At 61.4% G+C, this 56504-nt stretch carries 52 protein-coding genes and 10 pseudogenes (1 of these 62 running past the window's edge); 25 read left to right on the plus strand and 37 right to left on the minus strand.

Annotated elements, in window-relative coordinates:
* Nucleotides 1-47: 47 nt before the first annotated feature.
* From ASE22_RS25415 to ASE22_RS25430, 4 genes are all read right to left on the minus strand, one after another.
* Nucleotides 48-353: an STN domain-containing protein gene (locus ASE22_RS25415; protein WP_056366658.1), complete on the minus strand. Its 306-nt coding sequence runs from the start codon at nucleotides 351-353 to the stop codon at nucleotides 48-50.
* An 87-nt stretch (nucleotides 354-440) separates the two neighbouring features.
* Nucleotides 441-1457 (minus strand): FecR family protein, encoded by a 1017-nt coding sequence (locus ASE22_RS25420; RefSeq protein ID WP_056366661.1) that lies wholly within the window; start codon nucleotides 1455-1457, stop codon nucleotides 441-443.
* Complete coding sequence (locus ASE22_RS25425; RefSeq protein WP_056366664.1) at nucleotides 1426-2031, minus strand: RNA polymerase sigma factor; 606 nt, start codon at nucleotides 2029-2031, stop codon at nucleotides 1426-1428. The genes ASE22_RS25420 and ASE22_RS25425 overlap by 32 nt, the downstream gene beginning before the upstream one ends.
* 60 nt (nucleotides 2032-2091) lie before the next feature.
* Complete coding sequence (locus ASE22_RS25430; RefSeq protein ID WP_056366667.1) at nucleotides 2092-2715, minus strand: TetR/AcrR family transcriptional regulator; 624 nt, start codon at nucleotides 2713-2715, stop codon at nucleotides 2092-2094.
* A gap of 202 nt (nucleotides 2716-2917) precedes the next feature.
* On the opposite strand from ASE22_RS25430, the gene ASE22_RS25435 reads away from it, so the two are divergent.
* From ASE22_RS25435 to ASE22_RS25455, 6 genes are all read left to right on the plus strand, one after another.
* A complete protein-coding gene (locus ASE22_RS25435) occupies nucleotides 2918-3886 on the plus strand; it encodes a zinc-binding dehydrogenase (protein WP_056366671.1) in 969 nt (322 codons plus the stop codon).
* Between the two features lie 83 nt (nucleotides 3887-3969).
* A complete protein-coding gene (locus ASE22_RS25440; protein WP_056366673.1) occupies nucleotides 3970-4884 on the plus strand; it encodes a hypothetical protein in 915 nt (304 codons plus the stop codon).
* Between the two features lie 134 nt (nucleotides 4885-5018).
* The gene (locus ASE22_RS26445) at nucleotides 5019-5282 is read left to right on the plus strand and encodes a hypothetical protein (protein WP_082545428.1); all 264 of its coding nucleotides are present in this window, start codon (nucleotides 5019-5021) and stop codon (nucleotides 5280-5282) included.
* Complete coding sequence (locus ASE22_RS25445; protein ID WP_056366676.1) at nucleotides 5275-5832, plus strand: hypothetical protein; 558 nt, start codon at nucleotides 5275-5277, stop codon at nucleotides 5830-5832. Before ASE22_RS26445 ends, ASE22_RS25445 begins: the two co-directional genes overlap by 8 nt.
* 115 nt (nucleotides 5833-5947) lie before the next feature.
* Nucleotides 5948-7414 (plus strand): hypothetical protein, encoded by a 1467-nt coding sequence (locus ASE22_RS25450; protein ID WP_156397213.1) that lies wholly within the window; start codon nucleotides 5948-5950, stop codon nucleotides 7412-7414.
* Complete coding sequence (locus ASE22_RS25455; RefSeq protein WP_056366682.1) at nucleotides 7411-8373, plus strand: esterase/lipase family protein; 963 nt, start codon at nucleotides 7411-7413, stop codon at nucleotides 8371-8373. The genes ASE22_RS25450 and ASE22_RS25455 overlap by 4 nt, the downstream gene beginning before the upstream one ends.
* A 407-nt stretch (nucleotides 8374-8780) precedes the next feature.
* Here the strand turns inward: ASE22_RS25455 and ASE22_RS27085 are convergent, their stop codons facing one another.
* Nucleotides 8781-9059 (minus strand): hypothetical protein, encoded by a 279-nt coding sequence (locus ASE22_RS27085; RefSeq protein ID WP_156397212.1) that lies wholly within the window; start codon nucleotides 9057-9059, stop codon nucleotides 8781-8783.
* A gap of 423 nt (nucleotides 9060-9482) precedes the next feature.
* On the opposite strand from ASE22_RS27085, the gene ASE22_RS25465 reads away from it, so the two are divergent.
* On the plus strand, nucleotides 9483-10133 hold the full coding sequence (locus ASE22_RS25465; RefSeq protein WP_056366686.1) for a DsbA family oxidoreductase: 651 nt from the start codon (nucleotides 9483-9485) through the stop codon (nucleotides 10131-10133).
* A 58-nt stretch (nucleotides 10134-10191) separates the two neighbouring features.
* A complete protein-coding gene (locus ASE22_RS25470; protein WP_056366690.1) occupies nucleotides 10192-10515 on the plus strand; it encodes an antibiotic biosynthesis monooxygenase family protein in 324 nt (107 codons plus the stop codon).
* A gap of 41 nt (nucleotides 10516-10556) precedes the next feature.
* Here the strand turns inward: ASE22_RS25470 and ASE22_RS25475 are convergent, their stop codons facing one another.
* Together ASE22_RS25475 and ASE22_RS25480 are read right to left on the minus strand one after the other, a co-directional pair.
* Nucleotides 10557-10961, minus strand: coding sequence for a hypothetical protein (locus ASE22_RS25475; protein WP_056366693.1), 405 nt, complete (start codon nucleotides 10959-10961; stop codon nucleotides 10557-10559).
* A 118-nt stretch (nucleotides 10962-11079) separates the two neighbouring features.
* A complete protein-coding gene (locus ASE22_RS25480) occupies nucleotides 11080-11607 on the minus strand; it encodes a ribbon-helix-helix protein, CopG family (protein ID WP_056366696.1) in 528 nt (175 codons plus the stop codon).
* A gap of 144 nt (nucleotides 11608-11751) precedes the next feature.
* Between ASE22_RS25480 and ASE22_RS25485 the strand changes: the two genes are divergently transcribed.
* Complete coding sequence (locus ASE22_RS25485; protein ID WP_056366699.1) at nucleotides 11752-12552, plus strand: helix-turn-helix domain-containing protein; 801 nt, start codon at nucleotides 11752-11754, stop codon at nucleotides 12550-12552.
* Here the strand turns inward: ASE22_RS25485 and ASE22_RS25490 are convergent.
* Nucleotides 12525-13271 carry a hypothetical protein gene (locus ASE22_RS25490; protein ID WP_056366704.1) on the minus strand — a complete coding sequence of 249 codons (747 nt, stop codon included), beginning with the start codon at nucleotides 13269-13271 and terminating at the stop codon, nucleotides 12525-12527. The genes ASE22_RS25485 and ASE22_RS25490 overlap by 28 nt on opposite strands.
* Before the next feature lie 191 nt (nucleotides 13272-13462).
* Between ASE22_RS25490 and ASE22_RS25495 the strand changes: the two genes are divergently transcribed.
* A complete protein-coding gene (locus ASE22_RS25495) occupies nucleotides 13463-13921 on the plus strand; it encodes an SgcJ/EcaC family oxidoreductase (protein WP_056601415.1) in 459 nt (152 codons plus the stop codon).
* A gap of 486 nt (nucleotides 13922-14407) precedes the next feature.
* Here ASE22_RS25495 and ASE22_RS25500 read toward each other — a convergent pair whose 3' ends face one another.
* From ASE22_RS25500 to ASE22_RS25510, 3 genes are all read right to left on the minus strand, one after another.
* Complete coding sequence (locus tag ASE22_RS25500; protein ID WP_056366710.1) at nucleotides 14408-15403, minus strand: restriction endonuclease; 996 nt, start codon at nucleotides 15401-15403, stop codon at nucleotides 14408-14410.
* 100 nt (nucleotides 15404-15503) lie between these two features.
* Entirely contained in the window at nucleotides 15504-15902 is a 399-nt protein-coding gene (locus ASE22_RS25505; protein ID WP_082545427.1) for a type II toxin-antitoxin system VapC family toxin, read from the minus strand.
* Entirely contained in the window at nucleotides 15895-16143 is a 249-nt protein-coding gene (locus tag ASE22_RS25510; RefSeq protein WP_056366715.1) for an AbrB/MazE/SpoVT family DNA-binding domain-containing protein, read from the minus strand. Before ASE22_RS25510 ends, ASE22_RS25505 begins: the two co-directional genes overlap by 8 nt.
* A gap of 234 nt (nucleotides 16144-16377) precedes the next feature.
* On the opposite strand from ASE22_RS25510, the gene ASE22_RS25515 reads away from it, so the two are divergent.
* Both ASE22_RS25515 and ASE22_RS25520 read left to right on the plus strand, forming a co-directional pair.
* Nucleotides 16378-17094, plus strand: a complete 717-nt coding sequence (locus tag ASE22_RS25515) for a recombinase family protein (RefSeq protein WP_414886295.1) — start codon at nucleotides 16378-16380, stop codon at nucleotides 17092-17094.
* Between the two features lie 20 nt (nucleotides 17095-17114).
* Nucleotides 17115-17510 carry a hypothetical protein gene (locus ASE22_RS25520; RefSeq protein ID WP_200933157.1) on the plus strand — a complete coding sequence of 132 codons (396 nt, stop codon included), beginning with the start codon at nucleotides 17115-17117 and terminating at the stop codon, nucleotides 17508-17510.
* A 37-nt stretch (nucleotides 17511-17547) separates the two neighbouring features.
* Here ASE22_RS25520 and ASE22_RS25525 read toward each other — a convergent pair whose 3' ends face one another.
* Together ASE22_RS25525 and ASE22_RS25530 are read right to left on the minus strand one after the other, a co-directional pair.
* Nucleotides 17548-20553 carry a Tn3 family transposase gene (locus ASE22_RS25525; protein WP_015449303.1) on the minus strand — a complete coding sequence of 1002 codons (3006 nt, stop codon included), beginning with the start codon at nucleotides 20551-20553 and terminating at the stop codon, nucleotides 17548-17550.
* 9 nt (nucleotides 20554-20562) lie between these two features.
* On the minus strand, nucleotides 20563-21180 hold the full coding sequence (locus tag ASE22_RS25530; RefSeq protein WP_015449304.1) for a recombinase family protein: 618 nt from the start codon (nucleotides 21178-21180) through the stop codon (nucleotides 20563-20565).
* Between the two features lie 186 nt (nucleotides 21181-21366).
* Here ASE22_RS25530 and ASE22_RS26450 point away from each other — a divergent pair, with 186 nt between their 5' ends.
* Nucleotides 21367-21684, plus strand: a complete 318-nt coding sequence (locus ASE22_RS26450) for a BrnT family toxin (protein ID WP_031290428.1) — start codon at nucleotides 21367-21369, stop codon at nucleotides 21682-21684.
* Nucleotides 21665-21949: a BrnA antitoxin family protein gene (locus tag ASE22_RS25540; RefSeq protein WP_010339846.1), complete on the plus strand. Its 285-nt coding sequence runs from the start codon at nucleotides 21665-21667 to the stop codon at nucleotides 21947-21949. The genes ASE22_RS26450 and ASE22_RS25540 overlap by 20 nt, the downstream gene beginning before the upstream one ends.
* Nucleotides 21950-22001: 52 nt before the next feature.
* On the opposite strand, the pseudogene istA reads toward ASE22_RS25540, so the two are convergent.
* Nucleotides 22002-22850 (minus strand): annotated as a pseudogene (istA, locus tag ASE22_RS25545) (IS21 family transposase); the annotation flags it as partial.
* Between the two features lie 176 nt (nucleotides 22851-23026).
* Between istA and ASE22_RS25550 the strand changes: the two are divergent.
* Nucleotides 23027-24679: pseudogene (locus ASE22_RS25550) on the plus strand (conjugal transfer protein TraG N-terminal domain-containing protein); the annotation flags it as partial.
* 8 nt (nucleotides 24680-24687) lie between these two features.
* On the opposite strand, the gene ASE22_RS25555 reads toward ASE22_RS25550, so the two are convergent.
* The 4 genes from ASE22_RS25555 to ASE22_RS25570 all read right to left on the minus strand — a co-directional run bounded on the left by ASE22_RS25555 (nucleotide 24688) and on the right by ASE22_RS25570 (nucleotide 26431).
* Nucleotides 24688-24891, minus strand: coding sequence for a hypothetical protein (locus ASE22_RS25555; RefSeq protein ID WP_156397210.1), 204 nt, complete (start codon nucleotides 24889-24891; stop codon nucleotides 24688-24690).
* A 246-nt stretch (nucleotides 24892-25137) separates the two neighbouring features.
* Entirely contained in the window at nucleotides 25138-25728 is a 591-nt protein-coding gene (locus ASE22_RS25560; protein WP_056366720.1) for a hypothetical protein, read from the minus strand.
* 128 nt (nucleotides 25729-25856) lie between these two features.
* Nucleotides 25857-26201: a type II toxin-antitoxin system RelE/ParE family toxin gene (locus ASE22_RS25565; RefSeq protein ID WP_082545426.1), complete on the minus strand. Its 345-nt coding sequence runs from the start codon at nucleotides 26199-26201 to the stop codon at nucleotides 25857-25859.
* Nucleotides 26198-26431: a type II toxin-antitoxin system ParD family antitoxin gene (locus tag ASE22_RS25570; RefSeq protein ID WP_030541394.1), complete on the minus strand. Its 234-nt coding sequence runs from the start codon at nucleotides 26429-26431 to the stop codon at nucleotides 26198-26200. Before ASE22_RS25570 ends, ASE22_RS25565 begins: the two co-directional genes overlap by 4 nt.
* Before the next feature lie 373 nt (nucleotides 26432-26804).
* Here ASE22_RS25570 and ASE22_RS28065 point away from each other — a divergent pair.
* Both ASE22_RS28065 and ASE22_RS25575 read left to right on the plus strand, forming a co-directional pair.
* Nucleotides 26805-27044 (plus strand): annotated as a pseudogene (locus tag ASE22_RS28065) (ATPase domain-containing protein); the annotation flags it as partial.
* A gap of 151 nt (nucleotides 27045-27195) precedes the next feature.
* Nucleotides 27196-27891, plus strand: coding sequence for an ATPase domain-containing protein (locus ASE22_RS25575; protein WP_414886329.1), 696 nt, complete (start codon nucleotides 27196-27198; stop codon nucleotides 27889-27891).
* Nucleotides 27892-28317: 426 nt separating this feature from the next.
* Here ASE22_RS25575 and ASE22_RS25580 read toward each other — a convergent pair whose 3' ends face one another.
* The 12 genes from ASE22_RS25580 to ASE22_RS25640 form a co-directional block, all read right to left on the minus strand.
* The gene (locus ASE22_RS25580) at nucleotides 28318-29019 is read right to left on the minus strand and encodes an IS6 family transposase (RefSeq protein ID WP_156397218.1); all 702 of its coding nucleotides are present in this window, start codon (nucleotides 29017-29019) and stop codon (nucleotides 28318-28320) included.
* A gap of 109 nt (nucleotides 29020-29128) precedes the next feature.
* Complete coding sequence (npdG, locus tag ASE22_RS25585; protein WP_056366730.1) at nucleotides 29129-29776, minus strand: NADPH-dependent F420 reductase; 648 nt, start codon at nucleotides 29774-29776, stop codon at nucleotides 29129-29131.
* A gap of 5 nt (nucleotides 29777-29781) precedes the next feature.
* A complete protein-coding gene (gene cofH, locus ASE22_RS25590) occupies nucleotides 29782-32091 on the minus strand; it encodes a 5-amino-6-(D-ribitylamino)uracil--L-tyrosine 4-hydroxyphenyl transferase CofH (RefSeq protein ID WP_056366733.1) in 2310 nt (769 codons plus the stop codon).
* 249 nt (nucleotides 32092-32340) lie between these two features.
* A protein-coding gene (locus tag ASE22_RS25595) for an IS3 family transposase (RefSeq protein WP_156397755.1) occupies nucleotides 32341-33659 on the minus strand; the annotation gives its coding sequence in 2 pieces (ribosomal slippage) (nucleotides 32341-33309 and nucleotides 33312-33659; 1317 coding nt in all).
* A gap of 154 nt (nucleotides 33660-33813) precedes the next feature.
* Nucleotides 33814-34305 (minus strand): hypothetical protein, encoded by a 492-nt coding sequence (locus tag ASE22_RS25605; RefSeq protein ID WP_056366742.1) that lies wholly within the window; start codon nucleotides 34303-34305, stop codon nucleotides 33814-33816.
* On the minus strand, nucleotides 34305-35519 hold the full coding sequence (locus tag ASE22_RS25610) for a phosphotransferase family protein (RefSeq protein WP_082545424.1): 1215 nt from the start codon (nucleotides 35517-35519) through the stop codon (nucleotides 34305-34307). Before ASE22_RS25610 ends, ASE22_RS25605 begins: the two co-directional genes overlap by 1 nt.
* Nucleotides 35520-35549: 30 nt before the next feature.
* Nucleotides 35550-36596 (minus strand): TIGR03857 family LLM class F420-dependent oxidoreductase, encoded by a 1047-nt coding sequence (locus tag ASE22_RS25615; protein ID WP_056366745.1) that lies wholly within the window; start codon nucleotides 36594-36596, stop codon nucleotides 35550-35552.
* A 181-nt stretch (nucleotides 36597-36777) separates the two neighbouring features.
* On the minus strand, nucleotides 36778-37626 hold the full coding sequence (locus ASE22_RS25620; RefSeq protein ID WP_056366747.1) for an alpha/beta fold hydrolase: 849 nt from the start codon (nucleotides 37624-37626) through the stop codon (nucleotides 36778-36780).
* A 53-nt stretch (nucleotides 37627-37679) separates the two neighbouring features.
* On the minus strand, nucleotides 37680-39281 hold the full coding sequence (locus ASE22_RS25625) for a long-chain fatty acid--CoA ligase (protein ID WP_056366885.1): 1602 nt from the start codon (nucleotides 39279-39281) through the stop codon (nucleotides 37680-37682).
* A gap of 33 nt (nucleotides 39282-39314) precedes the next feature.
* Nucleotides 39315-40187, minus strand: coding sequence for a VOC family protein (locus ASE22_RS25630; protein ID WP_056366749.1), 873 nt, complete (start codon nucleotides 40185-40187; stop codon nucleotides 39315-39317).
* 29 nt (nucleotides 40188-40216) lie between these two features.
* Nucleotides 40217-41428 (minus strand): acyl-CoA dehydrogenase family protein, encoded by a 1212-nt coding sequence (locus ASE22_RS25635; RefSeq protein ID WP_162248210.1) that lies wholly within the window; start codon nucleotides 41426-41428, stop codon nucleotides 40217-40219.
* 246 nt (nucleotides 41429-41674) lie between these two features.
* Nucleotides 41675-44224, minus strand: a complete 2550-nt coding sequence (locus ASE22_RS25640) for a TonB-dependent receptor (protein WP_056366755.1) — start codon at nucleotides 44222-44224, stop codon at nucleotides 41675-41677.
* Nucleotides 44225-44319: 95 nt separating this feature from the next.
* Between ASE22_RS25640 and ASE22_RS25645 the strand changes: the two genes are divergently transcribed.
* Nucleotides 44320-45240 (plus strand): IS110 family transposase, encoded by a 921-nt coding sequence (locus tag ASE22_RS25645; protein WP_268796344.1) that lies wholly within the window; start codon nucleotides 44320-44322, stop codon nucleotides 45238-45240.
* 311 nt (nucleotides 45241-45551) lie between these two features.
* Nucleotides 45552-46031, plus strand: a pseudogene (locus ASE22_RS26470) (DDE-type integrase/transposase/recombinase); the annotation flags it as partial.
* Nucleotides 46032-46048: 17 nt separating this feature from the next.
* Here the strand turns inward: ASE22_RS26470 and ASE22_RS27400 are convergent.
* The 5 genes and pseudogenes from ASE22_RS27400 to ASE22_RS25665 all read right to left on the minus strand — a co-directional run bounded on the left by ASE22_RS27400 (nucleotide 46049) and on the right by ASE22_RS25665 (nucleotide 48299).
* Nucleotides 46049-46630 (minus strand): hypothetical protein, encoded by a 582-nt coding sequence (locus tag ASE22_RS27400; protein WP_200933151.1) that lies wholly within the window; start codon nucleotides 46628-46630, stop codon nucleotides 46049-46051.
* A complete protein-coding gene (locus ASE22_RS27405) occupies nucleotides 46627-47013 on the minus strand; it encodes a hypothetical protein (RefSeq protein ID WP_200933149.1) in 387 nt (128 codons plus the stop codon). Before ASE22_RS27405 ends, ASE22_RS27400 begins: the two co-directional genes overlap by 4 nt.
* A 51-nt stretch (nucleotides 47014-47064) precedes the next feature.
* A pseudogene (locus tag ASE22_RS27825) lies at nucleotides 47065-47196 on the minus strand (zinc ribbon domain-containing protein); the annotation flags it as partial.
* Between the two features lie 10 nt (nucleotides 47197-47206).
* Nucleotides 47207-48148, minus strand: a pseudogene (locus tag ASE22_RS27410) (recombinase family protein); the annotation flags it as partial.
* Complete coding sequence (locus ASE22_RS25665) at nucleotides 48102-48299, minus strand: hypothetical protein (RefSeq protein ID WP_056366763.1); 198 nt, start codon at nucleotides 48297-48299, stop codon at nucleotides 48102-48104. The gene ASE22_RS25665 and the pseudogene ASE22_RS27410, both read right to left, overlap by 47 nt.
* Nucleotides 48300-48644: 345 nt before the next feature.
* Between ASE22_RS25665 and ASE22_RS26480 the strand changes: the two are divergent.
* Both ASE22_RS26480 and ASE22_RS26485 read left to right on the plus strand, forming a co-directional pair.
* Nucleotides 48645-48782: pseudogene (locus ASE22_RS26480) on the plus strand (IS3 family transposase); the annotation flags it as partial.
* Between the two features lie 116 nt (nucleotides 48783-48898).
* Entirely contained in the window at nucleotides 48899-49864 is a 966-nt protein-coding gene (locus tag ASE22_RS26485) for a LysR family transcriptional regulator (RefSeq protein WP_082545419.1), read from the plus strand.
* A 292-nt stretch (nucleotides 49865-50156) separates the two neighbouring features.
* Here the strand turns inward: ASE22_RS26485 and ASE22_RS25670 are convergent.
* Nucleotides 50157-51053, minus strand: a pseudogene (locus ASE22_RS25670) (IS110 family transposase); the annotation flags it as partial.
* Between the two features lie 283 nt (nucleotides 51054-51336).
* On the opposite strand from ASE22_RS25670, the pseudogene ASE22_RS25675 reads away from it, so the two are divergent.
* Nucleotides 51337-51639: pseudogene (locus tag ASE22_RS25675) on the plus strand (ATP-binding protein); the annotation flags it as partial.
* A gap of 56 nt (nucleotides 51640-51695) precedes the next feature.
* On the opposite strand, the gene ASE22_RS25680 reads toward ASE22_RS25675, so the two are convergent.
* Entirely contained in the window at nucleotides 51696-52265 is a 570-nt protein-coding gene (locus ASE22_RS25680; RefSeq protein WP_056366888.1) for a recombinase family protein, read from the minus strand.
* A 138-nt stretch (nucleotides 52266-52403) separates the two neighbouring features.
* On the opposite strand from ASE22_RS25680, the gene ASE22_RS25685 reads away from it, so the two are divergent.
* The 3 genes and pseudogenes from ASE22_RS25685 to ASE22_RS25690 all read left to right on the plus strand — a co-directional run.
* Nucleotides 52404-55361: a Tn3 family transposase gene (locus ASE22_RS25685; protein ID WP_056366765.1), complete on the plus strand. Its 2958-nt coding sequence runs from the start codon at nucleotides 52404-52406 to the stop codon at nucleotides 55359-55361.
* 60 nt (nucleotides 55362-55421) lie between these two features.
* Complete coding sequence (locus ASE22_RS27090) at nucleotides 55422-56327, plus strand: hypothetical protein (RefSeq protein ID WP_156397208.1); 906 nt, start codon at nucleotides 55422-55424, stop codon at nucleotides 56325-56327.
* Nucleotides 56328-56460: 133 nt separating this feature from the next.
* Nucleotides 56461-56504, plus strand: a pseudogene (locus tag ASE22_RS25690) (MBL fold metallo-hydrolase) (its annotated part continues 454 nt past the right edge of the window); the annotation flags it as partial.

Genomic DNA, 56504 nt, shown 5'->3' on the forward strand with positions numbered 1-56504 from the left:
CCAAAAGGGATCAGCCTAACCACTGGCCGGATTTTACTCCGCCACGCTCAGCACAACGCCGGCGTTCCGATGGCCTGCTTTGTCACCGGCGCATCCACGAGCCCCGTTCCGTCCAGAAGCCGGGCCAAAGCGACCTGGACGTCCATGTCCCCGCGGACAGGACGGGTCGTGCGGCCTTTGAGGCCATCGGCAGGCGCGATGATACGAAGGCCAGCTTGGCGGCCAAACGCCGGAATGCCCTTAATTGCGGGCTGCGCAGGTAGATTGAAGTGCCGAATCTCGGCAAAGGCAGGAGACGCAACGCAACACAAGGCGGCCACCGCCACGGTGGCGCCATAAGGCATGATCCGCATCTTGTTCCTCTTGGTTTGGCCGGGAGCCCGGTCTTCACTTACCTAGATGCCGGGCAGATAGGTTTCCGCCGAATTCGAGGAAGTTTTTTACCTCGTCTGTGCGGATCTCATGCGAATGAGCTTCTCATCGCCAGTTGCGCTTGCGTCGAGGCTGATGGCAGCGGCACGCGCGAAGCCGGCCGGGTCGTTGGCGGTGAAGACGCCGGTGATCGGCTTGCGCGCGAGTTTCGCATCCGTGATCTCGATGGCAGGCAAGCCGTAGCGGCGGAAAGCCGCTGCCGCCTCGCCGAGCGTTTCGCCTTCAAAGGAAAGCGTGCCGTTGCGCCAGGAGAGAGACCGGTCGATTTCCTCAGGGGGGAGCGACTGAACCTTCATGTCGCTGAGGGACGGGGCTCCCTCGGGCAACGTTGCGCGCATGTTGGAGGCAACGCTGACGTTGGCGCCGTTATGCGATTGGCTGAGTTCGACGTCTCCCCTGCTGACAAGCAAGGTGGTCGGGAGCCCAGCGATTGCGCGGACGGAAAATGCAGAAGCGGTCGTTCGCATCACCAAGCCCGCGGTTTCGACAAGGAACGGCTGCGGTCCCTCTGCGACCTCGAAGTAAGCGCCTCCTGAGCGGAGGCGAACGAGGCGAGAGAGCTGCGTGAAAGCGACTTCCAACACGCTGTCGGTGTCGAGTGTCACTATCGAGCCATCGTCGAGCGGGACACGCCTGATTTCGCCGATGCCGCTGCGTAGGGTCCTGGCGCGCTCCAGCAGGGGCGGCAGGGCGATCCCGCCGGCAAGACAGGCTGCGAGGGCGCCACCGCCGACCAGAAGGCTGCGGCGCGTGAGCCGGGGTCGTGTTGCGAGTTCCTCGACAGCTTGTTCGGGGGCAGGGGGCGCAGCGATGGTCGGGGAGGCGATCAGCGGGCCGAGAGAGGCCGCGCGCTCGGCGTGGATCCAGATCGATTCAGCGCGGACGAGTGCGCCGTGGCGGCGCGGGTCGCCGCCGAGCCATTCCTCGAGTTCCTGTTGTTCGCCTGAATTCAGACCACGGTCGATCCGAGCCGCCCAAGCTGCCGCAGCGTCGTTATTGCTCTGCGCGGGCTCGCGGGTGGTCATGTTCGGGCATTCGTCCTTCCTGCTGGATACTAGATGCACCGGAGCGGGTCTTTCCGCCACGGCCGAATTCCTCCATCAGCAGCTTGATACCGCGCGTGATGTGTTTCTCGACGATATTTTCAGAAACGCCCAGCCTCGCGGCGATCTCGCGCTGCGACAGCCCCTCGACCCGGCGAAGGTGAAATGCTTCGCGCGTCTGCTGCGGCATCGCGGCGATGGCTTGAACCACTCGGGCGTATTCGTCACGCGCGATGGCGTGCTGCTCTGGTGAAGGCATGTCGGACGCTTCATCGGACTGGTCGAGATCAGTCAGCGTGCCGAAGGCGACGATCCTTGCGCGGCGGAGTTGCTGCAGCAGGATCGACCGGGCTACCTGAAAGGCATAGGCGCGCGGGTTATTGACCGACGCGACCTCTTCCTTGCGGGCGAGGGTTGCGTAGGTCTCCTGGACGAGATCGTCGATCTGGTCGTGCCCGACACCGGCGAGGCGCGAGAGCCACTCGCGCAGTGCTGGCTCGTGCGGCACGATATGGGTCGCCAGCCAAAGGCGGCGTTCACGGCGCGCTGTGTCCATGCCGTGTTCATCGGGGGTATTTGTTACAAGCCCAAGTACCTCGGATACGTCTCGCGAGATTCAGTTCGGGAGAGCGCGAGGCTCCGCTTCGACCTCAGCCAGCGATGCTGGCCACGTCGCAAGCACATGGTCAGCGATCGCGCACAGCACGGCCTTGGGAACCCCCGATTTCGCCTGGACGCCAAGCCCCTGGTTGACGGCCATTATGTACGTTGCGAGCATCTCACAGTTCGTCGTGGGAGGCAGCTCACCCTCTTGCACGGCGCGCTCGAGCCTGGCGCGCCAAGCGTGTTCGGTTTCGGCTTGCCGGGCGATGAGTTCCTGCCGGATCGGCTCGGTCGCGTCCGAACATGCCAGCGCGCCGTTGACGACCGCGCAGCCCCGGGCGTGCCCACCCAAGGTTTGAACCTCGATCGCGCCTTCGAAGAAGCGGCGAATGACGTCGCGAATGCGGGGCTCGGCGAGTGCTTCGCCGAGATAGGTCATGTATTTCGCGTCGTAGCGATCGAGCGCCTTGAGGAAGAGCGCGCGCTTGTTGCCGAACGCGGAATAGAGCCCTGGGCGTGCGACGCCGGTGGCGCGCGTCAGGTCCTCGAACGAGGATCCTTCGTATCCCTTTTGCCAAAACACTGCCAGTGCAGCTTCCAGCGCCTTGTCGACGTCAAATTCGCGGCGGCGTCCCATGACAACCTCTATTAGATAACAACCATTATAGAAAAATTTGTGGTGATGTCTAGATAGGATAATGAGCGGTATGATAACGCCCGTTCCGTTCAGCGGCGGGATCGCCGATCGAGGTTGTTTCGCGTGGCCAGGATGCCATGAGGATCACGCCGGGCGGCACGGGCTGATCGGACCGGTCTCAGGTTGATGTCAAAGAGGGTCTATGCGCGCGCTTGTTTTCGATCGATTTGGTGGGCCGGACGTGTTGGAGTGGCGCGAGATCGATGATCCGGTGCTGAGGCCCGGAAGCGCGCTGGTGCGGATCGCCTCGGCAGGTCTCAATTTCGCGGACATCTATCGCCGTCGCGGCAATTATCTCATGGATGCGACGCCCCCGTGGATTCTGGGATACGAGGGCGCGGGCGAGATAGCCGAGCTGTCTGAGGAAGCTTTGGCCGCGGGTTTCCGGACCGGCGATCGCGTGGGCTTTGCGGACAGCCCCCGCGCCAACGCGGAGCTGGTCGCAGTGCCTGTCGACAAGCTCATCCGTCTCCCCGACGATGTCGGATATGACGTTGCGGCTGCTCTTCTTCTGCAGGGTTTGACGGCTCAGTATCTTGTCAGTGATAGCTATGAGGTGAAGGAGAGCGAGCTTGCCGTCGTCCATGCGGCGGCGGGCGGCGTCGGACTGCTCCTCACGCAGATGTTGGCAGCAGAGGGCGCCCAGGTCGCGGCGCTCGCTTCGAGCGTCGAAAAGCGCGAGGCGGCGATCGAGGCGGGTGCGATGGCCGCCTTCGGATATGAGGACGGCTGGCCCTCCACGATTGAATCCCGCTTTGGCCGCCGGGCGGATGTGGTTTTCGAGTCGGTCGGCTCCACGCTGCGCGACAGTCTCGATGCGGTTCGCATCGGTGGAGCCGTTGTCTTCTACGGCTTTGCGGGTGGTGATCCCGCCCCGGTTGATCCCCGTCTTCTCATGGATCGATCGCTGACGCTGACGGGCGGCGACCTCTGGAACATATTGACCGGCGCCGCTGAGCGGCGTCGACGGGCGCAAGCGCTGTTCGAGCTCCTCCGCGCGGGCAAAGTGCGGCCCACGATCGCCGCACGGGTCCCGATGATGAATGGCCGTGAAGCGCACGAGTTGCTTGAGAGCCGTGCCGTCGTCGGGAAGGTCCTGTTGACGACCTGAAAGAAATCGGTGCGATTATCGGTCAGGCGGGCGGGCAAGGGTCGGGAGGGGTCGCGCGTTAAGGGCGTAGCAGGGGTGATGATGTGACCGAACAGGGAGCGTGCAAGCAATCCGCTCAGGAGATCGGCAACGACGGGTCGGAGAGCAGCGTCACGCAGGCGGACGCGAGTCCACCTGTTGTTGCGGGTCCATCGGTTACGGGCGGCGGCGCCCTTCCCGGTACCGGCAACCACTTGTTCGAACGGATCTCGGCTCGCGCCCATGAAGCGACAGTGGCAGGGCGGGCCCCCAACATCACTCCGGCGATTCTGCGTTTCGCCACGGTCGGTAATCTGACATTCGCGACAGGCCTCGTTGCCGGGGGCATCTTCTTCTACAACCGCGCCTACAGTGCGAAATTCCTTCGGGACTTCGGACTTTCATCAGGCGTTATCGACATGTCTCCGCATGACGCGATTGCGGACGGGATAGAAGGGGTCGCGGCCCATGTGCTGTGGGTCGTCTGCGGGCTCGCTTTGCTCGTGCTGTTGACCTATCTCTGCATCCTTGTCGTGCAACATTTTGCTGTACGGCTGGATCGTCCGGGCAGCGCGAAGCCCGCACGGGCCGGGGCAATGGGGCAGCTCGGCTTGCGAATCCGCACCGACCCGCTCTTTCGCTGGCTGCTCGCGGCAACCGGGGTGACGGTTGTCACCGCGTTCCTGGTTCTGCTCGGAATCGTCGTTCTTGGCATCCCGGCCGAGGCCTCCGCCGATCGCGAGGCGGCAGCGATCAAGTCTGCCGTCGTCGGTCGGTGCGACGAGTTTTGCTCCGTCTATCAAATGAACGGGCAGAGCGTGCGCGGCTTTATCATCGGAAGCACGCCCAGCAGGCTCTTTGTCTGGAACGACGCGTGCAAGCTCAGCCAGATCAAGCTCGACGATATTGTCACCGTCGTGCCGCCGGGAAGGGAAGCCCCCTCAGGACGCGCCAGACAGGAACCGGGCCGCGAGAGCTAGGTGTCGAGGGTAACGCCGGGCGGGTGGTGAATCTTCGATCCCTGTGCGTCGCGGCGGTTGCCCAACCCGGGAGGACCACCTAGGCTTCGTAGATTCTATCTTGTCCATTGACAAGTTAAAGGGGGTCGCTTAGCTTGGCGCGCAAGACACATAAGTCGAAGGAGATCGAGTCCGTTCTCAAAGAGTTGGAGGCTCTCGGCTGGACGGTCGTTGAAGGTAAAGGGCATGCATGGGGCCTGTTGCGTTGCCCGACAAATAGCAGCGAATGCCGGTGTGGCGAGTTCTGCCAGATGTCGGTTTGGTCAACGCCCAAAAACCCCGAACAGCATGCCAAGAAACTGAGGCAGAAGGCACTTGCCTGCGTTAAGTTGGATGAGAAGGAAAACAGCGATGGCTGAGCAGTTCGAGTTCGAGCTTTTGTTCGCTCTTCCTGAGGGCGAGCACGATCCGCTCGACATCTCCAATGCCGTTTTCGAGGCTGGTTTCGAGGACGCGCTGGTCGGCACAGGCGTGCCCGGCTTGCTCGGGGTGGAGCTGGAAGAGGAAGGCAGCGATGCCGAAGCCGTGATCCTTGAAGCCGCGCGAAAGCTTCTGAAGGCGCTTCCGGCCGGAACGAGCCTGCGAGAGGTGAGACCCGATCTCGTTAGTCTCGCCGACGTCGCGGAGCGTTTGAATGTGAAGCGCCAGGCCCTCCAGCAGCGCGAGATGCCGCTGCCAAGCCTTGGCGGTCTGTATCGCGTGGACGAGGTGGCCGTGTTCCTGACGAAAGCCATGACTCCCGAGGCCAGCAGGAGGCGGCCGCGTTTCGACCTGGAGCGCGCGTCGAACTGGCTTCGGGCAGGCCCGGCAGCACGTCTCCTCAATGCAAGGTTGACAACGCGGGAGCTTGATCCGGTTTCCGTCGAATACGTTGCCGAGAAGGGGCGCGACAAGGTTGCCGCGGGCTGAGCGGTTCCGTTCGGCTGGAGATGATGGTCGTTCCTCGCCGCCCTGAAGTTTTCGGCGCTGGCGAGATGGGGGCATCCGAACTATCATTTCGCCATTCAGGGCAGGGGGAGAACCGATGGTGGACATCTCATCTTTGCGCTTGCCGGATTTCGCCGCCTTCGCCTCTTTTGAGGAGATAGCGAGGCGGGCTGGCGTGGAAATCAGCCTCCACGGCGGAACCGCCTTCCGAGCCGCGCTCTATGCGGCTTGGCAGGATCGCCTCGACGTCGACCTGTTCGACCTCGTTCCCTTCAACTCGGACATCGACCTCGAACATAGCGGTTCACCGGAGAAAACGGTCGAGATCGCCGCCTATATCGACAATCTCGTCCCCTTCGCGAGTTGGTGCCGCTGGTCGATCAACGACGGCGATCGCGCCGAACAGGCTCGGATACAGAGGGACGCGAGCACCGATATTCCGCTTCGCCGTATTCGATTTTCCACGGAAGCTCCTGCTTATGTCCCGGCGAACGCGCACGCCGACATCGAAGGGCGACGAGTGAGCTTCGCGCGAAATTCCCGCTTCGGCCAATCCGATGCGCAACTCCGGCCTGATGTCGAAATCTTCGGTCTCTTGGTCGCCCTGAATACCTGGTCAGAGGCCGACGAAATAGCGGGAGGGACGGTCGATTTCGATGTGGGCGGAGCGATAGATTGGCTTCGCGAGGGACTGAGCGACGAGGAGTGGCAGCTGTTCGAGAAGCCGGCAATCGCCGCACGGTTTTGGCACCTGCTTTCAACGCGGCTCGCGCGCCATGGACCCGATCCGATCAGTTCCGCATTGGCGCAGCTCGGGAGACCGATCCTCGAGGGGATCGGCGCGCCGGTGACCAAGTTTTTCGAAAGCGACCGGGCGATCAGTGTGTCCAGGGTTACCAGCACGGCGGATTTCCGCGTCCCTCAGCTCACGCCGGAAATTGTGACCGGGGAGGCGGCGATCTCGGTCTTCGGGGAGGTGATCCGGCAGGCTGCTGAGCGGGTAGGGTATCCGGCCGAAGCGTTGCCGGGAAACACGCTCGATCTGATCGATCCGTCGCTTGAACTGGTCGGCGTCGTCCCCAATCTCACCCTTCTTCCCTATGGTTCGGGTAAAGAGGGAGAGGCAGATCTCGGGGATCCATTCCTCAGCGGCGTCGGACAGGAATTCGTCCAGTTCGCCTGGCATGTCGAGGCAAGCGATGCGCTCAATGCTCAGGGCCTCACCGGCCAAATGCTGGCACTCGGCGCGCGCGATTTCGGCACGGCTACGGCGATGCCCGTGGTTGGAGGAACGTTCGGCCGATCGCGCGCGTGGCTGCGCGTTCGGCTCGATGATCTGATCGAGGCAGGTCAGGAGGGCGCGCCGGTGGAGGCCGCGCTTCTCATCTTTCAGGCACGGCCCGACGAGGCAGAAGAGACAGAACGCGGCCCCAATAAGCAGCGGCACAGCGTGCCAGGCGAAGCGATCGAAGACGAGGATCGCCGTCCCGCCCACAGCTATGCATTCGAGACGGCGCGTATCACCGAAAGCGAAGAACCCGCTTATGCCACGGTCACCATATGAGCGCCGCCCCTCAATATGGTCTCCTGACCCTGCGGAAGGAGCAAGGGCCGCGGGCGGTCGTCGTCCTTCATGGCATCCGGCAAACACGAGAGGATCTTCGTGATTTTGCGACCGAGATCGGGTCGCGGCTGCCACAAGCCGATGGTCTCTATCTATATGGCTATAATCATACCGCAGGCCTCGAGCGAAACGGGACTGCGCTGTGCGAAGCCTTGAACGCCGGAATCGACGCGGACCGGATTGACCTTGTCGGTTACAGCATGGGCGGTCTGGTCTCCCGGCTTGCCGCCAGCGAGAGCTGGCCGTCGCGCATCCATACGGTCGTCACCGTCGCCACGCCCAATCGCGGCTCCATCTCGAATGCTGAGCTCACCGCTTTGGGGCAGATCGGCCGAAGCATTTTTCAAATCATCTCGCCACTCGCGCCCAGAACGGAAGGCGTCAAGGATCTGACCCGCGTGGTCCCGATCATGCAACAGCGCAGGGATCGGCTGAAGGGGGAACTGACCGCAGGGCGCACGACCGCGCGGGATCGGCGCTACGCCAGCATACCGGCTCTCTTTTACAACGATGACAGAACGGAATTCGAGTTCGGGCCGTCTATTGCGCTGTCCGGAACCCAGGCAGCGATCAAACTCATGAGCCTCAAAATCAAGCTCATCAACATGAAGAAAGCTCATGACGGGATCGTCACCGAGCGCTCGAACAACCTCTCGGAACCTGGACCGATCGATTTCTCGGAAGTGCATCTGACCCGCGCAGACGCGAGCGGCAATCCCGCTCTTTGCCACGCCGTTACCGACGCTTGCCGCCTGCACGACCATAGTTCGATCCTTCGGGAGACGAGCGTGGCAGGTCTGGTTGCGGGCCTTCTCATTAATGACGATTGGCGAAACGTCCGCGCGAATGACCCCGAGCTTGACCTACGCGCCCGCCTCTACCCGTTCGATTGTACATAGCGACTTGGCCTGAGCAAAGCAGACGCCGCTGCCCTTTCCTTCTGGGCGGCCGGTTCGGTCTCTTCTTCCGGGTGTCTGCTTGCGCGCGACGGGCTTACAGCGCTGTTTGCGGGAACATTGCGCGCTTTCTCGCGGGGTCGCGATAGGTCGCGACGCGGAACGTCATAATCCGTGTCTCGGACCCCTATAACGACAGGATCCCGTACTTGAGACATTGCGGCGATCTCAGCCCTCTGTCGCGCTTCGTCGATTGCGGAGGCTCCTTCCTGTCCAGCGCGCCAGGCGCCGTCGGCCGCGTCGATGCGGGCAAGCAACTCGGCAAAGGTAGGCTCGCGGGCCAAGGGGAGGTGATACCGAAGCATTCTGGATTGAGGGTTGCTCATGGCGACAGCCGCGAGTTGCCCTCGCTAGGACAGGCACGGTTCTTGCCGGGTGCATGCGCCATCGTCAGCCGGGTGCGCGTGGAAAGCGCGAAACAGCTCGGCGATCGTCTCGCGGACGGCTTTGTTGCCGGGAAGGCGCTCTTCCGCGCTGGCGGCTGCGGTCGCTATCAATTCGGCGTAAAGGTTTCGGCGAATTTCGACGTCAGGGGTCAATGCGTCCAGTTGCTCGAAAGCGGCGCGCAGCAGGCGCTCAATTGCGGGGCGCGCGGCCTCCATTGTGGCCGCGGCACGGATATCTGACATGGAAATAGCCCCAGTTCGTCTTTTCGCCCATGACTGTCTGGGGATTGTGAGTGGTGGGGGCAAATCTCGGCCCCGAATCCACGATGGGCTGTCCGACGGGCGGGATGAAGCGATGCGGCCGCAGCCGTCCCAGCCAAATCTGGCGGCGGCCACGCCGAGGAATCGAGGGTGCGGTAATCGGCCGAGAGCGGCACCATCCGAGCGAGGTTGTGGAGACTCGCTCATGGCCCGATTCTCTGCCGGTCAGTGGGCGCATTGGGGGTCGGAAGTGCTTCACATCCTGGCCGCGCGCTGGCGCAAGCCTAGGTCAAATCTTCACATTTTCGGGCAGGAATATTCTCAGTCGGGCTTTAGTCCACGGAGAATCGATGAAATTGATCCGGGACGATCTATATTCGGAAAAACCGGTACAGCGAGACAGCCATGGCCACGCCTCTGAAGATCGACTTTGTTTCCGATGTCTCCTGCCCGTGGTGCGTGATCGGCCTCGGCGGGCTCGAACAGGCTCTCGAGCGTATCGGTGGCGAGGTTGACGCCAGTATCACCTTCCAGCCGTTCGAGCTCAATCCCGCAATGCCGCCGGAAGGCCAGAATATCGTCGAGCATATCGGTCAAAAATATGGCTCGACGCCGCAGCAATCGGCGGCCAACCGCGCGATGATCCGGGACCGGGCTGCCGAGCTGGGTTTCACGATGGCGATGTCCGACGACAGCCGGATCTACAACACGTTCGACGCCCACCGGCTTCTGCACTGGGCCGAAGCCAGCGGCCACCAGACGGCGCTGAAGAAGACGCTGTTCGAAGCCTATTTCACGAACGGGCAGGATCCGTCCGATCGGGACGTTCTGGTGGCTGCCGCGGCGGCGGCGGGACTCGACCCGGTGGAGGCGCGCGATGTGCTCGTTTCGGGGCGCTTTGCCGAGGAGGTCCGCAAGGCTGAGCAGCTCTGGCAATCGCGTGGCATTTCGGCGGTCCCGGCGGTGGTGGTCAACGATCGCTACCTGATCTCGGGCGGGCAGCCACCCGAGGCGTTCGAGAAGGCGTTGCGGAACATCGCGGCTGAGATGGCCTGAAGAGGTATCGGACGGATCGCGGCTGTTGCCGGAGCCTTCGGCGGAAGAGGGGAAGAGCATGTTCATCGCCATGAACCGTTTTCAGATCATACCGGGCGAGGAAGACGCCTTCGAGGCGGTATGGACATCGCGCGACTCTCACCTCGACGGCGTGCCCGGCTTCGTCGAGTTCCATCTGCTGCGCGGTCCGGCTGGAGAGGATCATACCCTGTTCTCGTCGCATACCATCTGGCGCTCGCGCGAGGATTTTGAGGCGTGGACCCAGTCCGAAGAGTTCCGCCTGGCCCATCGCAATGCTGGAGAGAATAAGCCGCTTTATATCGGCCATCCTCGTTTCGAGGGTTTCGAGGTCGTGCAGACTGTGAAAGCGTCGCAATCCTGAAAGAGGCGGGACGATCGTTCGAACCAGCAGGCAAGCGGTCCCTATCTGGAGGGCTGCGCCTTCGAATAGGGAACGAACTTACCGAGAAACACGAACCCCGTCGGAAAATGCGATGTCCGGTCGACGAGGTTGACCGTGTCGATGCTGCATAGCTCCGGCGTCCAGCTCTTCGTCACGAGGATGTCGTCGTCATTGAGCGAGGCGAGACCCGATCGCGGACGGTTGAGGTAAAGCTTGCCGCCGATCGTGCGATAGAGGATTGCGGTGTTGTCGAACACCTCGGTGGAATCGATATCGTGCAACTGGATGCAGTCGACGGGTTCGCCTGCGACGCGCCCGGCGAGCACCTTGGCAAGGCTCGCCTCCGCACGCTGGTTCGGGCCTGAATCGGCGAGTACCGGTGAAGCGAGTCCCAGTCCGGCGAGGAGGAGCAGGAAGAACCGCATGGCTGTACGCCTCTGAACTGTCATCGTTCCGATATGACTGAGTGACTGAACCGGGGCTGAGCGGTTCAATCTGGCCGCAGCGTCGATACGAACATAGCCGCTGCATGGCCATCGCTGCTTACGCCTGGGAATCCTCAGCGGACAGCCTTTGCTTCACGCTCTCCCAGATGGCCGGGATGCGATTGAAATCCTCCAGGCCGGCAAACCACGCGAAATCGTAGAATAGTTTGGAAAGCGGTATCTTGATCTCTTCGCAATCGTCTGCCGCAAACCCGATGGCTGCGCACAGATAGGGTTCATCACTCTGCACGGTGCTCAGAAAAGGCGCACTGTACGCCTTGGTCTTCTCAAGCACCTTGGCCCGGAAGATCCGGTAGAGGGGTTCGACCATCGCTTCCCAGTCGGCATCGTCGAGCTTGCTCATCAGGCCCAGCAGCACCGATTTGTGCGCCGCCACGACCTCAGCGCCGAAATCCGACCAGTCGTCGTGGATGTCCGTCAGATCCGTTTCGTTCTTCCGCTTGCGGTCGAGAAACTGCGTGATCGCCTCGCGCGCGATCTCGGATTTGCTGAGGCCGAGCGCCCTCGCTTGCGCGACGAGGTCGCGTTCCACGTCGCCGGACAACCGGACATTGAACATCGTCATGACGTTGCTCCGGGGTGCGTAAGACGGTTACCCAATATGTAAGACGCGTCGTCGCGCCAGGCAACAGGCGCAAAGTGAATTGATGCCGTGGACGCCCTGCTTTGCTAAGACCGTGGACACTACGCAATCTCGAAGGAGCGCCGCGTGCTTCTGCACAAGCAACCGGCCCAGCCGCAGCTGCGATCGTTGGTGTCCAGATTCGAGGAGCGGATCGCACATTTCCGTGAAGCGAGCCTGACCCATCCGCTGCCTGCGCGTCCGGACCTTTTCATCGAAATCTACCTGGCCGAGAATTATCGTGTTTCTCAACAGGGCGGCGCGTTCGAGATGTCTCCTGAAGTGTCGCTGGTCGGTCCTCACGGCGTGGGAACCACGCGCTTGCTCATGGCGGGAGAGATCAAAGCCTTCTCGATCCGCTTTCGCCCCGGCGCGATCCATCGGCTGGTCGGTCTCGATATGACCGTGATCGCCAATCGTGGCGTCGATATGGCAGATGTTTTCGGGCGGCTCGCGGCAGGTTTGCGTGACGCGGTATTGGGTGCTGCGGACTTTGCGGCGCGGGTCGCGGCCGCCGAGCGGTGGCTCGCCCGTCTGGCGGACGGCGCCCGCGCAGCCGACCAGGTCGATCTTGCCGCCCGGCTTCTGTTGCGCTCAGGCGGCCGGATCCGCGTCGATGTGCTGGCCGGCTGGGCCGAACTGAGCGAGCGTCAGTTTGCCCGGCGCTTTGCCGCACAGGTAGGCTTGAGCCCCAAGCTCTACGCCCGAACCATTCGCCTGAACGCCACGCTGGAGGCCCGGCGACGCCGGCCGGAGGCGCACTGGACCAATCTTGCCCATGAATCCGGCTATGCCGACCAGGCACATTTCACGCGAGAATGCCGCGATCTCACCGGCGCGCCGCCATCAACCTTTTTCGATCAATGGGCGCGGCTGCCCTCGACCTGAGCGATCGGTTCGAGCTGTGCTGTAAGCGCGCGAGCCGGCGCGCTGAAGGCGAGCGGACCGGTCGCAAACTGCACTGCGAGGATTGCGGCGGTTCCGACACACCATGCTCGGTGGACGCGCCGATAGGTGATGATGTCGAAGAAAATGCCTGCTCCGGCATAGGCAAGGAGCGACGCGGTAAGGGCCAGGGGCGCCAGCGGTCCGAGCGCCGCCATCGGCAGCAATCGGCCGAATGCCGGCGCCATCAGCATGATCGCTGCCGACAGCATCAGCCGGCGATGCCAGTCGGGCCGCCTCCGCATCACGATCGCCGCCGCCGCTAACCCACCGAAGCCGAGCACCCCCAGGATATTCACCACCAGAAAGATATTGTGTGGGAAGAAGAAGGGAACCGCGCCGCGCTCGATGCACATTACCGTGGCGACGATCCCCAGCGGCACCATTGCCGCGGTGAGCGCCGCGCCGCACCAGCCCAGTCGCCGGTGCAGGGCGATCGATCCGCGCTCAACGAGCAGGTTCTGAACCACATAGAGAAGTATCCAGCCGGCAAAGGCGAGGGCATGGAATTGGACCTGGATCGGCAGCGTCAGCGCATCCACCCGGCCGAGGGCGATATTACGGCCGAAACCCACCACTACGGCGGCCGCGACGGCGACAGACATCCAGAGATAGAAGCGCCGTTCGGCCGCTATGTGGTCGGGTAGTGGGATGGTGGCCATGCGAATCCCCCAAATTGAATATGTCAGCGGGCACCCCCGGGCGACCTGTCTGCCTCTGGTTTCGGAGCGGCGATTGAAACTTTCAGACATGCCGAGCGAAACGCGCACGCACCGGCGTCCGATAAGTTCAAGCAGCCGCGACGGGCTGCGGCTACGATGCTCTCGGATTTCCGCGAGCAGAGGAACAGGGTATGGCAGCTGAGGTGAGTGCGGCGCTCGCGCGTCAGGTGGCGGAGGTGGTGGAGGCATGGGTCGGTGCCTGGAACGCTGATGATCTCGACGCGCTTGCAGCTCTGCTCGATCCTGAAACGCACTGGGTAAACATAGTCGGGATGCACTGGCAGGGGCGCGACGACGTCGACAAGGCACACCGCGCCTATTTCGAACTGATGTTTAAGGGTGTCGCGGTGAAGCTGGAGGAGATTGAGGCGATCGTGCCGCTGCCCGGCGGCGGCGCGGTGACGGTAGCGCGCTTCTGGATCGATGCGTTCCGTCAGCCCGATGGAAGGTTGAAGCCGCCGAGCCGCGACCGAATGACGCTGGTGCTGGTGCCCACCGACGAGGGGCTGCGGATCATCCACGGCGCCAATGTCGCGATCGTCGAGGAGGCGCAGCGATTCAATCCCGTGCAGCAAACGGGGCAAGGCTGAACCGCCCGCGTTCGCGTCGTCAGGCGGTCGATATCGGTTACGGCGCTGAAGCTTGTCCGATCAATGGGGGTCAGAATCCGCTCAATCAGGAACACGAAGTATACGTTGTCCGGTGAATCCCCGCCACAACCTCCGATGCCGACTTGTCGTCCAACTTCAACCTTGTTGGGATTGGCTCCGACTACCCGGACGACGGAATCTTCGTTAAAGATCCTGCGATCTGGGGAAAAATCCTGTGATCTCGGTACATTTCTGAAGGCAATATCCACCGATCTATGACACCGTTTCAGAGCGAACGTGGAATTGTCTTGCGATCTTCGCAAAACGACAGACACCTGTCGGTTTTCCTGAAACAGTGGACAAGGCCGCCCCTTCCAGAGGCACCTCAAAATGGTGGATACTCGCCTTAAACGGCAGACATTCAGCCGTTTGTTGCGCTCAGCCGCTCTCGACGACCCATCCGTGGGGAAGTCGGCCCAGATTCCGTTACATTGCGACAGCCGCGTCCCACGCTCGAAGCATGACGTTGGTGAAGTCGCCGTCACGAACAGCCCGACGAAGGTCATCCCCCGCTAGCGGCACGATTAACAAGTCTTCGCGGCTTCCCCTCAGCATCTCCTTCGTGACGGTCTCGGTGAACCCGTTCCATGAAATCAAAAACCCGAGAGTCGCTCGCTGAGCCCTATTCTCAAGCTTCGATCGAAAAACAACAAACTCGTTCTTCCCACACTTGCCTGACCAATTCTTACACTCGGCTAGGATGATTGCTCCCTCACGCTTCAACCGGGTCTCATTGCTGCCGTTTAAAAGAGAAATGTCGATCTCCTCGGTCTCGGTGAGGATACGCTGGGAGACGGTCATCCCCGCCACAGTCTCGAAAAGGCGAGCGCACAGCTCTTCGAGCGAGCGACCCTTAGCTTGATTGTTCGATGCATTCTCCACCGCATCTACCAGCGCGTCGAGAGACAGGCTCCCCCAACCGGAAAGGCGCGCCGCTATCTCAGCGATGCGCTGTCCTACCTCGTCTGCTGCATCTGAAGCGGCCTCCTCTACTTGCTCGGCGACCCTGCGGACTGCAAGGTAGGCTTTCGAGAGGTTCGTCTCTGCCGTGGTGATTTCGAAGCGCAACGCGACATACGCGCCGTCATCATCTTGGTAGGACACCTCGGTATCGCCGGAAGACTTCTGCCGGGCTTCAACAGCTCGTCTAATCAGGTCGAGGTACTGCTCGAGACCAATGGGCGAGTACCAGTATTTGCGTGTCCATGTATGATCGGCTTCCCCGACCAGAGCACTACCGCGCCGGTAGACGGTTCCGTTCCAATCTAGGTGGTGGACACCACCCTTGATCTGACCAATCTGAAACCCGCAGCCGTCCTGAACATCGCTCACGTCGAGCTTCTGAAGAACGGCTGGCGTTAACAAGACTGGCTCATCCTCGTCGGCCGTTCGTAAGAGTTGCCGCGCCTGCTTCTCGTTCATCGGTTCGACATATCCTATGGACGTTCACATCGTCTCGTCTGGTGAGATTACGGCAAGCATGGCAACCTGCTGAACCGTACCCAAAAGCACGAATGTGCGATCACCCCGCAAGCGGCCGTACGTTGGTGATGGTGATTCCCACATCCGCGCTCGCCAACGGGCCATCCGTCGTGAACATTTCCGCCTGCAGGTCGATCGCCAAGGCAAGGCACGCTCGGTCACCAAGCGAAAGACCAAGCGCCTTCGTCGGAGGCCGAAGGTCGCCTATGATAAGCGCCTGGGCAGGGGAGAGCGGCCGGACATCGAGGTGCAGCCCGCCAAGCGCCTCACGTACCTCGTCGAGCGGCAATCCTCGGTCCCGAAGCTTGGAGACGACCTCGGCGAGGTTGGTCGTTCCGATGATGCTACGAGTGAGGACGTCGACTACCCGATCCGCCCCGGGTTCGTCGTTGAGAAGGCAGAGCAGGGCGGAGGCGTCGAGTACGACCTTGCTACTCACGCTCCGCCTCGCGCCGGCGCTCCGCAATCAGCTCGTCAGCCAAACCGACGCCTTCGGGCACATACCTGCGCAGGATGGCGCGAGCACGTTCAAGTGCTCTCGGCACGGAACGTACCCGCAACTCGCCATCGTCCACATCGACGAGAACGGTGTCACCCGTAGTGATCCCGAGCTCCCGGCGCATAGCCGCCGGAATCACGAGTTTACCGCCGTCCACAATCTTGACCCTCTGTGCTTCCATCTACACTAAACTCGCTTGCCTGACCCAACCACCATACCCATACCGGCTTTTGCCGCTGAAAGGTAGCGCGAAGCAGGGCACTTCTACGGCTTTGGTGATCAGTGGTCGTTCATGTCCGCGCCCAATAGCTACTTAGGTCTGGCTTGTTGAGCTAGGCTCGACAGGATCGGGACTTGCTATTCTGAGCCGATTGCCGCAGCCGTGGCTCGTATGGGTGTACCGAACGGAGCCAACATGACGAACCCGATGCGCGCTGCACGAGTGTACCTGCGCGTAAGCACGGACGAGCAGGATCTCACCCGGCAGGAGGCGATCGTCGCAGGCGCGCGTGCGGCAGGCTATTACGTCGCGGCGGTCTATCGCGAGAAGGCGTCGGGCGCCCGGCCTGACCGGCCCGAACTCTTGCGCATGGTCGCCGACCTGCAGCCGGGCGAGGTGGTAGTGGCCGAGAAGATCGACCGTATCAGCCGTCTGCCACTCACCGAAGCGGAACTGCTGGTGGCAACGATCAGGGCTCAAGGCGCTCGGTTGGCGGTACCGGGCATCGTCGATCTGTCGGAGCTTGTCGCCGATAGCAGCGGCGTCGCACGTATCGTGCTTGAAGCAGTGCAGGACATGTTGCTGCGCGTCGCTCTTCAGACTGCGCGCGACGATTACGAGACCCGCCGTGAGCGTCAGCGCGAAGGCATTGAAATCGCCAAACGAGCGGGGAGGTATAGCGGCCGTAAGCCGGACCTGGCTCTGCACAAGCGCATCGTGGCCTTGCGCGAAACAGGCCTGAGCATTGCCCGCACGGCTGAGTTGGCTGGCTGTAGTATAGCGCACGTCAAGCGCATCACCGCGATGAACCGAGTGAAAGCCGGCAAAACGCGGATTTCTGATCCCGGCTCAAGCCAAGCAGCCACGCACCAGCCGGCTCCGTTCGTGACAAAAGCAGGTGCGGGCTCATAGTTTTGGCCTAGGGTCGGCCCGTGCTTTCACGTCAATCCTTCTTACTCGCACTTCTTTCCGCGCCGCTGCTCGGTGGTTGCGACGCCTTGCGGATAGGCGTCGTCGATCATGCCGGACCGGTCGCGGCCGAGCAGTGGCACTTGTACCTTATCGTTGCCGTGGTGCTCGTTTTTGTAGCCGGGCCGGTCCTTATCCTCGTGCCGCTGATGGCATGGCACTATCGGCTGTCCAACAAAGGCGATACGTACCAGCCGAACTGGGGCTTCTCCTGGCCCTTGGAAATCTTGGTGTGGATCCCGCCAATCGGCATCGTGATCGGACTGGGCTTTCTGTTGTGGAGTTCGACTCACCGGCTCGATCCCTATCGCCCGCTCGCCTCGCCTGTGCCGCCCGTGGAGGTGCAAGTCGGGGGTTGAGTAGCAACGGAACAGAAAACCTACATAAGGCGCGGCTTCAGGCATCGTCGATGCCCGTGACGCTGGGATCACGGAGCGGCCGCAGCTCGCCGCGCGCGACCATGTCGGGGATGGTGAAGGCGTAGCGCCCGAGCATGTTGATGTGTTGGGAGCCGAGCGGCGAGAGGCGCGCGACGTCCTCGTCGAGGATCACATGACCTTCGGTGCGGAGCTGGTTGAGCGCGGCGTCGATGTAGATCGTGTTCCAGAGCACGACCAGATTGACGACGAGCCCAAGCGCGCCGAGTTGATCTTCTTGCCCTTCGCGGTAACGCTGACGAAGCTCACCGCGCTTGCCGTGGAATACGGTGCGGGCGAGCTGGTGACGGCTCTCGCCCCGGTTGAGCTGGACCAGGATGCGTCGCCGGTAGGTTTCGTCATCGATGAACCGCAGCATGTAGAGCGACTTGATGAGGCGGCCAAGTTCCTGGAGCGCGCGCGCTAGCTTGGTCGGGCGATCGTTGGTCTGAAGGACACGGGTGAGCCCAGTCGCGCGCACGACGCCGAGTTTGAGCGATCCGGCCAGGCGCAGCAGGTCATCCCAGTGCTCGACGATCAGCTTGGTGTTGATCCTGTTCGACGCGAGGTCGTCCAGCACACCGTAATCGGCCTTTCCATCGACACGCCAGAACCGCGCGCCGCCGATATCGGCGATGCGCGGCGAGAACTGGAGCCCGAGGAGGTAGAAAACGCCGAAAATCGTGTCGGTATAGCCGGCCGTATCGGTCATGATTTCGCTTGGCCGCAATTCGGTTTCCTGGTCGAGCACGACCGCCAGCAGATGGAGGCTGTCGCGCAACGTACCGGGGACCGTCACGGCATTCAGCCCGGAAAAACGGTCGGAAACCAGATTGTACCAGGTGACGCCGCGTTCGCGCCCGAAATAGCGCGGGTTCGGGCCGGCGTGGATCGTGCGGACCGGCACGGTGAATCGCAGCCCATCGGCCGAGGCGACCTCGCCGCCGCCCCAGGCACGGGTCAGTGGAATCCTGTTATGCGCGGCGACCAGTAGCGCGTTGGCCGCCGTCAGCGTTTCGGCCCGCATGAAGTTCTGCTTCACCCAGCTCAGCCGCGACCGGCGCAAGGCGGGGACCTCCGAGCGGACAAGCGGCTCGAACCCGGTATTGGTTGCCTCCGCGACAAGCACTGCACAGATCGTGGTCGCTATATCCTCAGCGCGCGCATTGCCCTCACTGGCATGAGTGAACGCTGCCCCGAACCCCGTTCGCGCGTGCATCTCCAGGATCAGCTCGGGGAGATCGAGCCGCGGCAGTCGCGCATCGATCGCATTATGCAGGTTGGTGAGGCTCAATGGCTCGTCGATCTTATCGAGCGGTGCGATTGATAGGTCGGCGGCGCTCGCGGTCTTCGTAATTGTCACCGCATCGTTGTCCGGCACGCGCGCGGCTGTTTCGCGGTAGGCAAGATCGAGCCGCGCCGAAAGTTTGGCGATTTCCTCGTCGCCAGCGACCGCCACGCCGACCGTGCGGCATACCGTCGGTCGCGCCGCCTCCCAGCCAGCTCCCGTCAGTAGGCCCTTGCGAGGATCGGCATAGCGAAGTGAGCGAACGGGAAAGACGTCGCGGCGACGGATGGCGCGGCGTAGTCGGTCGAGCGTACAAAGCCGGTATCCGATCAGATCGAATGCACCGTCCGCGGTCTTCAGCTGGCGGGCCCAGGCCTTGGGTACGAAAGATGTTGGTACCGGTCCACGGCGCTTTTCACCCTGGTGAACTCTCCGCAGGTGATCGACCGCGTCCAACAGCGGCTGCCCCGCTGGCGCCGCCGCAAGATCGAGCCCAGCAAGCATCTTCGGCAGATAGCGCATCGTGCCAGTCTGCTGGCGCAACTCGACGAAGTAGCTCTCGTCGGTCGGCCGGGCGAGCAGGTTCACCTGCGCGACGGCCTCGGTCAGCGCTGCCCGGTCGACGAGCGCGAACACGGCTGCGCGGACCTCGGTGTCGCCGATACTGTCATCGAGCAGCACCGCCCCGACATCGCGAAGCCGGAGCGATGCGGCGTCGAGATCGCGCAGTGAGCGCATCCGCGCCTCCTTGGCGTTGATGCGCGCATTGGAGAACATCTTGGTCGACACGGCGTCGAACAGGTCGATGACATCGTCGCTGGCCGACGCTTCAAGCGTCCGGATGAAGGCAACCAGGGTCGCCGCGCGGCGATCGTCCGGCAACCGGGCGACGGCCTGCGCTTTCGCGGCGCCGGCAAATCGCGCTAATGCGGCGGCCTTGCCGGGCGGTACGCGGTCGAGTTCGGGCAAGCCTGTGGTGAATGTACGGATTTCGGTCAGTCGGTCGATGGCCCGGCTGATCTCAGGGCCGCTTTGCAGATATGGCCCATCACGGAGTCGATCGAGCGGGCTTTGCCGTCCATCTTCGGCAACAGCGACGAGCGTATCGAGCCGGGTACGTTGCTCTGACGTCAGCTTGTCGACCAGGCGGCGATGGACGTGCGCGGCGACTCGCGTGCGGACCCGTGCGATATCGCGCTCGAGGACGGACAATCCCGGTAACATCACCTTGAACTCGAGCAGCCATGTCGCGGCTGCGTCGAACAGGGCCGACGGTCGATCGGTGCCCGTCCAGCACAGCGCATACAGGAAACGATGCAATCGGAACGCGACGCCGGGATCGGAGAAGACTCGGTAGCCATAATGAATGCGGATGCGCGGGCCGTGCCGCCATCGTCCCTTGGTCGCGCAATATCGCGCCATTAGTTCGGCCGATCCGTCGATCGCCAGTTGGTCGCCAGCAAATCGCGTGACGGACGCAGGTATTTGCGCCGGATCTTCGAGAAAAGTGCCGAGCAGCCTCAACGAGCCAAGCTGCACCGCGACACCGAGCCGGTTGTGGTCGCCGCGGTGTGCGCCGATGAACGCCCGGTCCGCATCGTCGAGATGAAAGTGCCGCGCCAGCTGTTCCGAGGTCGGATCGCCTACGAAGCGACCATATCGCAGTGCCTGGTCGTCCGAGAGAAAGCTGACTGGCACCGCTTCACGCTATGCCGCTGCCGCGGATCTGGTCCCGCGCTTGGCCAACAGTTCGCTGGCCCGCTCTCGCGGCTGTCCTTTGGCGTCGACATAGGCATAGAGTGTCGACACCGATACTCCGAGCTGGACAGCGACGTCGCGCGCGGCATTGTCGCGGTCTGCCATCAACGCCATTGCGGCCTTCAACTTCTGTTTCGTCATCACCCGTGGCCGCCCGCCCGCGCGGCCACGGGCCCTGGCCGCAGCCAGCCCTGCCATCGTGCGCTCGTGGATCAGGTCGCGCTCGAACTCGGCCAGGGTTGCGAAGATGCCGAACACTAACCGGCCCGTGACGGTCGTCGTATCGATATCGCCGGTCAGCACCTTCAGGCCGACGCCGCGCTTCTGCAGATCTCCGACCAGCCCGACGACGTGAGGCAGCGACCGTCCAATTCGGTCGAGCTTCCAGACAACAAGAGCGTCGCCATCACGCATGATATCGATTGCCTTGTCGAGCCCAGGCCGTTCGGTCGTACGGCCCGAGCAAACGTCGTCGAAGATCCGGTTGCATCCGGCACGATCGAGCGCATCACGTTGCAGATCGAGATTCTGCTCGCCCGTCGACACCCGCATGTACCCGATCAGCATCGACGCCCGCTCCCTCTTGCATCAATCTATCGAACGATGGGTTTACCGGCTATAGGTTTCTGGACGGGTAGATGTGAGATTGAAGGCCGTCCAGTGGGTCGATCGCGTTCGTCGGACCGCTTCGCATCAAACCGGGGTTTGTTGTGACCGCATGGTTCAGCGTTGCATCTGGCCCTCGAGCAATGTATGCACGATAATGTCAATACAGGAAGTTTTGTGATATTTGAGTGGGACGACGACAAGGCCGCTGCCAACCTGCGCAAGCACCATGTCGCATTCGAGCTGGCTGAGCTGGTCTGGGATGATCCCGCCCATATCATCGTGTTTGATCGCTATGAAAACGACGAAGAACGCTGGCACGCGATTGGCTTGGTACGCGGCATATTGATCTTAACGGTCGTCCACACGCTCCCCACGGGTGACGATGAGAACAGCATACGTATTATCAGCGCCCGAAAAGCGACAGCCGATGAAAGGAAACGTTATGAAGCACAAGATGACTGAGGCTGACATAGCGGCCCAAATTGCGCAGCTAGTGGACATGCCTGACACTGACATCGACACGGCGGATATTCCCGAGGCACCGATTGAGAATTGGGCTTTGGCAAAGCGTCCCGGTCTTTACAAGCCGCGCAAAAAACCCGTTACCCTGCGGCTCGATACCGATGTGGTGAGCTGGTTCAAGGATCACGCGCAATCGGGGGGATACCAGACCGAAATAAACCGCGTGCTGCGCCGTTATGTCCATGACAACGCGGACCGGAGATAAGCGGCTGCTTGGCTTATGTAGGTTTTCTGTTCCGTTGCTACTCAAACCCCAAGAAGCGCCGATTGCGCAGCCGCGCCAGGATCCAGCGCTCCACGATCAACACTGCGCCCTCGACCTTTCCTTTGTCGCGCGGCCGCCGACTCCGGGTAGGCAGGATCGTCGTATCGTAATGCTCGGCCATCGCCGCAAAGGTCGCGCTGAGCGTGGGCTCGAACCATAGCGCTTTGGCAACGCCCGCTTTCAGATTGTCGCACACGATCGCGCGCGGAACGCCGCCAACAAAGGCCAATGCCCGGCACTGCGCGTCGATCCAATCCGGCAACTGCTGGCTCAAGCTGGCCATTGCGAAGGTGAAGGATGAAGCACCCAGCACCGCTACGAAGATCTGTGCCTGGGTGATGACGCCGGTCACAGGATCGATCAGCGGCACAGTCTGCCCAGCATAATCGGTTTGCAGGACAGCGCCCGCCTCATGCCGATTGCGAAAGCTGACATGGGTCCGCCGCTGGAAGGACAGAAACCGATCGCAAAACCAGGTATAGCCGTAGCCATTGGGATGGGCAGCCCGATATTCTTGCCACAGCAAAACCAGCGTCACGCCCTTGCGCTTGATCTCCCGCGCAACCACTGGCCAGTCCGGCTCGCCCAGATCCTGAGGAGGGCGGCCGACACGGCGGAACACCAGCCGTTCGATCGCTGCGTCATCGTCGTAGCCGGCCGGCAACGGCCAGCCTGTCAGCCCAGCCTCGCGCGCCCGCAGTAAATAGGTCGACACCGTCGTCTTGCTAAGCTTCAGCCGCTCTGACACGGCCCGTACCGACAAACCCTGATCGTAGGTCAGCCGGAGGATCGATCGCATGTCCTTCACGTCGGTTCGTCTCGTCTGCTTCCGCCTTGGCATCACCCCTCCCATCGCAACGATGAGGAGCAACAATGCCAGAGCGGCGCATCACAAAACCTAACCTTGATCCTGTCCCAAACCCTGTCCGGGATTTAGCGGAATCACTGTCCCGTATTCAATGAAATGCCTGTCCGCGATTTAGTGAAATCACTGTCCGGGATTTTCCGAAACACGCAACCCGGGCCGAGGCAGCCTCGAACGGCGTCGCTGCAGGAGGGATGTCGCTCGGAAGCTATGCCGGCATCGGCGCGGTGAACGGCGAAACGGCGACGATCGCCGGCTTCATGCTGATGAGCATCCCGTTTTTGGCGGGCGGGCTTGCACGGGGCGCGATGTCGATCGCGGGACAGGCGACGTCGATGCTGGCGCCGGCGCAGAATGCCGCGGAAGCTGCTGCGCTGGAGCAGACCACCGGCAACTACTCCTACGGAAATGTAAGTTGGGCGAACTCGACCTCGAACATGCGGCAGGCCGACCAGTGGCAGACGGCGCCGAGCTTCATGGGTGGCGCGGCGAGCGTCGGCTGGCGCCAGGACAACGGCGCCGTGATCAGCGGCTTCGGCAATGGCCAGGAAGTGTTCGACACCGGTGGCGCGATCTCGCGGCTCTCATTCACCCCAACCGTGACAACCGGCACCGTCGCGGAATGGCGGGAGATGGCGAGCGAGGCGCACCGTCATTCGCAAGCCTACGACAATGCGGCTCAGGAGATGCTCACCTGGACCAAGACCGATCGGAGTGCGCACGGGACGTCCAGCGAGCGCTCGTCAGGCTGGGATTCGAGCAGCGGCCGCTCGTCGAACACGTCTGTTGAGCAGTTCGATCGAAGAACCGGCAGCAGCTCGCAGGGGTTGGAGGATCGCTCGTCAACGGGTCAGAGCCTGACTTCGTCCGACGGGCACGACCGATCAGCCGGTACCATCAATCAGGTGTCCGGCTCTCTATCGGCAGGATTGGGCGGTGGTCAGCAAGGCGCAGGCGGCGGGCGACGCGGTATCGGCAGAGTTCTCGGCCGTTTGCCGGGAGTGGGCGGCACCGTCACGACGCAAGGTCAGCAGCAGGACACGTTGCGGCATGGGACGACGGATAGTCGTTCGTCTGATAGTTCCAGCACCGCAAGTAGCGGGGTCCGGGACGAACACTCCAACGGTTCGGGCGCAACGTCGTCCGATGGCACCTATGATCGCTCGGGCGTGTTCAGCCGCGCCTCGACGACTTCCAGTTCTTCCCTCACCCACGAGCAGGCGCTGGCGCGCGCCCGGTCGTATACGGAGACGGCTCGGCAGCTTGAGGAATTGTCGCAGCAGCTCTCCCGCGACGCGAGTTACGCCGAAACGCACGGCATGCAGCTAAGCGAGAACATGAGCCAGGATCTAGCGCAGTGGTACCGGGCGCAACAGGCCTCAAACCCGGGTCTGGATGCTCCGGAGCTGTGGGCGACCGATCTCAGCGACCACCAGCGTGCCGTTCGGCAGGAGATGGTCGCTCGCTGGATGCGCGAGAAGCAGGACGACATTCGCGAGGAGATTGCCGGCAAGCTTCAAGAACCAAACCTGGTCGAGGTGAGCAGGCCGAGTGTCGATAGTGCGGCGGACGTGGCAGCCTCGTATCGTCCACATGGCGTACCCGGCATTCCGTCTGGTCCGGCCGGCGGCGATCCTCGGGCCGCTCAGTCCATTATCGAGGCCGGCGGGGACCGCCTTGAGGGCGATCGTGCCGCTGCGCGGGCTGCTCGGACGAATGCCGTGCAGGGTTGGGTCGACATTCAGCTAGAGGTGAATCGCGATCACAACCGCGGCTTCTTCAATGATCCGAAGCTGCGGGAGTAACCTCGGTGTTAAAGCGCGAAAAAGAAGTACCCGATTACGCCAGCAAGAAGTGCATAGGCGACCAAATAGGCAGCCGCGCTCGCTCGGCTGACATTGCCATTGGCATCGGTGACGGGATCGTGAGGCTCAAAACCGTCGTCGACGTACTGAACGATCGGACCCGCAGAGTTATCCTGGGTGATCAAGTATGTCGCGGTGTCAAGCTTGAGCATAAAGCCTCCGAACCTGTCTAACATACAAGGCTTTAGGTTCGATCACAAGCAATGGAGATTGCGGCTGATGGCTGGGCGGCGGCGCCGGACGGCCGACGGCACCGGCCAATACCTAAGCTGTCAGGCACCGCATCACGCTAACAGCGCAGCCTGTGGATTGCAGGCATGACCGCGAGACCGTTGCCGAGACGATCACCGGCACGATTGCCAAGTGGCGCTGCCACAGTGGCCAAGTGGCCGGCATGATCATCGAGTTCCTAAATCCGCGCTGAGGTTGCGCTCAGCCGACCGCGGATGAAGGGCGCGCCGCACCTCGTCGGTGATCGTGTAGACGGCCTGGCGCTGGGCGCCGCGATTATGGTGGTCGACGCGGTAGCCCTGATAGTGACGCTGCATGAGGCCGGCCCTGACGAGTTCCGAGACGGCGCGGCTCACGTTGGTGCGGCCGGAGAGACGGATCCGTTTCTGAACTTCCGCAGCGATCAGCCGTTCGGCGGCCGCCGTGTCGGACGGAAGCTCATTGCGCTGCTTGAGCTCCGCTCGTACCTTGTCGGCGATCGCAAGGCGGCGGGGGTCACGCCGGGCGACGGGCACCAGGGCATCGCAGAGCCAGTCCCGCACCGGCACCTGGCGGTCACCTTCACGGACATATGGGCCGGCAGAGCCGCTTTGGGCGCTAGCCTGCGCGATCAAGTTGAGCACCATGAAGCTGTAGCGTGGGCGCTCGCAAACTGCCGTCAGGCGATCGAGCAGGCCGGGCAGGTCCAGCGCGGGTGCATCCTGCGGCGCTGCTCGTTCCGCATTGCCTGCGGCGGCGAGGAAATCTGGCTGGAACATGAGAACGAATCAAGCACATCTCGATTCTCATGTGAATCCCTCTTTTTGCGGCGCGTCCATTTTATCGAGGTTTCGCGTGTCTGGCTCGCAAGCCGGCATAGCCGCCAGAACGCCTGTGCGCCCGGACCTCAGCGCGACGTGGGCTCATGGCCGTCGGGGTCGTCGAGCCACGTCGGGATGTCGCGTCGCGCGTCGAGCACGCGCCATATGTCGATGTGATCGTCGCGTTCGACGTAGAAGACGAGCCACGGAAAGCGGGCGAGACGGCGATGTCGCAGACCCGGCAACATCAGCTCGTGCGCGTAGCGCGGAGAGCCGATGCCCGGTTGCTCCGCGATCGCGCGGTAAGCTGCTTCTAGCGAGGTCACGAAGGCGAGCGCGATGTCCGGCCCAGCCTCGTGAGCATAGTGGTCGATGGCGTTCTCGATGTCGCTATGGGCCTGGTTGCGGGGGACGACCCGCTTCATGGTCATGCCGTGCGGCGAGCCCGCACGCGCAGTCCTTCGAAATAGGTGTCGTCTGCTGGGGCGCCCGGGGCGGATTCAGCGCCGTCGAGCAGCAGCCGGCGCAATCTCTGGCGGTCCTGGTCCTTGCGGATGAGCTCGCGGACATACTCGCTGCTCGTGCCGTAGCCGCGGCCGGCAACCTGCTCGTCCACGAAAGCCTTCAGCGTATCGGGCAGCGAGATGTTCATCGTGCTCATGGCCGCGATAGTTAAGGGGTTTGGCAAAATTTGGCAAGGGGAGCCGCCCGTCCTGCGCCTTCTGACGACTAGTCCGAAGCTTTGCCGATCCGGCGAGGCTCGGGAGGGAATGAACAGCTGTGGCACTTTACCGGCGGGGTAAAGTGCCACGAGCGGTTGTCTTCGCGGCGAGAAACTGTGGGGGAGGTGATCGGCTCAGTGGGGAACAGGCGGGCGGGTAAAGCTCGCCAGGCTCCTCGAGTCGGGTAGCGGCTGACCGGCACCTGCATGACAGACTGATATAGCTCAGGGACGATTACATCTCTGATCCGGCACCCTTTCTGGCGGGGCGCCGTGGGGCAGCAATCCAGGCTTCGCTGGGTGCTTTGTCGGCATGTTCAACGAGGGTCGCTCCTGCCCCGCGATACGTCGTCAGGCGGCGCGGGGCGCGCAGAACGGTCGGGGGAACCCGTGCTCGAAGGGGGCAAGTTGTACGGTGAATAGCGAAGAGCCTGCTGGAACGGGAGTGCCGGGCCTTGATGACATCCTCGGTGGAGGGTTGAGCCGCGGTAGGGTCTTTCTCCTCGAGGGCCTGCCGGGAACGGGCAAGACCACGGTCGCGATGCAGTTCCTGCTCGAAGGGGCCCGGAACGGAGAGAAGGTGCTGTATCTGACGCTCTCCGAAAGCGAGTCCGCGCCTGATCTCGGCCGAGCACCGGTCCAGCTTCGAGCGCGACAAGGTCACGACCGAGATCACCGAACTGGACGCGCTGACGGGGGGTGGTCTGGAGCGTGGATCGAGCGTGCTGATCCTGGGCCCTGCAGGAACGGGGAAGTCTCTTCTCGTGCTGACGTTCGTCGCCGCGGCCGTGAAGAAAGGAGAGAAGGCGGCGTTGTTCGTGTTCGACGAGGAGGTCGGGCTCCTTGCCGAACGCGCAAGAGGGCTCGGAATCGACATCATCGCGATGATGGACGCCGGTGCCTTGCAGGTCGAGCAGATCGACGCCGCCGAGCTCACCCCCGGAGAGCTTTCAGCGCGGGTCCGGAAATGCGTCGAGGAGAATGGCGCGAGGACGGTGGTGGTGGATAGCCTTAATGGTTACCAGGCCGCGATGCCGGGCGAGAACGCCCTGGTGCTGCACATGCACGAGCTGCTGCAGTATCTGAACCGCCAGGGCGCAACGACGTTCGTGACCATCGCGCAGCACGGGCTGGTCGGCGATACGCGAACCCCCGTCGATGTCACCTATCTCGCCGACACGGTGATCCTGCTGCGCTACTTCGAGACGCGCGGCCGTCTCCGCCGGGCGATCTCGGTCGTGAAAAAGCGAACCGGTGCGCATGAAGACACCATCCGCGAATATAGCATTGGCGCCGACGGGGTCCGGATCGGCGAAGCGCTGGTCTCGTTCCAGGGAATGGCGCGCGGCGTGCGCAGCCTCTTCGGGGATGCACCTGAGCTGATCGAAGAACGCCATTGATGCCCGAACTTTCGGAGCGCGCGCTGATACTCGCGCCCTTCGGCCGGGATGCAGACGTCGCCGCAACCGTTCTGGCGAACGCCGGCATCACCGCGCTCGAATGCCCCTCGGTCGAACGGCTGGTCGAGGAGATCCGGGCAGGCGCAGGGCTCGCGGTCGTTACCTCGGAGGCGCTGACCGGTGCCGACACCGGCTCGCTGCAAGCATGGATCGCGGACCAGCCAGAATGGTCCGACTTTCCGTTCGTGCTGCTCGTGCACCAGGGCAGCGGGCTCGAACGCAACCCCGAGGCTGCCCGCTTGCTGGAGCGGCTCGGGAACGTCAGCTTCCTCGAACGCCCCTTCCATCCGACTACCCTCATGGGAGGTGTCAGTCTAACGCGAACCGCTCTCCGGTGGACGAGCGGCTCCCTGATACGGCCAGGCTTCAGCTTGCGACTGAACGCCACTCGGCCACGGCGGCCGAACGGCGTTGCTTGTAAGTCTGACGATCAACGAGGTGGCGTTCAGCGGAAAAATGGTTGTGGACGGAGGCGTGAACGGAGGCGAACTTCTGCAGCGACTTCATCTGGCGAAATCGCAGCATCGCTCGCTCTCGTCGTCGGAATGGCAGGTGTGAATTTTCCGCCCGGTTGTTGAGGTGCCGGCCCATTTCCCGTCGGTCGAGATTGCCCAGATCGCGCATCGCCGCCGGGTAGGAGCGCAGCCCGTCAGTGACAATCTTCTCAGCTGTGCCGTGACGCTTCAGCGCTTTCTTCAGGAAACGCAAAGCCGCAGCTTTGTCACGGGTTTTCGTCACGTAGCTTTCCAGCACCTCGCCTTCGTGGTCCACCGCCCGCCAAAGGTAATGCATCTCGCCGTTGATCTTCACGTACATCTCGTCGAGGTGCCAGCGCCAGTGGCGGAAGCCTCGCATCCGGCTCACCCGCTGGCGCCGGATGTCGGCCGCGAATAGCGGGCCGAAGCGATTCCACCAGAACCGCACAGTCTCATGACAGACGTCGATGCCGCGCTCGAACAGCAGGTCCTCGACGTTCCTGAGGCTCAGTGGGAACCTGACGTACATCAGCACCACCAGCCGGATCACCTCGGGTGCGGAGTTGAAGCGTCGGAACGGGCTAGGCGGCAGTGCTCGAGATTTGCGCGGCATCGCACGATGCTACAAGTTGCCACTAGCCTTGGCTACCGGTGCCCCGTACGTCTGACAGAGCCCTTCGCCGGGATCACCACCCGGCAGGTCACGGGATCGCTGGTGCCTGCGCCAGATTGGTGAAGCGGATGCCCGCCCCATCGGCCTTGTAGGTCTTGTTCATGTAGATCAGGACGGAAGTCAGCGCCTCTGCCGCGGCGGAATTGTTCAGCGATCCGCCTGACAAACCGCGCAGGCCCATATCCTGGCAGAGCTCCACCACCGTGGCGCGCGCGGGCACATCGTCGCTGAACACCAGCACGTCGCAATCGATCGCGTGGTCGCTGTCGAGATGATGGGCCGAGACGTTATGGAACGCCGTGACGAGCCGCACGTCGGGCCCGAGCACATCGCGCGCCTCCAGCGCCGCGCACCCCGTCTGTGGCAGTTGCACGCGCATCACCTTGGGCGGCACCAGCGGCACGGTGGTGTCGATAACGATCGCCTCCCCGATGCTGTCGCGGATCGCCGCCAGCGTCTCCTGCTGCGATGCGTAAGGCACCGCCACGATCACCACGTCCTTGCCGCGCGCGGCTTCGGCGTTTGCGGCATAGCTCACGCCCAGCGCCTGAGCCACCTCCTTCGCCTTCTCCGGCGACCGCGAGCCGATCGTCACCGTATGACCGGCTCTGACGAGGCGGCGCGCTATGCCCTTGCCCAGGGCACCGGTTCCTCCGATTACCGCGATGGAAGTCATTTGCATCATTCTCCTGAGGCTTCGGCGGGCTGAGCCGCGACCGGCGTTCCGTACATAGTAGTCCGCTGGCGGGCGAAGCGGCCGGCGCGCGCCGCCAGAGCGGCCATTCGCTGTGGATCGCAGAGCTGGCCGTTCGTTCCCCCCGCCGCGCGAGTGATCGATTCGTCCATCAGCGTGCCGCCCAGATCGTTGCAGCCGGAGCGTAGCGCGAGGACGACACCCTCCTCGCCCAGCTTCACCCAGCTCGCCTGGATGTTCGTGATCAGCGGATGGAGCACCAGGCGCGCGATCGCGTGCATCAGCAGCGTCTCGCGCGCGCTGGGCCCCGATCTCGCCCGGCCCTTGCGCCAGATCGGCGCTTCCATGTGGACGAAGGGAAGCGGCACGAACTCGGTGAAACCGCCGGTCTCCTCCTGAAGGTCGCGGATCGCAAGCAGGTGCGCGGCCCAGTGCGCGTAGCGATCGACATGGCCGAACATGATCGTCGCGGTCGAGCGAAGGCCGACAGCGTGCGCCGCGCGCATCACGCCGAGCCATTCGTCCGCCGATATCTTGTCGGGGCAGATCACCGCGCGCACCTCGGGATGCAGCACCTCCGCCGCAGTGCCCGGCAGCGACGACAGCCCCTCGCTGCGCAGCATTGCGAGGTAGCGCTGGAGGGGCAGCCCCAGCGTACCCGCGCCATGCGTCACTTCCAGCGGCGAGAAGGCGTGGATGTGGATCGAAGGCGCAGCCCGGCGCACCGCCCGCACGATCTGGAGGTAGGTCTCGCCATAGTACTCGGGGTGAATGCCGCCTTGCAAGCAGACTTCGGTTGCGCCGCGCGCGGCCGCCTCGGCGGCGCGGCGCCCGACCTCTTCCAGGTCGAGCCTGTACGCAGGGCCACGCTCGGCCTTGGTGCTCCCCTTGGAGAAGGCGCAGAAGCCGCATTTGTAGAGGCAGATGTTGGTATAGTTGATGTTGCGGTTGACCACGTAACTGACCGCATCGCCCGCAGCCCGCTGGCGCAGTTCGTCGGCGATGGCGGCGAGCATCGCGACATCGCCGCCATCTGCGGTGAATAGCCTCTCGACCTCCTGCTCGGACAGCCGATCCCCCGCTGCCGCGCGCTCCGCAATGGAGCGCAGCCCGGTGGTGACAGCCGTCGTGGACGCGGGCGGAAAGGACGGCATCGGCAGGTCCGTTCCCGGATGCCAGCCATCGATGATCGGCAACCCACGCGCGTCGACCGAGCGGCGCACGACCTTTGCTGTCTCGCGCTCCATCCAGCGCTCAGGCTCCTGCGCGAAGCGGGGGCCGATCGCAAGGCGTTCGCGCAGCGTGCGCCCGGCCGCGCGTGTCGCTTCTGCGAGCACATCGAGGTGCGGCCAGGGCGCCTCGGGGTTCACGTGATCGGCGGTGACCGGCGACACTCCGCCCCAGTCGTTCACGCCGGCATCGAGCAGCGCGGCGAGTTCATGCGGAGCATGCAGGTTGGGCGGGGCCTGGATCACCATCTCCGGGCCCAGGATCAAGCGGGCGGCGGCGATGGTCCAGCGATGCTCGTCAAGGCCGGGTTCGGGTGCCTGCGCCATTTTGGTGCCGGGCTTGGCGCGGAAGTTCTGGACGATCACCTCCTGGATGTGACCGTACTTGCGGTGGAGCTCCCGGATCGCCAGCAGCGCCTCGATGCGCTCCCCCCGCGTCTCGCCGATGCCGATGAGGATGCCGGTGGTGAACGGCACGCCCGCACGCCCCGCCGCCGCGATCGAGGCAAGACGCCGCGCGGGCGCTTTGTCGGGCGAGCCATGGTGCGGACCGCCTTTCTCGCAAAGGCGGTCCGATGCGCTCTCCAGCATCAGCCCCATCGAGACGGACACCGGCTTCAGCGCCGCATAGTCCGCATCATCCATCACGCCGGGGTTGAGGTGCGCAAGCAGACCTGTCTCCTCGCGCACGACTTGCGCCGCTTCGCGAAGGTAGGACAGCGTTGAGCCGTGCCCCAGCGCGGCCAGCCCGGCCCGCGCCGCCGCATACCGCGCCTCCGGCCGATCGCCGAGCGTGAACAGCGCCTCCCGGCACCCTGCCGCGACGCCAGCGTGCGCCACCGCCAGCATCTCCTCGATCGAGAGGTACGGCTTCACCTCCCGCGGCGCCTTTGCAAATGTGCAGTAGTGGCAAACGTCCCGGCACAACTGCGTCAGCGGAAGGAACACCTTGCGCGAATACGTCACCACTGAGCCGAAGCTGTCGAGCGTCATCGCCCTCGCGCGGGCCACAAGGGCATCCGTGGGCTCAGCCAGCAGCGTCTCCCGTGCATCTCTTTCATTCATCATTAGGCAAATCCAAAATTCAAGTTCATTGGCGAAGGTAACCACAATCGATTGCAAACGCCCCGTTGGTGACGAGGCCTCAGTCAAACGCGGATCGGTCTGCGGCACGGGGACTCCCCCTTCAGGAGGCTCCTGTCCGTCGTCAGAACATTCGGCACAACTCGCGGCGTAGATTAGCGGAGTGCGGGCCTCGTCTGGGGGTTGATGTTAGGCGGCGAGCTTGCGGTGTTGCAAGCGCCGATGCTCGATGGTCTATCGCTTGATCCTTTCACGCTGTTTGATGATGGCTGGTGCCCTGCCGAAGTAGGTGTCGGCGGGCGTCACGTTGTTCAGGCTCTCGTGGTAACGCTGGTTGTTGTAGTGCTCGACGAAGGCCTCGATCTGGGCTTCGAGGTCGCCGGGCAAGAAGTAGTTTTCCAGCAGGATGCGGTTCTTCAGGGTCTGGTGCCAGCGTTCGATCTTGCCCTGGGTTTGCGGATGACACGGGGCGCCGCGGACGTGGCTCATCTTCTGGGCCTCGATGTATTCCGCCAGTTCTCCGGCGATGTAGCTGGGGTCGTTATCGCTGAGCAACCTGGGCTTGTGCAGCACTGTGGCGCTGTCGCAGCCCGAGGCCTTGAGGGCGAGGTCCAGCGTGTCGGTGACGTCCTCGGCGCGCATGTTGGTGCACAGTTTCCAGGCGATGATGTAGCGCGAGAAGTCGTCGAGCACGGTCGACAGGTACATCCAGCCCCATCCGATGATCTTGAAGTATGTAAAATCGGTCTGCCACATTTCATTTGGCCGGGTGGTCTTGGTGTGGAACTGATCGGCCGCCTTGATCACGACATAGGCCGGGCTGGTGATCAGATCATGGGCCCTCAACACACGGTAAACCGTGGATTCTGACACGAAGTAGCGCTTCTCGTCAGTGAAGCGCACGGCCAGCTCGCGTGGGGAGAGGTCGGACTGATCCAGCGCCAGTTCGATGATCTGATCCTGGATTTCGTCGCCGATGCGGTTCCACACCCGGCTCGGCGCCGATGGCCGATCCTCCAGCGCCTCCGGCCCGCCATCGAGGTAGCGGTCGTACCAGCGATAGAACGTCCGACGGGCGATACCCAGCTGGTCCAGCGTCCGCTTGGCGGGCAGGTGTGACTGCTCGACGATCCGGATGATCTCGAGCTTTTCAGATGCGGGATACCTCATTCGTCGTCGCCCCCATCCGCGATCATGCTTTTTTTCAGCAAACGGTTTTCGAGTGTCAGGTCGGCAACGCATTCCTTCAGGGCGCGGGCCTCGCGGCTCAGGTCCTGCACCTTGCCAGTGGTCGCGGCACGGGCGGTGTCGCCTGCCAGGCGGCGCTTGCCGGCTTCCATGAACTCCTTCGACCAGGTGTAATACAGGCTTTGCGCGATGCCTTCCTTGCGACACAGCTCGGCAATGCTGTCCTCGCCGCGCAGCCCCTCGAGCACGATGCGGATCTTGTCTTCAGCCGAGAAGTGGCGACGGGTCTGACGCCGAATATCCTTCACAACCCGCTCAGCAGGGACCTTTGTCGGAGATTTTTTCAAGGAGGGTTGGGCCTTCATCTTCGTTCCTTCGTCACTACGACGAAGCCCCAACCCTCCTTAAATCACAACCTCAAATCTGTGCCATTGGTGCTGACGGCGGACAGCAACTCTACAGCCCAGAACTCAGCCTGATCGATGGTCATAGCGGCGCAGGAACAACTAGGAATTAATGTCAATTGGCAAAGCCTTCAAGAATCGGGACCTCTTGCGGATCGCGCTCGAACCCTCCCGGCAGCGACCATCCCCGTGCGAGGTCGCATTGGGACTTCGACGCAGCAATCACTGACCGCGCTAGGACCATGCGTCTTTCACTATCAGTCACGCAGTTCAAGCTCTTGCTAACCTCATCCAGTAGGCTGATTCGCGATGCATCGATTGCGCTGGTGGTGCTGGCAGAATCACCGAGTAGCTCCTCGGCAGAAGCAATCATTCCCGCAATGGTCTCTTCAGGGTCTACAGAGCGCGCGAGGTCGACGGCGTTCTCCAATTCCTTTCTGGCAACCTCATGCACCATCGGAAGGCGTGAGCGGACCATCTCGAGAGTCGCGAGCGTCAATTGCAGCTGCTCGTTCGCAAGAGCGTTCTCCGGGTCCAACGAAGGCATCACGACATCACGTAGAGCTTTTATCGCGACTCTTAGCTGAAGATCGGGATCGGGTTGCATCAGATAATCTCCTCAAGTGTGTCGCGCAGTTTTCCAGCGAGCACGTTGCCGAGCATCAATATCCACGCAACAACGATATCTTGGTGAGTTTTCCCGCCCCGAGCTACACGATCGGCGGTAGCGAGCATATGAATCGTCGTCGTGAAATCGTTGAAAACACGGAAATACCGAAGACGAACTGAGTCGACTGTTAATCCCGATGCCTTTTCATATCGCTCAAACAATTCGTCGGTCGGTAGCAGACCACAAGCTAAGAATGTTTGCTTATCTTCTGCATAATGCCCAAAATGTGTTCCTGTCGCCCAGCTCAAGTCCTGGTGACGATCTCCCAGAACTGCAAGCTCCCAATCAAGCCAGGCAGTGATCTCGCCTCTCCCCTCATGGAATAGAAAATTGCCGGCGCGAAAATCGCCATGCACTATTGAAACATGATCAAGCGGCAGGGCGTTTTCTAGCAACCACTGATAGGCAACATCCACAAGTGGCATCGCCACCGGTCGGTCCTCCTCCCAAACGCGACGCCACCAGTTGACCTGCCGTTTTATGCTTTCGTTCGATTGGACGTGTGCCGCCTCGAAATGTCTCAGCGCGACGATTCGCTCGTTCGACACCGTATGGATGCGCGCCATTCCGTCGACAAACTGCTCAGCCAGAACTTGGCGAAGTTGTGATCCGAAATTGATTCCTATTCCGGAAACTTGCTCGGATGGCGCGACTTTGGGGCGTGAGCGTCCTTCGGCAAAGCCATAGATCAGCGCAGGATGAGGAAGATATTTCCCATCTGGATCCACCCAGTAGCATGGAGGGACTGGGACGACGCCGTCCATCAATCGGAGTATTTCGATTTCCCTTCGACGACTGGTCTCAACAATTGCTTCTGGGGGTTCCATCCGCAACACCATGGGGGTTCGCTGCCTGTCCTTGCTCCCGGCACCGCCCCATTCGAAGTCGAAAGCCATCTGTAGCTTCGATGCACCGCCTTGCAGCCAGCGAGGATTATGAAGCGCGAACTCCTCCTTCACCTCGCTGGCAATGAGTGCGCGGGTACCGTTGATGAGAGCGTCTAGCGGGAGCGTCGAATAGCCTGGACCACTGCGGTGCGCCATCTTTCGGCTCAATATGCGATCTATCTCCCGCTCAACCGGATAACGCGCGCGAATTTCCTCAATAAAATGAGCATCGGGCTCACTCCTTGGATCAGGAATGTCCATCATTTGCCTCTCCTAACGTGTTATCTGTACGAGTTAAAGTGGCCGATGCCGCAGTTCTGCCACGAGTTCCCCCTGTTGCTCCGGGGTTGTCCCGTGCAGCAATATCTCGTCGGCCCCTGCCTCCAGATATTCAGCAAGCCGATCAGCACATTGCGAGATACTTCCGGACGCGGCGCCACTCTCCAGCCATTCTCGTGGCAAGTATTCGACCGCTGCGGCCAATTGCCGTCTCGATTCGGCGACGTCCGCTTGTCCGAATTCAAATTTGCTAAGTCCGGTCTCGATGAGTCGGCTCATCGGCGCCTCATCCCATTCGTTCATCCTGACGATGGGTTGACCAATCTGGCGATGCATGAAATAGGAAACAGCGCGTGCCTCAAGAATGTTCTGCCTCTGCGCGGGCGTCAACGTATCAGGTGCCGCGACCACGATGGCGTAAATCCTGGTTGACATCGGATCGCGCCCTGCCGCGCGGGCTGCGTTGCGCACTATTTTAACTGAGCGGGCCACCCCCTCCACCGTCAGAAACGGATGCAATAAGATGCCATCAAAGTGGGCTCCTGCCAGCGCCAATGTCTTGGGTCCAACGGCCCCAATGATGATGGGAGGTGGATTGGCGCAAGGCTGCGCCAATTCCATCTCGGGATAGTCTCCGGCGGGACCATTGTAGCAAACTGTCTCGCCGGCCCATAGCTTGCGGAGTATATCAATGTAGTCCGTCATTCCCGCGTTGTTCAAGACAGGAATCCCAAGCTTTTGGAAGAGTGGCGGTACGGAACGACCGAAACCCAGAACGAAGCGCCCGCCCGAAAGCATCTGCATGGTCGCACTCATGCCCGCCTGAACGAGGGGATGGCGGGTTCCGAAATGCGTGATACCGGCAATCAATCGAACGCGTTGAGTGACCTGACTCAGGGCGCCCATGACAGAGCCGAGTTCTTTGCTGTCCCAGCGCTCCGACAGAACAATACCGCTAAGACCAAGCTGCTCTCCAAGACGCGCCTGCTCAAGCCCTTCCAGAGGATTGGCAATCCTTCCGGGCAGAATATACGAGTTAAGGACATCGGCCATAGTGCGCATTTTGCAGTTCCTCTTGATGACTACATATCCGGGAATCGTAAAGCTTCACAGCTCTTGTGAGAGGCGTCGGTCCTCCTCCGCTGGCGGGTGGCCAACGAACAAGACGCCTGCGGGCGGATCGCCGCATACCATTGGGGCCAGGCTTCTTCCTGGATTGCTATTGCTCGGTGCGGTGAATGCTTCATGCCCCGTCAGATTCGTTTACGAACTCATCCACCAGTGCATTGAACTCGTCGGGCCTTTCCCATTGAGCCCAGTGCCCACATTTGGAGAAGATGTGCATGTCGGCATTGGCGATGAGTTTGCGCAGGATGAAGCCGGCGTCGAGCGGCAGGACGCGGTCCTCGGCGCCCCAGATGATGAGCGTGGGGCTTGCAATCTTGTCAAGCCCTTGGTTCCACAGATGGTCCTTGGGATGCGCCATCAATAGGCGTAACGGGGGATTGGCGACGGTCTCGGGCAGGTTTGCGATGCGGAAGCGTTCCTCTAGCAATTCGTCGGTGATCGATGAGCGGTCATACACCAGCAGATCGGTAACACGCGCGAGCTTTTCGAGCGTCGGTCCTTCCCCGCCGTAAAAGTCGAGCATCCGCTGCAGCCCTTCGGTCGGAAACGGCGACAAGGTCGGCAGACCGCCGCCGGGTCCCATCAGGATCAGCTTGTCGACCCGCTCGGGCGTATCGAGCGCGAAGCGCAGTGAGGTCATGCCGCCCAGCGAGTTGCCCACCAGGCTGGCTGCTTCTATTCCGGCATGGTCCATGACATCGCGCACCGCGTTGGCGAGCGATACGATGAGCCCCTCAGGCTGGGCACGCGGCGCGGATTTGCCATAACCCGGGAGGTCAAGGACGATGACGCGATTGCGCTCGGAGAGGGATTCCACATTCTTGCGGAAATTGCTGTAACCATAGGCCCCCGGACCACCGCCATGGATGAGGATGATGGCCGGTCCTTCGCCCCAGCTATGGTAATGGACGCGGCCATCGGAGGCATCGGCGAACCGACTTTCGGGCGTAAGAGTGTCGGTCATTATCGTCTCCTGTTCGATTACGCGTGAAAAGCCGTGGCGCGGCTGGATCAGGTCTATGCGGGTGGCTCGGCAAGCACGCGGCCATATCGGTCGCGGATCGCCTTCTTATCGATCTTGCCCGTGGCGGTGAGCGGGACGGTGTCGATGATGATGCGGTCGGGCATCCACCATTTGACAACACGCGGTTCCAGCCATGCCGTCATGTCTTCGCCGGTGACGTTGCTGCCTGCATGCGGTTCGACCAGCATGATCGGACGCTCTTCCCATTTTGGATGGTGCACCCCGGCCACGGCGGCTACCTTCACCCCCGGACATCCCGCCGCGATGTTTTCCAGATCGATCGAGCTGATCCATTCTCCGCCCGATTTTATCACATCCTTCTTGCGGTCGGTGATGCGCATGAAACCGAACCGGTCGATGGTGGAGATGTCGCCGGTGTCGAACCAGCCGTCGGCATCGGTTGCCGGTTGGCCGACGCGGTAATAGCATTCCAGCACCCACGGTCCGCGGACCATCAACGCGCCCGATGTTTCGCCGTCATGCGGCAGGGCGTTGCCGTCTTCATCGACGATCTTCATCTCGATGCCGAACATCATCCGGCCCTGCCGGGTCCAGATGGTGTCATTCTCCTCTTCCTTACCAAGCGCGGCGAGCGCTGGCGTGGGCGTCGAAACCACGCCCAGCGGGCTGGTTTCGGTCATGCCCCATATCTGCTGCACGACGACACCGAGTCCGTCGAATGCCACCGCCATGTCGCGCGGCACCGCCGAACCGCCGATGATCACCCGCTGCAGGCCGCCCGGCGTCTCTCCCGTCCGCGCCAGATGATCGAGATACAGGGTCCAGATCGTCGGTACGCCGCCCGAGAAGGTGACGCCTTCGTCCATGATGAGCTGCTGCAGGCTGGCGCCGTCGAACCTGTCGCCGGGAAAGACGAACTTCACGCCATTGATTGCACCAGCAAAAGGCAGGCCCCAGGCGGTCGCGTGATAAAGCGACTGGCACGGCATGACGACATCGAAGGCGGAGAAGTTGAGCGCCCCGCTCAGCCCCGCGGCCAGGGCGTGCAGCACGACCGAACGGTGAGAATAGAGCACACCCTTGGGATCGCCCGTTGTGCCTGACGTATAGCACAGGAACGCGCCCGCATTCTCGTCGAGCCGGGGCCAGTCATAGGTTTCTGCCTCGGCGCCGATCAGGCGCTCATAGCAGCCCCAGCCATCGATCGCGCGATCGGCGTCGCTCAGCAGGACATAGTGCTCGACCGTCTCCAGTCGGTCCCGGATCCGATCGACGATCTCGACCATGTTGCGATCGAGCAGCAGCACCTTGCTGCCGGCGTGGTTGATGGTGAAGACGAGATGCTCATCGGGCAGGCGAGGATTGGCGGTATGCAGCACTGCGCCCATGCCCGGCACCGCGAAGAACAGTTCGAAATGCCGGTGCGTGTTCCACGCGAGCGAACTGACCCGGTCGCCAGGCGCAACGCCCAACCGGGCAAGCGCATGCGCCGCTTGCGCCGTGCGCGCCCATGCCCTTCTGTAATCATAGCGCCATATCGGCTCATCGATATTCTTGGACACGATCTCCCGCTCGCCATGCGCTACCGAAGCAAAACGCAAAATATCGCCAATGTTGAGGGGGGCATTCTGCATCAGTCCCGGAAACACGTCCTTCTCCTCGAGCATTCAGACGGCCTGGAACTCGTGGCCCCATTCGCTGATGCGGTCATGAATCATGGGCTCCCAACTCTCGTCGTCATCGATCCTGAGGCCGCCATGGCCTACCTCCATCATGAATTTGGAAGGCGTGTGCGCATAGAAGGACACGATCCTGTCGTTCGAATGCTGACCCAGCGTCAGTCCGATAGCGATTCCGGCCTCCTGCACGCGTTCATACGCCCTTTCGACATCCTCCAGCTTGTTCATTTCAAGCTCAAAATGATGGAGTTTGCTGCCTCCTCCGAGCCCTTCGGCAAAGGCAATCGAATGGTGTCGCGGGCTGGTGTGCAGGAACGAGGCGTGCATCGTGCTGCCGTCGGGCAGTGGCTGATAGATATAGTCGGAAAGCTGCGCGAACAGCGCTTCGCGCATGAACTTCTCGTCGCCCTTGTGATCGGTTGAGTTGAAGGCGACATGACCGAGCCCCTGGTCGCCCGTCACGAAACCATGCGGCACCTTGTCGGAAACGAACGGGGAGCCCGCATCTTCCAAGCCCAGCGCGATCTCGTGCCGAGCTCCGACAGGTCCGACGAAATGGAAAAACCGCTCTACGCCCCGCAACCGGGCGGACGCATCGTCGCCATCATGCGTGGGGATACCAAGACTCCCGAGGTGCGAGCGCAGATGATCGAAGCGCTCCTGGCTTCCCGCATCCCACCCGACCCAGGCTATGTCGTCGGCAGCTCCTTCGACGAAGTGAACGCGCCGTGCCTTCTCGTCGACCCGGCAAAACAGCCCGTCATCCGATCGCTCCATGCTAAGACCGATCAAGCCCGCATAACGCTCCCACGCACCCAGATCTGATACCTCAAAGCCGAAATAGGCCGTACCGATCGACATAAGGGCTCTCCTTTTCAATATAATGGACTTCAGAGCATGAGATCGCTGTTTTGCCCGGACAGCATGAAAGCACCGAAATTGACGGAACTCTTCTGATGGTTGATGAACAGGTGATTGGCGCCGACATTCGCATCGCGGAAATATCGCTGCATCTGAACATCGGCGTCGAAAACGGACCCACCGCATGCATGGGTCAACATATTCACCGCATCACGGCACTGCTTAGCAATATTGGCCGCATCCCATTTATAGAAGACTCGGCGGGCGAGAGGGATCTCTTCGCCCCTCGAGACAAAAGCGGCCATCTCGTCGAAATTGCGCTTAAGGCGAAGATGCGCTCCATCGACCAGAGAGTGTGCATCGGCAAGGATCTGCTGAGCTAGAGCATCCTGCTTGAAACTTGAGCCATTATAGGCATTGGTCCGCTTGGCTATATAATCCACATAGAAGTCGAGAGCACCATCGGCAATGCCGACAAGGACGCTTGTAAGGACAAAGGCGAACACAGTGCCGAAGGCAAGCTTGTAGGTATCGGCAGTGAATATCACTCGCCCCGGATCGCGCATCTGGTAAGTCCGGCTGATATTGTGAACGCGATAGGCTGGTACAAATGCGCCTCTTACGACAATATCCTTGCTGCCGCTCCCCGTCAGGCCGACCGAGTTCCAGGACGAATGATCGATCTCATAGTCACCCGACTCAACCAACAGCGCCAGATGGTTCACCTCGCCATCTTCCATCTCGACAAGCGCTCCGAGAATGACCCATGTCGCCTGATCGCACCCGCTCGACCATCCCCACCGGCCCTCGACCTCATACCCGCCTTCGACGCGGCGAGCCTTGCCGAATGGCGCATAAGAGGAAGAATAAAAAGTCTCCGTGTCCCGGGACCACAGATCCTTGGCTGCCCTCGGATCCATCAAGGCAACTTCCCAATTGTGGATCCCAATGATGCCGAGCGCCCAGGCAGAGGACGGACAGTGGCGGGCGATTTCCGACACGACGTCGTAGAAAACAGTTGGCCAATATTCATAGCCGCCATAGGCCTTGGGCTGAAGAATCCGATAGAATCCCGCTTCCTTGAATGCAGCAAATGTTTCAGGCGGCATACGGCGCCCTTCTTCGCACTGTTTGGCACGCTCGCGAAGAAGCGGCCCAAGCTGACGTGCCCGGTAAAGAAGATCGTCAGAAGAGGGAACTTCTGTCGCAATTGCTCGACTTTCCCTTTGCAGATTATCCATCACTTTTTCCTTCATGAAGATTGCTCAGCGGTCATCGCGGTTTCCAGCCCGACCGAGTTTCTTGAACCTATGTTTCCGAGCTTCTGCATCGCACAAAATAGCTCTCGCAAATTGCGCTTTGCGTTGCAGTTTTCGCAAGAGCTGTCAGACGCATCCCCGGAACGATGGCTCTTTTTCACCCGGCTCGCGCAGCGTGACGGCAGCTCGCAGACGAAGATTCGAGCGCAACTCATGACTCCGTCGTCATCAGTATTTGAACCCGACGACCAAGCCATATTCTGACGGTCGTCCTGGATATCGCATCAAATTGTCATATGCCTGGATCACGTTCGTCCAATAATATTTGTTGAACACGTTCTTGCCCCAGACTCCCAGGCGCCAGCGACCGTCGGAGGACGAAATTCCGGCCGTCAGGTCGACCAGCGCGTAGTTCGGAATTTTGAAAGCCTCCTTGTCTTCTGGCAGAAGATAGAGGCTACCTATTGACTTGGACTGGCCAGTTACACCGACACCTGCGTTCGCGTTGATTTGATCCGAAAGTGGAAATTCATAGTCAGCACGAATGGCAAACTGGAACTTCGGCGCGAAAGGAAGCCGAACTCCCTTGAAAGATGCGGTATCCGCGACTCGTAAGCCATTTTCCAGATGCGACCCAATTACGCCTTCATACCTTTTGACTTTGGCATCAAGATATGTCGCCGCAGCAGACAGCGTCAGTCCGTCAGTCGGGCGGGCGTTGATGTCAATCTCAACCCCTTTTATTGTGGATTTGGGTACATTTAGTAGTTTGTCAAGCGCGCCAAAAATCGGATCAACAAATTTTGCACGTAACTGTTTGTTTGAGTAATCGTAATAAAAGGCCGCGGCATTGATGGACAGTTTTCGATCAAGCAGCTGCGCCTTAAATCCGCCTTCGATATCCAACAAGGCTTCTTGGCTAACCGGAGCATAGGCATCATAAATAGCGCCGGTGAGTGTCGGGAACGATCCGGCTTTGTAGCCCTTCGACGCATTGAGGTAGAGTAGCAATTCCGGAGTGGGCGTATAATTCACACCGAGACTCCACGATGTGCTATTCTCGTTCAGCTTACCGGCGGGATTGCCGGTTTTCAGGAATGTGTTTGGGTCAACCGGTACGCTGGAGGCGGGATCAGCAATATTGAACCCTCGATTGTCGATCGTGAGGGACTGTCCCGGCACGAGCGTAGGCACAGTCCCAACTCCGTAAATCTGAGCGTAAGCCAAATTGAAGAAGGTGGTTAGAGAGTTAATGCCAAACGCGCCGGGAGCAAAAAAACCCGGGATTTCATAAGCGCCCCTCTGCAATGCTGTTCGCTTTGCTTTGGTTTGACGGATACCACCTTTAAGGGTCACCGTGGGCGTGACGTCATACTCCAGATTGCCGAACGCCGCATAATTGTTCATAGTCTGGTCGGAACCATATTGATTCCCATTAAACCCATTTACGACATGGGCAGTGATCCCATTCAGGTATAAGTCCAAAGCCTCAAGAGCAGTTGTATGCTCATAATTGGCGCCGAGGGTATATCGCACCACGTTTCCGGCGCTATTTGACAAGCGTAACTCTTGGCTAAATGATTTAGCGCGACCATAGGCCTGATGGATATCCGTCGCCTCGAACGCCATGCCGGAGCCATTTGTGGCATTCAGGAAGCGCAGACTTGCATAGGACGTGATTGACGTCAGCGTATGGTCATCCATGATCTCATAGTCGGCCCGCAAAGCGGCTTGCCAGAATTTGTTGTCTGTGAATGGGCGCAGATTGGGACTCCAATCGGCGTAGCGGGCGTTGTTTGGAGCCACAGGGTAAATAAGAGCGTGATAGTCCGCAGGAACAACCCCGCCCGGGCCAGCCGCGCCGACCTCGTTCTGCAATCGCGGTTCCTGATATTGGGGCGTTACCGGATCGCTCTGATCCCGCCACCCATTGATGTTCAAAGAAAATTTGAGGCGATCACTCGCTTCCCAGTCCAAAAGAAAGCGCGCGGCGATATTATCACGCTTTCCAATGGTATCCTGCTTCTTGTCCGGACTGTCAGGCACGCCAATCGCCAAATATTCGGCCGGCACGCCGCCCTCGATCCGCGTGTAGCTTTTCTGCCAGTCGTCACCATTGACTGACTTGATGGCCAATCGAGCCCGCAGCGTATCGGTTATTGGACCGCTGATAAATCCCGACGCTTCAATCGTATTGAAGCGTCCGTAGCTGAACTCCGCTCCAGCCGTGAAGTCGGCAGTCGGCTTGGCAGCGACGAAGTTGATCGCACCGCCAGTAGCATTGTTGCCGAACAATGTGCCCTGTGGTCCTTTGAGAACCTCCACGCGCTCGAGATCGAATGCCGTCAGCGCACTCATCACCGGCAAAGGTAAGGGGGCCTGATCTATATAAGTGGCGACATCAGGATAGGCCGACAAAGTCGTTTCGAAAAAGCCAACACCCCGGAGAGTATAGACCGGAGTTGAATTAGCCGTCGGGGCATAAGTGAGGCCGGGCGTCACCTTAGCGAGGTCACTTACATCGCTGACGCGCTGCCTCACGAGATCGTCGCCGGACATCGCAGAAATCGTGAGCCCGACCTTGCTGAGATTCTGCTCGCGCTTGTTGGCGGTGACTACGATCTCGCCCACGTCGCTATCATTAGCCACCGAAGCCGGCTTTTCACTCGGATTTGCGGTTTCGCTCGTCGCCGCTTGGGCAAATGCGGTATCGGCTACCATCATCGTAGCCAAAGCGATCAGACTGGCGCACACCTGCTTTTCGTTGAAAACCTTCATATCCCCTCCTAATTTATCACCTTGCGGGGGAGGCCTATGCGACCAAAGGATAGAAAGGAAATCAATATGCGGTATATCCGCTATTTGCGAGAACAATAGCCTCATCTGCATTCGATGCCGCGCGGAGTCCTATTGATCTGCCCCCTTCTGAGTGGTCCAAAATCTCTCGGTTGTTTGCCGCGCATGGCCACGAAATCCGCTTGATGTCGCCGGAATATGTGCGTCCTTACGTAAAAGCGCAAAAAAACGATGACCGCGATGCCGAAGGAATCGCTGAGGCTGCGTCACGCCCGACGATGCGTTTCGTCGAACTCAAGAGCCAGGAGCAACTGGATATCCAGACCCTACATCGCGTGCGTTCACGCCTCGTTGCTGAACGCACGAACCTGATCAACCAGTTACGGGCGATCCTGCTCGAACGCGGGGTGATCTTCCCGGCTGGACGGCGCAAGTTCGAGCTTGGCGTCGATGAAATGCTGGTTTGTGACGATGAGAAATTGTCGCCGCGCCTGCGCCAACTGGTTGGCGATCTGCGCTCTGAATGGCGGGAACTGGACGTGAAGATCGAGACGCTGAATGGCGAGTTCGTCGCCCTGGCGCGTAAAGACCCTGCCGCAAGAAGGTTGACATCAATCCCTGGCATCGGCGTGCTCAACGCGACGGCGCTGATCGCGGCGGTGGGCAACGCAAGCAGCTTCGCCAAGGCTCGCGATCTGGGTGCCTGGCTAGGCCTAGTTCCCAGACAACACACTACGGGTGGCAAGCCTCGATTGCTCGGCATCTCGAAGCGCGGTAACACCTATTTGCGCACGTTGCTAATCCACGGCGCCCGGGCAGCATTACCCTCGCTTTCTCAGAGCGACACGCCTTTGGGGCGCTGGCTCAAAGCCATGATCGAGCGCGGTGTCCATCGCAACGTCGTATTGGTGGCGCTGGCCAACAAGCTGGCGCGGATCGCTTGGGCAGCCTTGCGCAAGGAGACCACTTTCGAACGCGGCTATCCCGTGGCGGCATGACAGAATCGGCTACGTGCCCCCCGCGCGCGTAGCTCAACGAGGTTTGCAGGAAGGATCGTAAAGATGGCCTGAGAGTCGATCGGCGTTTGGAAAGCCCGGGCGATCAAATGGAACTACGATTCCGGTCCGATTATGGGGCTCCGAACGTGCGGATGTCCATCTTGGCCGTGGCGAGCTCACGAGACCGAATACGTTGACGCAGACTGCTCAGAACACCGTAAAATCCTACTTGCAAACGGGGCGGGCCATTCCATAATCGGAACGCTGCGCGGCGTCAGATCGGAATACATGCGCGCGATCGTCGGAATCCGCAACCCAAGCGGGGCCGGCTATGGCTAAACGATGGCTCGTGTATCCGGCTGCGGCCTGAGTATTCGGGGCACGTCTGGGCACACGACTTCGTCGATGGTCGCACCCATGATGGCCGAAAGTTCCGCATCCTGACGATCATCGATGAGGCCAGCCGCGAATGCCTTGTCCTGATCGTGGCGCGGCAACTCAAGCATGAAGACGTGCTAGCAACCCTGACCGACCTGTTCATCGCGCGCGGGCCACCTGCCAATATCAGGTCCGATAATGGCAGCGAATTTATCGCGACGGCAGTCCAGAAATGGCTGGCACGGATCGGCGTGACGACGCTCTACATCACCCCGGCGTCGCCATGGGAGAACCGCTACAACGAGAGCTTCAACGGCTCACTTCGCGATGAACTGGTCAATGGTGAGATCTTCTACAGCCTCGCCGAGGCGAAGGTGCTGATCGAAGCCTGGCGGCGGCACTACAATCCTGTTTCATAACACCCATCTATCTATGTTGTTGAAGTAAATAAGCTTTGCTGATCGGGATGCGATCCCGTGGGGTATTTTGGATTTTGCCGCGCGCGTTCCACGAGGTGACGAGCGGCTGATCCATTGAGTTCGGCTCGACTGAAGATCCATGGGCCTTCTGGCAGAGGGTGAATGCCTTCGATCTCTCCGACTTCAGCAGCGATCCGGAGAGTCTTTGGGGTTACGCCGATGCGGCGGGCTGTCTGGTTCAAGTTCAGCCACGGCGGATCGCCGTCGGTCGCCGCCCGGAAGACGGGGACCCGGTGATGCGATCGCAGCGCGGTGACCCGCTCGCGTGTCCAGCGGTTGCCGTTCCCCGTCACCAGCCCGTTCCGGTTGAGGATGCCGGCGATCAGATCGTCATTGGCGATGAGAACGAGTTGGCGCAAGGCGGCAATGATATCGGCGGAAGTGCTGTTGCGCTGGCCTTTGCGACGCTTCGGCAGCCGCAACTCGGTGTGGACGCCGCCGGCCCAATGGATCAGCAGCACGATCTCGGACGCTTCGTCGTCGATGTCGGCGATCACCTCCTGGATAAGGGTTCGCACGATGCGCTTCTTCAAGCGCGCGTCGGTGTGCGTGTCGTTCCAGACGGCTTTGAGATCGCCGGCAAGGCATCGATATCCTTCCGCGACGGCGACGCCTGATGCGGCGTCGAGGCATCGTGCGCAGCGATCCTGGCTTCCACCTCGCCGACACGCGTGAGTGCACGGTTCCATCGCGCTTCCAGTTCGGCTGTCACCAATCGGTTCTGCGGATCGGCGACATCGTATTGCCGGAAGGCCCGTTCGGCCGCGTAACGGGCCGCCTCGAGATCGCGCATCAACGCATCGCGGACCTGATCGCGGCGACCGGCAGCCTGGGCTTCGGCCTCAACCGCGGCTGCGATCGCCCCGGGCTCAAGGACCGGCAGGAGCGCCTGCTCGATCGCATCGTCGACGCGCAATCCGCCGAATGCGATGCAGCGCGGCTCGCCATTGTCGAGCAGGCCCCGCCAGCAGGAATAGCGCGGGATATTGTGTCTGGCGCCGGTGTAGCGCACGGTCAGCTTGCGTCCGCACTGCCGGCAGCGGACGAGCCCGGCGAGCAGGGCGTCGCCGTGCTTGGGCGCGCCGACTGGTGGGGGCATTGTTGCTCACCATCTTGCGGATATCCTCCGAACGCTCCCAGCTGACGTAGCCGTCATGCGAGCCGGGGATGAGCGCCAGCCACTCGTCCCGTGCTTTGCGACAACTCCTCGACCGCATGGCGATACCATCATATCCGGCCGCGGCACGGCTTTTACCATAGGCATAGGCGCCGCCGTAGATCGGGTTCTCGATCATCCGGTGGATGGTTGCATAGCTCGGCCTGCGCCACACGACATCGCCGTTGTTGCGCTTTGCGGGCAGCTCCAGCCCATGCTCGATGAACCAGAGCAGCGCCTGCCGGGCACTGCCGAGTTCGGCTACCTTATCGAAAACGAGGGTAATGGCTTCCTGGACGCGGCGGTCGGGATCCTTCTCGATCCGGTCGCCGACCTTCACGAAACCCACGGGGGCGGCGACGATAAGTTCGCCGCGCCGGGCCTTCTCGTAGCGAGCCGAGAGCGAACGCTGGCGCAGAAGATCCAACTCATACTCGTTGAGGCTGCCCTTCAGACCAAGCAGAAGCCGGTCATTACCCTGGCGTGGGGCGTATACGGTCTCCTGGTCGATCAGGACCGTATCGACCACGCGGCACATCTCGATAAGCTGCTGCCAGTCCCGGCTGTTGCGGGCGAAGCGTGAGACTTCTCGCGCCGCCACCGCGCCGACCTTGCCGAGGCAGACCTCGGCGACCATCCGGTCAAAACCGGCGCGCGTCACGCCGCCCGCCGCAGATCGGCCGAGATCGTCGTCGACCGTCTCGATGCGCGACCAGCCCAGCGCTGTGAGACGGCCGCGCATGGCGTATTGCAGGGCGCTGCTCTCGCGGTTGTGAAGGACCTGATGCGCCGAGGACTGCCGCACATACAGGATCGCCTTGCGCTCGAGATGCTGCGGCCCGATCTTCTCAAAGATCATCGCACATCTCCCGCGGCTCCGCGACAGGATCGTCATCGACGTGGTCGAGCAGGAGGCGCACGATCAGCGACGTCAGCGTCTGGCGTGTCTGCTTGGGCAGGGTCTGCCATCGCGGTGGCTGCGCGCTCCCGGGATCGTGCGAACTGGAGAACAGATCGAGCTGCAACGTCGTGGACTTGCGCGGCATTGAGACCTCCCGGATGCGAGTCGTGGGGGCTCGATGCTGCTCTCGAAATCGATAAAGCCGAAACCGGCTTTGCTGCTCGCAATAGCCTGGCCAGCGCGTTCAACGTCCCAATATCGACCTGAGGCGCCACGCCGATGCGCACCAGGGCGCAAACCGCGCGGTCGAACATCCACGCCGGAATCTCCAGCCACCGGTCGGACATCGCCCCTGTCTTGCTGCAGCGGAAGATATCCGAACCCGCTCGCTCGACCGCCTCGTGAATGTGAAGATGACATCCCGCCCAAGGGTGCCAGGGATAGAGAAGCTCACGAACATCGGTCCCGTGGGCGTTGCGTCGTCGCGTTGTACAACACGATCCGCCCCCACAGCAGCCTCGGCTATCGACCGCCGGCCCCGGAAACGGCTTCTCCGCCATTGCCGCCTTCCGGTTCCGCTTCGCTCCACCTCCAGGCGGCAATGGCAACGGAGGCAGCAATGCACTAACAATCAACACGGACCACTCAGCGGGGGCCGGTCAATATAACCCCGGGTGGATCGAATCGACAGCTTCCGCGAGGCCGCTGTCCGGATTGCCTTGGAATGGAAATGGAGAGATCCTAATGACGGAACCGTTACGCAAGATCGATCTCAACTTGCTTCTTGTGTTCGATATTTTATGGACCGAACGAAGTGTAAGCGCAGCCGCTAAGAAGATCGGCATCAGCCAGTCAGCAACGAGTCTTGCGCTTAATCGCTTGAGAAAGCTGTTTGATGATAACTTGTTTGTCTGGAATGGGAAGGCAATGCAGGCAACAGGAAAATGTGAGGAAATAGCATCGAGCGTGCACAGTATTATAAATGATGTTCGCGGGACGGTATTGGGTGAGCACTTTGATGCTGGCAACGCAGTTCGAGAGTTTACTATTGCAACAGCCGATTATATTCACTGGGCCTTGGGTGGAGAAATCATTCACGAAGTTAATCAATATGCGCCGGGCTTTACGCTATACCTGTCCAATGCCAAGCCGGAGATGACGGAGGGCCACAACGCCCTTCAACAGGAATGTTTCATCTTGCCAGCCGGAACTTTTAACACTTTTGGTTTAGGGCAAAAGCATCTTTTTTCTGATCGATATATCGGTGTGTCAGCGGTCGATAATAAGTTGGTACGAAAAGGTATGAGCACAGAGGAGTTCCTCACATTGCGACATGCGTCGTTTTCGACGGATGCAAAATATTTGCGTAGCCATGAGACGAAACATCTTTCAGAGCTTGATGTCGCCTACAAATTTAATGCGCTCACTCCAAATTACCTTGTTCTACCGTTTCTCGCTTCAAAGAGTGATTGCGTCGTCATCATGCAGGAGCGGCTTGCACGGTTTTTCGCGAATATCCTTCCGATACGTCTATTTATTCCACCCATTCCATACCCGGACCTTAATCTAACGCTATACTGGCACCGTACATTTGATCATGATGCTGCTCATGTGTGGCTGCGGTCCATCATCGAGCGGGCGGCTGCTAAAATGGCCCCACTGCCGCCTCGTGAAGCCTCGGGTGAAGGTGGTCTGCAGTTCGTTGACTAGAGCAAAATCTGATCAGATAGAATCGATGGGGGTTTCCAGCGGGCGGGAAATCTTCTGTGATGGTGTCGTCTAATCGCGCGTCCGCATGCAAGCAGATTCTGCACTGACCGTATGCCGGGTTCAGGGTCGTCTTCGCGGTCGGCATGTGCCGCCGCATGTTGGGTTTTCGAGGACGGAACCTTCCTATGTGGACGGCGCACTTGGCGAAGAACCAGTGCATCCCATCAAGCGGAATGGTTCTGCCCAGGTCCCGGCAGGGACGGAACCGGGTCAGATGCTTGCCCAGGCGGGCTCAGGCAGGGGCTCCGGCAGAGCGATCGAACAGTTCTCCGGATTTCAGCATGGCGTGCATGATAACCGCTAGCTTGCGTGCAACGGCGACGGCGGCACGTTTGAAGCCGATCCGCTCCCGCAGTTTGACGCCCCAGTCGCGCAGCGTGCTCTCTGCCGAGCTGCGGGTCAGAATGACGGTGGCCGCCTCGTATAAGTGACTGCGCACCTGATGATCGCCCCGCCTAGAGATATGACCATTATAGTCGACCTGACCGGATTGGTATCTCCTCGTCGTCAGGCGGAGCCAAGCGCCGACAGACCGCGACGTTCGGAAGTTGGCAGGATCCTCCACGGCCGTAGCAAAGGCCGATGCGGTAACGACGCCGACGCCTGGGATGGACATGAGCAGCTGGCAAGCTTCACTCTGACGGGCATCGCCGATCAAGCGCCGGGTCAGTTCGGCAGCGCGTAATCGGATGCTGCGCCAGGCTTCGAGCAGCGGCATGATGATGGCGGCCAACTCGGAGTTCTCACCGAGCTTCGCACGCACATTGGCTTCGAAGGTGCTCCCCTTGCCGGCAGGGATCACGAGCCCGAACGTCTTCATCAGGCCGCGGATCTGATTTGAGATTTCGGTCCTTATCCTGACGAGCTTGGTCCGAGCGGCCACCAGCGTACGGGTCAGCATGCTGTCAAAGCCCTTGACCCGAACTTCGCGGTAGAAGCCGACCTCGGCCAGATGCGCCAACCCGTCGGCGTCGTTGGCATCGGTCTTGTTGGCGGCCATATCCAGCGCCGCTTTGGCGTGGCGCGCGTCGATGCAGATGGCTGGCAGCCCCTCAGCCTTGAGGGCGTGGTAGAACCATACCGACAAAGGACCGGTCTCGAAGATGACTCGCTCCGGCTCTTGAGCATACGTCAAGGCCGATATATTGTCCCATGGCTGTTCTCCATCAGATGCTTGGGCCCGGCTTCCAGTCGTGAGCCCGTACTTCCATCTTATCGGGGAACAGCCACCCGCATCCATGTTCTGCTGACCAGGGGCGACTCGCTTCAAGCGGATCTGGCGAGGCAAGTGCGCGTCGGACCCGGAGGCCATTGCCCGGATGGTCCGCAAATCTGCCGAAGATGGATGTCAGAACCACCCGCGCCGCCGATTATGCGGCCCTGATGCCCCAAACGCCTCAGGGCCTGGCGGCATGACCCGGGCTGGCGAGGACACACTGCCGGCCGGCACCACGGCGGGCGCCCCGCAGGTTCTGCTGGCCCATCACCTCAAGCAGCTGAAGCTGCCGACGGTGCTGCGCGAGTACGAGAAGGTCTTCCGCGAATGCGCGCGCGACGGGATCGACCATCCCCGCTACCTGCTCCGGCTCGTCGAGCTTGAACTGATCGACCGTGAGCGCCAGACGGTCGAGCGGCGGATCCGCGCCGCCCGGTTCCCGGCGACCAAGAGCTTCGATACGTTCGACTTCGCGGCGATCCCCAGCCTGAATAAGATGGGGTCACTGCACGAAAGTGAAATTTACGTACGCTAGAGGCGAACGAAGGTGGAACGTCAGGCTGTGGGTTTAGCAGCCGCCCCTTCAAGCGCCTTGTAGAGCGCGGTTTTGCCAACCTTGAGGCGCGTGGCAGCTTCGCGGACAGTCAACCCCGCCGCAATATGGTCGCGCGCCTTGCGCAGCTTGTCAGGGGTGATGACCGGGCGTCGGCCGCCAAGGCTCCCCCGCTCACGTGCTGCCTTTAACCCGGCGTTAGTGCGTTCGCGGATCAGGTCGCGTTCGAATTGGGCGAGCGAGCCAAAGATGTTGAACACCAGCATGCCGCCCGAAGTGGTGGTGTCGATCTGCTCGGTAAGCGAACGGAAGCCCACGCCGCGCGCGGCCAGTTCGCCAACCTTCTCGATCAGGTGGCTCATCGAGCGGCCGAGGCGGTCGAGTTTCCAGACAACCAGCGTGTCACCTGCACGCAGATAAGCGAGCGCCTCGGCCAGACCCGGTCGATCGGTCTTCGCCCCGGACGCATGGTCATCGAAGACGCGCTCGCATCCGGCCGCGTTCAACGCGTCATGCTGGAGCGCTAGCTTCTGGTCGCCGGTCGAGACCCGCGCATAGCCGATCAGCGCCACGGCCGATCCCGATCTGTCCGTTTTCCCATCGATTTGCATTCTTGTCCGAATCGCCATCGCGGGTCCAGAGTTGACGGACATATTCATGCTGACCGCCAGAGGACCGTCTGACGGACAGGGCGGGAAAGGTCGTAGCGCATGGCAAGGCGGCGGTTGCTGACACGCGAGGCGCTCACGCAGCATTACGATCCCCTGACCGACGAACGGGAGATCGCCCGTCACTTCACCCTCAGCCGCGAGGATCTCGATCTTGTCGGCGAGCGCCGAGGAGCTTCGAGCCGGTTCGGGTTCGCAATGCTGCTGCTCTATATGCGCTGGCCGGGTCGCGTGCTGGAGGTCGGTGAGAGACCACCTAGTGCCATCCTTGCCTTCGTCGCCGATCAGATCGACGTGCCGGTGACGGCGTTCAGCGATTACGCGCGTCGCAATGAAACTCGCCGCGCACATCTGGCCGATCTTATGCAGCGGTTCGGGTATGCCGCATTCGACCGAAACCACTTTCGTGGGATCGTGGCCTTTGCGATGCCAGTTGCGCAGACCGTCATCGAGCCTCTCCTGCTCGCCGGCACCGTCATCGATGAACTGCGTCGGCGACGGGTACTGCTGCCACCGTCTGCGGTCATCGAGGCGATCGTCAGGCACGCGCGTCAGCAGGCCGAACAACTCACCCATAAAATCCTGACCAGGGGCATTGAGCCTGACAGGCTCGCGATGCTCAATGCCTTGCTGACCCGGAGATCGGATCAGGGAACGACATGGCTGGCCTGGCTGCGCAACGCGCCGCAATCGCCGGCACCGCGGAACATCTTGCGGTTGATCGAGCGGCTCGATCATATCCGGATGCTCGGTCTTGATCCCGCGCGTGCTGGCATGATCCCATCGGTGACATTCGACCGACTGGCCGACGAGGCAGTTCGGATCACGCCACAGCACCTCGGTGAACTCACCCCGCTGCGTCGTCATGCGACGCTGTTGGCCGCAACCATTCGCCTCGAGGAAATCTTGACCGACGCCGCGCTCACGATGTTCGACAAGCTGTTAGGCAGCATGGTGCGGCGCGCGGAAAACCGGACGCGCGACAAGGCGATCAGGACGGTGCGCGAGATGCAGGGGCATCTGCGTGCCCTGACCGATAGCTGCCGCATACTGATCGACGCGCATGCCAAAGGGATCGACTCCCTCGCGCGGATCGGTCCGCTCGACTGGGATCGGTTCGGCTCCGCTGTAGCCCAAGCGGAAGTTCTTGTCCGCCCCGAGACGATCGACCGCACGGCCGAACTGATCGAACGGCATCGCACGGTGAAGCTGTTCGCGGGGCAATTCCTGCGCGCGTTCGTGTTTCGCGGTGCTGGACCGGTGCAGGGAATTCTCGATGCGCTCGCCATCATCGCCGATCTCTACCAAGCCGGGAAACGGCGCCTGCCCGACAAGGTACCGCTCCGCTTCGTGCCGACGGGATGGCGCCCGTTCGTGGTTCGCGATGGCGTCATCGATCGTGCCGCGTATGAACTCTGTACGCTGTCCCAGCTTCGCGATCGATTGCGAGCCGGCGATATCTGGGTGGCGGGCAGCCGGCAGTATCGCAACTTTGACAGCTACCTCATTCCGCCCACCACCTTCGCGGCGCTGCGCGAGAAAGGACCGCTTCCACTGGCGATCGAGGCCGGGTTCGATCGTCATATTGAGGAACGTCGCGCGCGACTGGATAGCGCGATCGAACGGGTGACGGTGTTGGCCCGGCAGGGCGAGCTTCCCCAAGTTCGTCTCGATGAAAACGGCCTGATGATCTCGCCGCTGAGGGCGATCACACCGCCTGCGGCTGAGGTCGCGCGCCGTACCGCTTATGACCGACTTCCCCGCGTGAAGATCACCGATATCTTGCTTGATGTCGACGCCTGGACCGGGTTCGGCGACTGTTTCACCCACCGGCGATCCGGCCGCCCCGCCGAGGATCGCAACGCGCTGCTGACTGTCCTCCTGGCCGACGGCATCAATCTCGGGCTGACGCGTATGGCGGACAGTTGCCGAGGCGCAAGTCTGCGCCAACTCGCCCATCTGCATGACTGGCACATCAGCGAGGCGGCTTATGGGGAGGCACTATGGCGATTGATCGAAGCGCACCGCGCCATGCCACTTGCTGGATTGTGGGGAAGCGGCGTCAGTTCGTCGAGCGACGGGCAGCAATTCCACGCAGGCGGGCGCGGTACCGCGATCAGCGACATCAACGCGCGCAACGGCAACGAACCCGGCGTGTCCTTCTATACGCATATCTCGGACCAGTATGGCCCGTTCGGCTCGCGCGTGATTGCCGCGACCGCCGGCGAGGCTCCCTATGTTCTCGACGGCTTGCTGTATCACCAGACCGGGTTGTCGATCGAAGAGCATTATACCGATACAGGCGGCGCGTCCGACCATGTGTTCGGGCTGATGCCATTCTTCGGCTACCGCTTCGCCCCCCGGCTGCGCGATATCAAGGAGCGCCGCCTGCATCTGCTACCGGGTCAGGAGGTGGGGCCCCTGCTCGCCGGCATGGTAGGCGATCCGATTGCGTACGACCATGCAGCCGGGCACTGGGACGAATTGCTGCGGCTCGCCACCTCGATCCGCACCGGGACCGTCACTGCTTCGGCAATGCTGCGCAAGCTGTCCGCCTATCCGCGCCAGAATGGCCTGGCACTGGCGCTGCGCGAGGTCGGGCGGCTCGAACGCTCGATCTTCATGCTCGACTGGCTGCAGGATATCGATCTGCGTCGGCGCACTCAAGCTGGGCTGAACAAGGGCGAGGCGCGCAATGCGCTCGCTCGCGCGCTGTTCTTCAACCAGCTCGGCGAGCTGCGCGACCGCCGGTTCGAAAACCAGTCTTACCGCGCCTCCGGCCTTAACCTGTTGGTCGCCGCGATCATCCTGTGGAACACCCGCTATCTCGAGCGGGCACTGACCGACATGAGGACGCCGGACGAAGTTGCCCGCCATATCGCACCGCTGGGCTGGGAGCATATCGCGCTTACCGGCGACTATAGCTGGGATCGGGAAGACCGGCCGGCGCCGGATCAGCTGAGGCCCCTTCGCACCTCGCCGTCCCTGCTCGCTGCGTGATATAATCAGAGACAGCACCGCCCACTTGCCGCCATCGTGCGCCAATCATAGGATATCCAAATGCGGTCATTCACGCTCCTGCTCATGCCATTGATTGCAATGACGGTTTTCCCTGTGACTGCCGCCGCGGAGGCAGAACTGCAAGGGTCGGCAGTATTGGCCCTAAAGAGCGACGGCGCCGCAATCAGTCCCGAGCAAGCCAAAACGCTCTCACCTCGAGAACTCGGTCGGGCCCTGCTTTCAGAAGCGACTTTACCGGTTGTGGAAGCAATTGTGGGGCCGCAAGGAATGGAACCACCGGCTCCGCCTGGCCCTCCTGCCGCTACGCGCGTAAAGCTTTATTTTCAGCCCACCCCGGCTACAGAACCTGGTTTTTGCCAGCAATTAGTCGCAACGCTCTTTTTAAAGCCAGCGAAGCCGATGCCGGATGGCACTTCTCCAAGCTGGACACCTAGAGACATCTCGACGGTAGTTTCGTACCGGTGGATCGGAGAAGGAGCGCCAGCTACGCTCACCTGCTCAGCGCCAAGAACAAGCTTTTTCACACCCGAGCCCGGCGAGGCGAAGCAAGCGTTGCAAGCGGTCCGATTGCTTGTATCCGCAAATGCCGCTGCCAAACATGGGCGAAGGCTTGCGTTCCCGCTGTCTGTTGAAGACCTGCTAGGTCCTGAGATGCTCGACTTCCAGCGTAAGCATCCCAAACTACGTCCAGTTCCTGGAATGAAAATCATCAAAGATGCGCGTGAAGCGCTAGCGGAGCTTCCGATCAACGCGATTACCTTCGTTGGACCTGCCTCAAGAGCCTATCCTGATATTCTTCAAGCATCGGATCTCACTACGCTCGACAAGCACTCCTTAAGGCCAATGACACTCTTCCTTGGTGGAGAATGGACAGTTGGGCTGGTGCTAGACCAAGAGGGAATTACAAGGATGCGCCTACGTCGGGCGATACCCGCCCCGTTTTAAGCCACTCTTTCACAAGGCGTCCGCTTGGACGTCGCCTCGGTCGAGAGATGCCTGTCGCCTTACCACCCAGCTCACGCCGTTCCCCGTCCGTTCGCGCCTAGCGTACGTAAAACTCACTTTCGTGTAGTGACCCCTGCTAGGCGATGGCGAACGCTTCCGGCTTGGCTCGCTCGAGGG

Origin of the sequence: Sphingomonas sp. Root720 (assembly GCF_001428605.1) — a bacterium.
Taxonomy (GTDB): Bacteria; Pseudomonadota; Alphaproteobacteria; order Sphingomonadales; family Sphingomonadaceae; genus Rhizorhabdus.

Coding starts and splice junctions, on each gene's coding strand:
- ASE22_RS25415 (WP_056366658.1), bottom strand. CDS start 353: ATGCGGATCATGCCTTATGGCGCCACCGTGGCGGTGGCCGCCTTGTGT.
- ASE22_RS25420 (WP_056366661.1), bottom strand. CDS start 1,457: ATGACCACCCGCGAGCCCGCGCAGAGCAATAACGACGCTGCGGCAGCT.
- ASE22_RS25425 (WP_056366664.1), bottom strand. CDS start 2,031: ATGGACACAGCGCGCCGTGAACGCCGCCTTTGGCTGGCGACCCATATC.
- ASE22_RS25430 (WP_056366667.1), bottom strand. CDS start 2,715: ATGGGACGCCGCCGCGAATTTGACGTCGACAAGGCGCTGGAAGCTGCA.
- ASE22_RS25435 (WP_056366671.1), top strand. CDS start 2,918: ATGCGCGCGCTTGTTTTCGATCGATTTGGTGGGCCGGACGTGTTGGAG.
- ASE22_RS25445 (WP_056366676.1), top strand. CDS start 5,275: ATGGCTGAGCAGTTCGAGTTCGAGCTTTTGTTCGCTCTTCCTGAGGGC.
- ASE22_RS25450 (WP_156397213.1), top strand. CDS start 5,948: ATGGTGGACATCTCATCTTTGCGCTTGCCGGATTTCGCCGCCTTCGCC.
- ASE22_RS25455 (WP_056366682.1), top strand. CDS start 7,411: ATGAGCGCCGCCCCTCAATATGGTCTCCTGACCCTGCGGAAGGAGCAA.
- ASE22_RS27085 (WP_156397212.1), bottom strand. CDS start 9,059: ATGTCAGATATCCGTGCCGCGGCCACAATGGAGGCCGCGCGCCCCGCA.
- ASE22_RS25465 (WP_056366686.1), top strand. CDS start 9,483: ATGGCCACGCCTCTGAAGATCGACTTTGTTTCCGATGTCTCCTGCCCG.
- ASE22_RS25470 (WP_056366690.1), top strand. CDS start 10,192: ATGTTCATCGCCATGAACCGTTTTCAGATCATACCGGGCGAGGAAGAC.
- ASE22_RS25475 (WP_056366693.1), bottom strand. CDS start 10,961: ATGCGGTTCTTCCTGCTCCTCCTCGCCGGACTGGGACTCGCTTCACCG.
- ASE22_RS25480 (WP_056366696.1), bottom strand. CDS start 11,607: ATGACGATGTTCAATGTCCGGTTGTCCGGCGACGTGGAACGCGACCTC.
- ASE22_RS25490 (WP_056366704.1), bottom strand. CDS start 13,271: ATGGCCACCATCCCACTACCCGACCACATAGCGGCCGAACGGCGCTTC.
- ASE22_RS25495 (WP_056601415.1), top strand. CDS start 13,463: ATGGCAGCTGAGGTGAGTGCGGCGCTCGCGCGTCAGGTGGCGGAGGTG.
- ASE22_RS25500 (WP_056366710.1), bottom strand. CDS start 15,403: ATGAACGAGAAGCAGGCGCGGCAACTCTTACGAACGGCCGACGAGGAT.
- ASE22_RS25510 (WP_056366715.1), bottom strand. CDS start 16,143: ATGGAAGCACAGAGGGTCAAGATTGTGGACGGCGGTAAACTCGTGATT.
- ASE22_RS25515 (WP_414886295.1), top strand. CDS start 16,378: ATGACGAACCCGATGCGCGCTGCACGAGTGTACCTGCGCGTAAGCACG.
- ASE22_RS25530 (WP_015449304.1), bottom strand. CDS start 21,180: ATGCTGATCGGGTACATGCGGGTGTCGACGGGCGAGCAGAATCTCGAT.
- ASE22_RS26450 (WP_031290428.1), top strand. CDS start 21,367: ATGCACGATAATGTCAATACAGGAAGTTTTGTGATATTTGAGTGGGAC.
- ASE22_RS25540 (WP_010339846.1), top strand. CDS start 21,665: ATGAAGCACAAGATGACTGAGGCTGACATAGCGGCCCAAATTGCGCAG.
- ASE22_RS25555 (WP_156397210.1), bottom strand. CDS start 24,891: ATGCTCAAGCTTGACACCGCGACATACTTGATCACCCAGGATAACTCT.
- ASE22_RS25560 (WP_056366720.1), bottom strand. CDS start 25,728: ATGTTCCAGCCAGATTTCCTCGCCGCCGCAGGCAATGCGGAACGAGCA.
- ASE22_RS25565 (WP_082545426.1), bottom strand. CDS start 26,201: ATGACCATGAAGCGGGTCGTCCCCCGCAACCAGGCCCATAGCGACATC.
- ASE22_RS25570 (WP_030541394.1), bottom strand. CDS start 26,431: ATGAGCACGATGAACATCTCGCTGCCCGATACGCTGAAGGCTTTCGTG.
- npdG (WP_056366730.1), bottom strand. CDS start 29,776: ATGACTTCCATCGCGGTAATCGGAGGAACCGGTGCCCTGGGCAAGGGC.
- cofH (WP_056366733.1), bottom strand. CDS start 32,091: ATGATGAATGAAAGAGATGCACGGGAGACGCTGCTGGCTGAGCCCACG.
- ASE22_RS25605 (WP_056366742.1), bottom strand. CDS start 34,305: ATGCAACCCGATCCCGATCTTCAGCTAAGAGTCGCGATAAAAGCTCTA.
- ASE22_RS25610 (WP_082545424.1), bottom strand. CDS start 35,519: ATGATGGACATTCCTGATCCAAGGAGTGAGCCCGATGCTCATTTTATT.
- ASE22_RS25615 (WP_056366745.1), bottom strand. CDS start 36,596: ATGCGCACTATGGCCGATGTCCTTAACTCGTATATTCTGCCCGGAAGG.
- ASE22_RS25620 (WP_056366747.1), bottom strand. CDS start 37,626: ATGACCGACACTCTTACGCCCGAAAGTCGGTTCGCCGATGCCTCCGAT.
- ASE22_RS25625 (WP_056366885.1), bottom strand. CDS start 39,281: ATGCAGAATGCCCCCCTCAACATTGGCGATATTTTGCGTTTTGCTTCG.
- ASE22_RS25630 (WP_056366749.1), bottom strand. CDS start 40,187: ATGTCGATCGGTACGGCCTATTTCGGCTTTGAGGTATCAGATCTGGGT.
- ASE22_RS25635 (WP_162248210.1), bottom strand. CDS start 41,428: ATGGATAATCTGCAAAGGGAAAGTCGAGCAATTGCGACAGAAGTTCCC.
- ASE22_RS25640 (WP_056366755.1), bottom strand. CDS start 44,224: ATGAAGGTTTTCAACGAAAAGCAGGTGTGCGCCAGTCTGATCGCTTTG.
- ASE22_RS25665 (WP_056366763.1), bottom strand. CDS start 48,299: ATGCCGCGCAAGTCCACGACGTTGCAGCTCGATCTGTTCTCCAGTTCG.
- ASE22_RS26485 (WP_082545419.1), top strand. CDS start 48,899: ATGACGGAACCGTTACGCAAGATCGATCTCAACTTGCTTCTTGTGTTC.
- ASE22_RS25685 (WP_056366765.1), top strand. CDS start 52,404: ATGGCAAGGCGGCGGTTGCTGACACGCGAGGCGCTCACGCAGCATTAC.
- ASE22_RS27090 (WP_156397208.1), top strand. CDS start 55,422: ATGCGGTCATTCACGCTCCTGCTCATGCCATTGATTGCAATGACGGTT.